The 57370-nt window shown below is 55.3% G+C and carries 55 protein-coding genes and 2 pseudogenes (1 of these 57 cut by a window edge); 23 read left to right on the top strand and 34 right to left on the bottom strand.

The window, feature by feature from the left end; translation table 11 throughout:
• On the bottom strand, positions 1-1487 hold the 5' portion of the coding sequence (urtB, locus tag ACR0LY_RS15495; protein ID WP_170350822.1) for an urea ABC transporter permease subunit UrtB. The gene continues 466 nt to the left of window position 1, outside the view; 1487 of the gene's 1953 nt are visible here — the first part of the coding sequence; it begins with the start codon at positions 1485-1487; its stop codon lies off the left edge, out of view.
• A 60-nt stretch (positions 1488-1547) separates the two neighbouring features.
• Positions 1548-2828 (bottom strand): urea ABC transporter substrate-binding protein, encoded by a 1281-nt coding sequence (urtA, locus tag ACR0LY_RS15490; protein ID WP_170350821.1) that lies wholly within the window; start codon positions 2826-2828, stop codon positions 1548-1550.
• Positions 2829-3272: 444 nt separating this feature from the next.
• Here urtA and ACR0LY_RS15485 point away from each other — a divergent pair, with 444 nt between their 5' ends.
• The 9 genes from ACR0LY_RS15485 (at position 3273) to ureG (ending at position 8687) form a co-directional block, all read left to right on the top strand.
• Positions 3273-4040, top strand: coding sequence for an urease accessory protein UreD (locus ACR0LY_RS15485; RefSeq protein ID WP_174820537.1), 768 nt, complete (start codon positions 3273-3275; stop codon positions 4038-4040).
• 1 nt (position 4041) lies between these two features.
• The gene (locus ACR0LY_RS15480; protein ID WP_170350819.1) at positions 4042-4344 is read left to right on the top strand and encodes an urease subunit gamma; all 303 of its coding nucleotides are present in this window, start codon (positions 4042-4044) and stop codon (positions 4342-4344) included.
• An 18-nt stretch (positions 4345-4362) separates the two neighbouring features.
• A complete protein-coding gene (locus ACR0LY_RS15475; protein ID WP_170350818.1) occupies positions 4363-4524 on the top strand; it encodes a hypothetical protein in 162 nt (53 codons plus the stop codon).
• Positions 4521-4853: an urease subunit beta gene (locus tag ACR0LY_RS15470; RefSeq protein ID WP_170350817.1), complete on the top strand. Its 333-nt coding sequence runs from the start codon at positions 4521-4523 to the stop codon at positions 4851-4853. The genes ACR0LY_RS15475 and ACR0LY_RS15470 overlap by 4 nt, the downstream gene beginning before the upstream one ends.
• Entirely contained in the window at positions 4828-6588 is a 1761-nt protein-coding gene (gene ureC, locus ACR0LY_RS15465) for an urease subunit alpha (protein WP_170350816.1), read from the top strand. The genes ACR0LY_RS15470 and ureC overlap by 26 nt, the downstream gene beginning before the upstream one ends.
• A gap of 130 nt (positions 6589-6718) precedes the next feature.
• Positions 6719-6940 (top strand): DUF1127 domain-containing protein, encoded by a 222-nt coding sequence (locus ACR0LY_RS15460; protein ID WP_170350815.1) that lies wholly within the window; start codon positions 6719-6721, stop codon positions 6938-6940.
• A gap of 31 nt (positions 6941-6971) precedes the next feature.
• Positions 6972-7424 carry an urease accessory protein UreE gene (locus tag ACR0LY_RS15455; RefSeq protein ID WP_170350814.1) on the top strand — a complete coding sequence of 151 codons (453 nt, stop codon included), beginning with the start codon at positions 6972-6974 and terminating at the stop codon, positions 7422-7424.
• Entirely contained in the window at positions 7408-8061 is a 654-nt protein-coding gene (locus tag ACR0LY_RS15450; RefSeq protein WP_170350813.1) for an urease accessory protein UreF, read from the top strand. Before ACR0LY_RS15455 ends, ACR0LY_RS15450 begins: the two co-directional genes overlap by 17 nt.
• The gene (gene ureG, locus ACR0LY_RS15445; protein WP_170350812.1) at positions 8058-8687 is read left to right on the top strand and encodes an urease accessory protein UreG; all 630 of its coding nucleotides are present in this window, start codon (positions 8058-8060) and stop codon (positions 8685-8687) included. Before ACR0LY_RS15450 ends, ureG begins: the two co-directional genes overlap by 4 nt.
• A gap of 158 nt (positions 8688-8845) precedes the next feature.
• On the opposite strand, the gene ACR0LY_RS15440 is transcribed toward ureG, so the two are convergent.
• The 5 genes from ACR0LY_RS15440 to ACR0LY_RS15420 all read right to left on the bottom strand — a co-directional run bounded on the left by ACR0LY_RS15440 (position 8846) and on the right by ACR0LY_RS15420 (position 13409).
• A complete protein-coding gene (locus tag ACR0LY_RS15440) occupies positions 8846-9832 on the bottom strand; it encodes a zinc-dependent alcohol dehydrogenase family protein (RefSeq protein ID WP_170350811.1) in 987 nt (328 codons plus the stop codon).
• 80 nt (positions 9833-9912) lie between these two features.
• Entirely contained in the window at positions 9913-10758 is an 846-nt protein-coding gene (locus tag ACR0LY_RS15435) for an enoyl-CoA hydratase/isomerase family protein (protein WP_170350810.1), read from the bottom strand.
• A gap of 93 nt (positions 10759-10851) precedes the next feature.
• Entirely contained in the window at positions 10852-11640 is a 789-nt protein-coding gene (locus ACR0LY_RS15430) for an SDR family NAD(P)-dependent oxidoreductase (RefSeq protein WP_170350809.1), read from the bottom strand.
• A gap of 12 nt (positions 11641-11652) precedes the next feature.
• Positions 11653-12618, bottom strand: coding sequence for a TIGR03571 family LLM class oxidoreductase (locus tag ACR0LY_RS15425; RefSeq protein ID WP_170350808.1), 966 nt, complete (start codon positions 12616-12618; stop codon positions 11653-11655).
• A gap of 14 nt (positions 12619-12632) precedes the next feature.
• Positions 12633-13409 (bottom strand): CmcJ/NvfI family oxidoreductase, encoded by a 777-nt coding sequence (locus ACR0LY_RS15420; RefSeq protein ID WP_170350807.1) that lies wholly within the window; start codon positions 13407-13409, stop codon positions 12633-12635.
• A gap of 107 nt (positions 13410-13516) precedes the next feature.
• Here ACR0LY_RS15420 and ACR0LY_RS15415 point away from each other — a divergent pair, with 107 nt between their 5' ends.
• Both ACR0LY_RS15415 and ACR0LY_RS15410 read left to right on the top strand, forming a co-directional pair.
• Entirely contained in the window at positions 13517-14428 is a 912-nt protein-coding gene (locus tag ACR0LY_RS15415; protein WP_170350806.1) for a LysR family transcriptional regulator, read from the top strand.
• A 279-nt stretch (positions 14429-14707) separates the two neighbouring features.
• On the top strand, positions 14708-18028 hold the full coding sequence (locus tag ACR0LY_RS15410) for an ATP-binding protein (protein WP_170350805.1): 3321 nt from the start codon (positions 14708-14710) through the stop codon (positions 18026-18028).
• A gap of 215 nt (positions 18029-18243) precedes the next feature.
• Here ACR0LY_RS15410 and ACR0LY_RS15405 read toward each other — a convergent pair whose 3' ends face one another.
• The 9 genes from ACR0LY_RS15405 to ACR0LY_RS15365 form a co-directional block, all read right to left on the bottom strand.
• Complete coding sequence (locus tag ACR0LY_RS15405; RefSeq protein ID WP_170350804.1) at positions 18244-20778, bottom strand: cation:proton antiporter; 2535 nt, start codon at positions 20776-20778, stop codon at positions 18244-18246.
• Between the two features lie 362 nt (positions 20779-21140).
• Positions 21141-21605: a GNAT family N-acetyltransferase gene (locus tag ACR0LY_RS15400; protein WP_170350803.1), complete on the bottom strand. Its 465-nt coding sequence runs from the start codon at positions 21603-21605 to the stop codon at positions 21141-21143.
• 129 nt (positions 21606-21734) lie between these two features.
• Entirely contained in the window at positions 21735-21977 is a 243-nt protein-coding gene (locus ACR0LY_RS15395; RefSeq protein WP_170350802.1) for a glycine zipper 2TM domain-containing protein, read from the bottom strand.
• A gap of 240 nt (positions 21978-22217) precedes the next feature.
• The gene (locus tag ACR0LY_RS15390) at positions 22218-23180 is read right to left on the bottom strand and encodes a 2-hydroxyacid dehydrogenase (RefSeq protein WP_170350801.1); all 963 of its coding nucleotides are present in this window, start codon (positions 23178-23180) and stop codon (positions 22218-22220) included.
• A 4-nt stretch (positions 23181-23184) separates the two neighbouring features.
• On the bottom strand, positions 23185-23379 hold the full coding sequence (locus tag ACR0LY_RS15385) for a hypothetical protein (protein ID WP_170350800.1): 195 nt from the start codon (positions 23377-23379) through the stop codon (positions 23185-23187).
• A gap of 12 nt (positions 23380-23391) precedes the next feature.
• On the bottom strand, positions 23392-24738 hold the full coding sequence (locus ACR0LY_RS15380) for an amidase (RefSeq protein ID WP_170350799.1): 1347 nt from the start codon (positions 24736-24738) through the stop codon (positions 23392-23394).
• Positions 24735-26099: a TRAP transporter large permease gene (locus ACR0LY_RS15375; RefSeq protein ID WP_170350798.1), complete on the bottom strand. Its 1365-nt coding sequence runs from the start codon at positions 26097-26099 to the stop codon at positions 24735-24737. Before ACR0LY_RS15375 ends, ACR0LY_RS15380 begins: the two co-directional genes overlap by 4 nt.
• Positions 26092-26700 carry a TRAP transporter small permease subunit gene (locus ACR0LY_RS15370; RefSeq protein ID WP_170350797.1) on the bottom strand — a complete coding sequence of 203 codons (609 nt, stop codon included), beginning with the start codon at positions 26698-26700 and terminating at the stop codon, positions 26092-26094. The genes ACR0LY_RS15375 and ACR0LY_RS15370 overlap by 8 nt, the downstream gene beginning before the upstream one ends.
• 81 nt (positions 26701-26781) lie before the next feature.
• Positions 26782-27876 carry a TRAP transporter substrate-binding protein gene (locus tag ACR0LY_RS15365; RefSeq protein WP_170350796.1) on the bottom strand — a complete coding sequence of 365 codons (1095 nt, stop codon included), beginning with the start codon at positions 27874-27876 and terminating at the stop codon, positions 26782-26784.
• Between the two features lie 245 nt (positions 27877-28121).
• On the opposite strand from ACR0LY_RS15365, the gene ACR0LY_RS15360 reads away from it, so the two are divergent.
• Positions 28122-28955: an IclR family transcriptional regulator gene (locus ACR0LY_RS15360; RefSeq protein ID WP_170350795.1), complete on the top strand. Its 834-nt coding sequence runs from the start codon at positions 28122-28124 to the stop codon at positions 28953-28955.
• Between the two features lie 248 nt (positions 28956-29203).
• Positions 29204-32458, top strand: coding sequence for an adenylate/guanylate cyclase domain-containing protein (locus ACR0LY_RS15355; RefSeq protein ID WP_170350794.1), 3255 nt, complete (start codon positions 29204-29206; stop codon positions 32456-32458).
• Between the two features lie 565 nt (positions 32459-33023).
• On the opposite strand, the gene ACR0LY_RS15350 is transcribed toward ACR0LY_RS15355, so the two are convergent.
• The 14 genes from ACR0LY_RS15350 to ACR0LY_RS15285 all read right to left on the bottom strand — a co-directional run bounded on the left by ACR0LY_RS15350 (position 33024) and on the right by ACR0LY_RS15285 (position 42914).
• Positions 33024-33527: a DUF2478 domain-containing protein gene (locus ACR0LY_RS15350; RefSeq protein WP_170350793.1), complete on the bottom strand. Its 504-nt coding sequence runs from the start codon at positions 33525-33527 to the stop codon at positions 33024-33026.
• Positions 33524-34738: an NnrS family protein gene (locus ACR0LY_RS15345; protein ID WP_170350792.1), complete on the bottom strand. Its 1215-nt coding sequence runs from the start codon at positions 34736-34738 to the stop codon at positions 33524-33526. The genes ACR0LY_RS15350 and ACR0LY_RS15345 overlap by 4 nt, the downstream gene beginning before the upstream one ends.
• A gap of 23 nt (positions 34739-34761) precedes the next feature.
• Positions 34762-35034 (bottom strand): hypothetical protein, encoded by a 273-nt coding sequence (locus tag ACR0LY_RS15340; RefSeq protein WP_170350791.1) that lies wholly within the window; start codon positions 35032-35034, stop codon positions 34762-34764.
• A 133-nt stretch (positions 35035-35167) separates the two neighbouring features.
• Positions 35168-35869: an RNA polymerase sigma factor gene (locus ACR0LY_RS15335; RefSeq protein WP_170350790.1), complete on the bottom strand. Its 702-nt coding sequence runs from the start codon at positions 35867-35869 to the stop codon at positions 35168-35170.
• A 2-nt stretch (positions 35870-35871) separates the two neighbouring features.
• On the bottom strand, positions 35872-36396 hold the full coding sequence (locus tag ACR0LY_RS15330) for a plastocyanin/azurin family copper-binding protein (protein ID WP_170350789.1): 525 nt from the start codon (positions 36394-36396) through the stop codon (positions 35872-35874).
• Positions 36393-36812: a hypothetical protein gene (locus tag ACR0LY_RS15325; RefSeq protein ID WP_170350788.1), complete on the bottom strand. Its 420-nt coding sequence runs from the start codon at positions 36810-36812 to the stop codon at positions 36393-36395. Before ACR0LY_RS15325 ends, ACR0LY_RS15330 begins: the two co-directional genes overlap by 4 nt.
• Positions 36813-37318: 506 nt before the next feature.
• Positions 37319-37978, bottom strand: a complete 660-nt coding sequence (locus tag ACR0LY_RS15320; protein WP_170350787.1) for a DUF2461 domain-containing protein — start codon at positions 37976-37978, stop codon at positions 37319-37321.
• 12 nt (positions 37979-37990) lie between these two features.
• Complete coding sequence (locus ACR0LY_RS15315; protein WP_217360547.1) at positions 37991-38245, bottom strand: TfoX/Sxy family protein; 255 nt, start codon at positions 38243-38245, stop codon at positions 37991-37993.
• Positions 38246-38333: 88 nt separating this feature from the next.
• A complete protein-coding gene (locus ACR0LY_RS15310; RefSeq protein WP_170350786.1) occupies positions 38334-38732 on the bottom strand; it encodes an MAPEG family protein in 399 nt (132 codons plus the stop codon).
• A 24-nt stretch (positions 38733-38756) separates the two neighbouring features.
• Positions 38757-39143: a VOC family protein gene (locus ACR0LY_RS15305; RefSeq protein ID WP_170350785.1), complete on the bottom strand. Its 387-nt coding sequence runs from the start codon at positions 39141-39143 to the stop codon at positions 38757-38759.
• 68 nt (positions 39144-39211) lie between these two features.
• On the bottom strand, positions 39212-40447 hold the full coding sequence (locus tag ACR0LY_RS15300) for an RNA polymerase sigma factor (RefSeq protein ID WP_170350784.1): 1236 nt from the start codon (positions 40445-40447) through the stop codon (positions 39212-39214).
• Between the two features lie 3 nt (positions 40448-40450).
• Entirely contained in the window at positions 40451-40822 is a 372-nt protein-coding gene (locus tag ACR0LY_RS15295; RefSeq protein WP_170350783.1) for a YciI family protein, read from the bottom strand.
• Between the two features lie 242 nt (positions 40823-41064).
• Positions 41065-41430 carry a VOC family protein gene (locus ACR0LY_RS15290; RefSeq protein ID WP_170350782.1) on the bottom strand — a complete coding sequence of 122 codons (366 nt, stop codon included), beginning with the start codon at positions 41428-41430 and terminating at the stop codon, positions 41065-41067.
• A gap of 182 nt (positions 41431-41612) precedes the next feature.
• A complete protein-coding gene (locus ACR0LY_RS15285) occupies positions 41613-42914 on the bottom strand; it encodes a sterol desaturase family protein (RefSeq protein ID WP_480641101.1) in 1302 nt (433 codons plus the stop codon).
• A gap of 7 nt (positions 42915-42921) precedes the next feature.
• On the opposite strand from ACR0LY_RS15285, the gene ACR0LY_RS15280 reads away from it, so the two are divergent.
• Complete coding sequence (locus ACR0LY_RS15280; RefSeq protein ID WP_170350780.1) at positions 42922-43998, top strand: helix-turn-helix domain-containing protein; 1077 nt, start codon at positions 42922-42924, stop codon at positions 43996-43998.
• Positions 43999-44140: 142 nt separating this feature from the next.
• On the opposite strand, the gene ACR0LY_RS15275 is transcribed toward ACR0LY_RS15280, so the two are convergent.
• Positions 44141-44476: a winged helix-turn-helix transcriptional regulator gene (locus tag ACR0LY_RS15275; RefSeq protein WP_170350779.1), complete on the bottom strand. Its 336-nt coding sequence runs from the start codon at positions 44474-44476 to the stop codon at positions 44141-44143.
• Positions 44477-44550: 74 nt separating this feature from the next.
• Here ACR0LY_RS15275 and ACR0LY_RS15270 point away from each other — a divergent pair, with 74 nt between their 5' ends.
• A complete protein-coding gene (locus tag ACR0LY_RS15270) occupies positions 44551-45639 on the top strand; it encodes an NAD(P)/FAD-dependent oxidoreductase (RefSeq protein WP_170350778.1) in 1089 nt (362 codons plus the stop codon).
• Between the two features lie 105 nt (positions 45640-45744).
• Complete coding sequence (locus tag ACR0LY_RS15265; protein WP_480641098.1) at positions 45745-46455, top strand: globin domain-containing protein; 711 nt, start codon at positions 45745-45747, stop codon at positions 46453-46455.
• Between the two features lie 617 nt (positions 46456-47072).
• Here the strand turns inward: ACR0LY_RS15265 and ACR0LY_RS15260 are convergent.
• On the bottom strand, positions 47073-48458 hold the full coding sequence (locus tag ACR0LY_RS15260) for an MFS transporter (RefSeq protein WP_170350776.1): 1386 nt from the start codon (positions 48456-48458) through the stop codon (positions 47073-47075).
• Between the two features lie 69 nt (positions 48459-48527).
• Between ACR0LY_RS15260 and ACR0LY_RS15255 the strand changes: the two genes are divergently transcribed.
• Positions 48528-48938 carry a helix-turn-helix domain-containing protein gene (locus ACR0LY_RS15255; protein WP_170350775.1) on the top strand — a complete coding sequence of 137 codons (411 nt, stop codon included), beginning with the start codon at positions 48528-48530 and terminating at the stop codon, positions 48936-48938.
• A 34-nt stretch (positions 48939-48972) separates the two neighbouring features.
• On the opposite strand, the pseudogene ACR0LY_RS15250 reads toward ACR0LY_RS15255, so the two are convergent.
• Positions 48973-49347 (bottom strand): annotated as a pseudogene (locus ACR0LY_RS15250) (DDE-type integrase/transposase/recombinase); the annotation flags it as partial.
• Positions 49348-49403: 56 nt separating this feature from the next.
• Positions 49404-50033: a response regulator transcription factor gene (locus ACR0LY_RS15245; RefSeq protein ID WP_254428658.1), complete on the bottom strand. Its 630-nt coding sequence runs from the start codon at positions 50031-50033 to the stop codon at positions 49404-49406.
• A 218-nt stretch (positions 50034-50251) separates the two neighbouring features.
• On the opposite strand from ACR0LY_RS15245, the gene ACR0LY_RS15240 reads away from it, so the two are divergent.
• From ACR0LY_RS15240 to glyA, 6 genes and pseudogenes are all read left to right on the top strand, one after another.
• On the top strand, positions 50252-51493 hold the full coding sequence (locus ACR0LY_RS15240; protein WP_170352141.1) for a pyridoxal-phosphate-dependent aminotransferase family protein: 1242 nt from the start codon (positions 50252-50254) through the stop codon (positions 51491-51493).
• A gap of 28 nt (positions 51494-51521) precedes the next feature.
• Positions 51522-52718: a malate--CoA ligase subunit beta gene (locus tag ACR0LY_RS15235; protein WP_170352142.1), complete on the top strand. Its 1197-nt coding sequence runs from the start codon at positions 51522-51524 to the stop codon at positions 52716-52718.
• The gene (gene sucD / locus ACR0LY_RS15230; protein ID WP_170352143.1) at positions 52718-53605 is read left to right on the top strand and encodes a succinate--CoA ligase subunit alpha; all 888 of its coding nucleotides are present in this window, start codon (positions 52718-52720) and stop codon (positions 53603-53605) included. The genes ACR0LY_RS15235 and sucD overlap by 1 nt, the downstream gene beginning before the upstream one ends.
• A complete protein-coding gene (locus ACR0LY_RS15225) occupies positions 53605-54576 on the top strand; it encodes a 2-hydroxyacid dehydrogenase (RefSeq protein ID WP_170352144.1) in 972 nt (323 codons plus the stop codon). Before sucD ends, ACR0LY_RS15225 begins: the two co-directional genes overlap by 1 nt.
• A complete protein-coding gene (locus ACR0LY_RS15220) occupies positions 54576-57206 on the top strand; it encodes a phosphoenolpyruvate carboxylase (RefSeq protein ID WP_170352148.1) in 2631 nt (876 codons plus the stop codon). The genes ACR0LY_RS15225 and ACR0LY_RS15220 overlap by 1 nt, the downstream gene beginning before the upstream one ends.
• A 22-nt stretch (positions 57207-57228) precedes the next feature.
• A pseudogene (gene glyA, locus ACR0LY_RS15215) lies at positions 57229-57370 on the top strand (serine hydroxymethyltransferase); the annotation flags it as partial.

Raw genomic sequence — 57370 nt, 5'->3', positions numbered from 1 at the left:
ATATAGCTGATCGAAACCACATCATTCAGCACCCACGCCCCATCCAGCCAACCCGGCGCTGTCAGTGGACGGGCCTGCGTGCCAAAAATGTTCTTGGCCAGTTGTTGCAGGGCAATTGAGATGCCGAATGTCGCAAGAAGCGTCTCGAGCGGGCGGGCATAGAGCCAGCGGATCACCAACCGCTCCATCGCGACACCCATGGCGAAGGTGACGGCAAAGGCCATCGGGATCGCTACGATAATCGACAGCGTGTGGTCGGGGATGAATTGCTGAACGACATAGCCCGTATAGGCACCCATCATGATGAATTCGCCATGGGCCATATTGATCACGCCCATCACCCCAAAAGTGATGGCCAAACCGATGGCCGCCAGAAAATAGATTGATGCCAGTGAGATCGCGTCCAGCAACAGGTCGAGTGTCTGGTTCAACCCGACCTTGAATTCAATATGATCCAAAGCCTTCTCGGCAGCGGCAGTTACCGCAGGCGAGGCCTCGCGATAGGTTTCAAAGAAGACATGTTTGCCCAGCGCGTCATCGATATCCGCCTCTGTTACCAACGCGGAAACCGCCCCCGTTTCAGCCAAGGCGGCATATGCTTGAGTGCGAGCGGGTTCGTTGTTCAATTGTGCAACCGGGACGCCACCGACGCGGCCTCGGTCGATATTCGCTGACAAAGCCGTGCGGATGTCGTCCTGAGACACACGCGGAGTCGCAAGGTTGCTGGCGACCAGCAAGTCATATGCTTCGTCCCGCGACAAGGCCTCTGATCCGGGTTCCAGAACGACAGCGATATTCTCATCCGTCGGCAGATTCGGCGCGACCATTCGTGTGGTCACCACCAAAGGGTTCAGCGCCGCGCGCACGTCGACACCCAAGTCGTTTGACATTTCCTCAACCGCAGCCACGCGAGCCGTGGTGTCTGCGTCGTACCCAATGGTCAGCAATCGTTCGAGCCGCTGTTTCTGCGCCTTCAAATCTGCATCCGTTTCATCCTCGATCGAGGCGCGCAAAGGTTCAAGCAGAGCGCCTTCGGGGTCACGTTGAATAGATTGCAGAGCGGCCAGGCGTCTTTTTCGATCCTGATCGGTCAGTTGGTACTGCACCAAAGCGGTCCCGATCATGGCGCGGACGCCGCTGTTGGGTTTCAATTGTTTCAGATCGGATTTCTCGTAGGTGCCGATTACCTCGCCTGTGTCGAAATCGGTCAGCTCGTATGACCGCCCTTCAACCCTTTTTCCCGCAAAGAACAAACCATCGGATTTGCGCATCCACATGTCCTTGGCGGCCCATGTTTCAAGCATCACCTGCGCTTGTGGTAACCCACTGGCCGTAATCGCATCAATCGCCGGTTTGATCGTCTTGCGCGAGCTTTTGGCGATGATCTCCTGATGGCTTTGCAAGATCGGCTCCAGGCCAGCCTCTTGCGCGTTGGCGGGCAGGCAGGCAAACAGAATTGCGAGGCTCGCAAGGAATAGTCGAAACATGTGGTGAAACCCGTGTGTCTTGGCGGCAAGGCGGGCGATTACACCCGCCTTGCTTGCAGATTAGTAGTTCGACAGGGTCTGAACGCACGTCTTGGTTTCGGTGTTGTACATACCGCAACCAAGATCTTTCCAATCCGATTTCAGGACCGCCGATTCCGGCAGGTAATCGGTCCAGGCGTCGCCTGGCACAACATCTGTCTCGCTAATGATGTCGAACTGGCCGTCTTCCTGAATCTCGCCAATCAGAACCGGCTTGGCGAGGTGGTGGTTCGGCAGCATGACAGCAGTACCACCGGTCAAGTTCGGGAATTCCTGCCCGTACATCGCGGCGCGCACAGCGTCGACTTCGGTTGAACCGGCTGCGGTCGCGGCGTTCACCCACATGTTAAAGCCGATGTAATGCGCCTCCATCGGATCGTTCGTCACGCGCCCGTCACCCATGGTGGATTTCCAGGTGTCAACGAATTCGGCGTTCTCATCGGTGTCGGCCGACTGAAAGTAGTTCCAAGCCGCTAGATGGCCGACAAGGTTGGCGGTATCGAGACCCGACAATTCCTCTTCCCCGACCGAGAAGGCCACAACCGGGATGTCATCCGCCGATACGCCGGACGCGGCCAGTTCCTTGTAAAAGCCGATATTTGCATCACCATTGATGGTCGAGATCACGCCAACCTTCTTGCCATCTGCGCCCAGCGCAATCACGTCAGCCACGATCTTGGACCAGTCGGAATGGCCGAAGGGCGTGTAATTGACGAAGATATCGTCATCCGCGATCCCCTTCTGCTTCAGATAGCTTTCCAAAATATTGTTCGTGGTTCTGGGATAGACATAGTCGGTGCCAAGCAACGCAAATTTCTCGACTCCCAGTTCATCCAGGAAATAGTCGGTCGCAGGGATTGCCTGTTGGTTTGGCGCGGCACCGGTGTAGAACACGTTTTTCGAGCTTTCTTCTCCCTCGTACTGAACCGGGTAAAACAAAAGACCGTTGAGTTCTTCGATCACCGGCAGAACCGACTTGCGACTGACCGATGTCCAGTTGCCAAAGATCACATCCACCTCGTGAACAGTCAGCAACTCACGCGCTTTTTCCGCGAACAAGGGCCAGTCCGATGCGGGGTCCACGACGACCGCTTCAAGCTGTTTACCCAACAGACCGCCCTTGGCGTTTTGCTGATCGATCAGCATGAGCATGGTGTCTTTCAGCGTCGTTTCCGAGATTGCCATCGTGCCCGAAAGCGAATGCAGCACTCCGACCTTGATCGTATCTTCGGCCGACAATGCAGCAGTAGCTATGGCCGCAAAGACAACCGATCCGGCGAGCGTGGATTTGAGCGGTTTCATGTAATCCTCCTGGCGGGGCCGGGAGAGAGGGCTTGCGCAAAGGCACGTTTCTCTTCTACCTGATCCCCGCAACTGTTGTTGCGTTTACGTGTGGCGGTTGTGTTCGAGGTCCAATTCGCGCAGCCGTCACACACCCCCGGGTCATCTCCGCGGTGGCACCTATACGGTTTCTGCATTGCAGCAAGATTGGCAACTTGCCTCTAACTCAATTTACGGAATCAGCCAGAAGCGCCCAATTTTTCATCCAAGACTAAGGTCACTGTCTAAAAATTAGACGCACGATGTGGAAATAAGCAGTTTCCGACACTGCAAGTTAGTGTTCTGACCCTTCAACAGAGAAACAAGAGGCACCAAACCACGCGCTAAAGGTGCCTTATTACCCAAGTTTCAGCCATATTACCCACGCACAGTGCGGTGCCGCCGCGTGCTGCTGGCACCGTCAGTTTGAGCACCAAGAAATTGGGCGACAGAACGGTTCTGGACAAGTTTCGCCAGTCGGGGTCCTTTAAGTGCCTGTTTCCCAGAACCACGACGCCTGATCTTGATGCCGTTCTATTGAACACAGCAGGTGGCGTGACCGGAGGCGACACATTCCGGTTTTCCGGCAAGGCAACGGAAGGCACGGCGCTGACATTGACAACACAAGCCTGCGAACGCGCTTACAAGGCTCAGCCCGAAGAATGCGGCCAGATCACCAACCATCTGACAGTCGAGACAGGCGCCCGGCTGAACTGGTTGCCGCAAGAAACCATTCTGTTCAATGGCTGCACTTTGGACCGACGCCTCAGGATCGACCTGTGCCCGGATGCCGAGACGCTGATGGTAGAGCCGCTGGTCTTTGGGCGCGCGGCCATGGGCGAAACATTGACCGATATCCGCCTAAACGATCGGATCGAGATACGGCGCGAAGGGGTGCCGGTGTTTCTGGATGCAATCCGGTTCTCTGGCGATTGGCACGCGCATATGTCCAAGCCGCATACCGCAAATGGCGCAGGGGCGATGGCGCTGATCGTCTTTGCTTCAAGGTCCGCCGCAGGTCAGTTGGACCCTGTTCGCGAAATGCTGCCCGAAACCGCCGGTGCAACCCTTATCCGGGACGACCTGCTGGTTATCCGTGTTCTGGCCAAAAGCAGCTTTGCCCTTCGGAGCGCGTTGATGCCGCTTTTGCGCAGACTGAACAAAGACACGTTACCCCGATGCTGGATGCTCTGACATGAACCTGACCCCTCGTGAAAAAGACAAACTGCTGGTCGCCATGGCAGCCGAGGTCGCCCGAAAACGGTTGGCCCGCGGCGTCAAGCTGAACCACCCCGAGGCTATCGCCCTGATCACCGATGCCGTGGTCGAGGGCGCGCGCGATGGTCGTTCGGTCGCCGATATGATGCAAGCCGGGGCGGAAGTGATCACCCGAGGCCAATGCATGGAAGGCGTGCCCGAGATGATCCACGAGGTACAGGTCGAAGCCACCTTCCCGGATGGCACCAAGCTTGTAACAGTCCACAACCCCATTCGCTAATTACCAAAGGAGATACAAATGAACCGCATGCTCTTTCCCGCTCTTATTCTGGCTGGTCCGGCCATGGCCCACACGGACACTCATGTTCATGCACACGGCAGCGATTACGCCGCGTTGGCAGCTGGGTTGGCCTTGATCGCCGTCATCGCCATCACCGTGATCTTGAAGCTGCCGAAATGATCCCAGGTGAGATCATACCTGCCGAAGGGTCACTGACGCTCAACGCCGGTCGCAGCAGCCGTCTTGTTGTTGTCGCCAATACTGGTGATCGGCCAGTTCAGGTCGGTAGCCACTACCACTTTGCCGAAGCAAACTCTGCCTTGGATTTTGATCGCTACGCGGCCTTGGGGATGCGGCTGGACATCCCCGCAGGCACCGCTGTGCGTTTTGAACCGGGCCAAATTCGCGAAGTTATGTTGGTGCCATTTGAGGGGCGCCGGCACATCTACGGTTTCAATATGCACATCATGGGGGCTTTGAAAGATGCCGGGCAAGATCAGTCGGGGTGATTATGCCTCTATGTTCGGCCCAACGGTCGGCGACAAAGTACGATTGGCGGATACCGATCTGATCCTAGAGGTTGAAAAAGATCTGATCGTGGAACGCGCAACAGCTGCACGGTTCAGCGAAACCGGGCACCGCGAAGATGTGTATGGAGAAGAGGTCAAGTTCGGCGGTGGCAAAGTCATTCGCGACGGGATGGGCCAATCTCAGGCCACACGCGCCGAGGGGGCCGTTGACACGGTCATCACCAACGCACTGATTGTAGATCATTCCGGAATTTACAAAGCGGATGTGGGGCTGAAGGACGGGCGTATCGCCAAGATCGGCAAAGCCGGAAACCCGGATACGCAGCCTGGCGTGGACATTATCATTGGCCCAGGAACCGAGGCAATTGCAGGCGAGGGCCGCATCCTGACGGCGGGCGGGTTCGACAGCCATATCCACTTTATCTGCCCACAACAGATCGAAGACGCATTGCATTCCGGCCTGACGACAATGCTTGGCGGTGGTACCGGCCCGGCACATGGTACTTTGGCGACCACTTGCACCCCCGGCCCTTGGCATATCGGTCGGATGTTGCAAGCTGCGGATGCCTTTCCGATGAACCTTGCCTTTGCGGGCAAGGGCAATGCCTCACTACCCTCGGCGCTGGAGGAACAGGTCAAGGCAGGGGCCTGCGCGCTGAAACTGCACGAAGATTGGGGAACGACCCCTGCCGCCATCGACTGCTGCCTGTCAGTGGCCGATGCGATGGATGTTCAGGTGATGATCCACACCGATACGCTGAACGAATCCGGATTTGTCGAGAATACCGTGGCTGCCATGAAAGGTCGCACCATCCACGCCTTCCACACCGAAGGCGCAGGTGGTGGTCACGCCCCAGATATCATCAAAATCTGCGGTGAGAACCATGTTCTGCCGTCCTCGACCAACCCGACGCGACCGTTCACCGTGAATACGGTCGAAGAGCATCTGGATATGCTGATGGTCTGCCATCATCTCGACAAATCGATCCCCGAGGACGTGGCCTTTGCCGAAAGCCGCATCCGGCGCGAGACCATTGCCGCCGAAGATATCCTGCACGACATGGGCGGGTTCAGCATCATCGCCTCCGACAGTCAGGCCATGGGCCGTGTGGGCGAGGTGCTGATCCGTACATGGCAAACGGCTGATAAGATGAAGAAACAACGGGGCCGGCTGCCCGAGGAAACCGGGGACAACGACAACCTGCGCGTCCGCCGGTACATCGCGAAATACACCATCAACCCGGCTATCGCCCATGGGCTCAGCCATCAGATCGGCAGTATCGAAGAAGGCAAACGCGCTGACCTGGTGCTGTGGAACCCGGCGTTTTTCGGCGTGAAACCCGAAATGGTTCTGCTGGGCGGCACGATTGCCTGTGCGCAGATGGGCGATCCCAATGCCTCAATCCCGACACCGCAGCCTGTCTATAGCCGTCCGATGTTCGGGGCCTATGGCCGCTCGGTCGAGCATTCGGCGATCACATTTGTCTCTGAGGCCGCACAGACCGACGGGATTGGTGATTCACTGGGCTTGGCGAAGCAAACTGTCGCCGTGCACAACACGCGGAATATCGGCAAACGCGATCTGTTGCTGAACAATGCAACACCCCAGATCGATGTCGACCCGGAAACCTACGAGGTCCGCGCGGATGGTGAATTGCTAACCTGTCAGCCAGCCGAAGTTCTACCGATGGCACAGCGATACTTCATGTTCTGATTAAAAACTTCGCTGCATTGCAGCAAGCGCATCCCGGGCATGACCAATTGCCCACTACTAAGCGAGTGCAATATGACAGATACTATCACGCAAGGGAGGACCAACGTCTCGCAAGCATACGAGGGTCCCAATGGCACACACAGAAAATCAACCGCATTCCGGTTTTTCCGTATTCGGTCTGTTCTCGACGATTGGTTCGTCGATCTATTCGGCTCTTGCTCGATTGGCCGAAGCACGATCGCGCACCGATCAAATCCAGTTCCTGCAATCGCTGAGCGACGAAGAACTGCGCAAACGCGGCCTGTCCCGCGACCGTATCGTACAACACGTTTTCGCGGGTTCTATCTGGTAACAGCTGCCCGTTCCACAGAGGGGGCGTTGGCATGACCATCCTCCTTTGTACAGCACGGCAATATTCTGATCATTTACACGGCGAGCCTGCGGACGCCCTGTCACTGACCTATGATGACCGTTTTTTGCGCCGCAAGGTTCTGACCTGCGAAAGTGGCGAACAGATTCTTGTCGATCTGGCGCAAACGACGTCGTTGAACCACGGCGGCGCTTTGGTTCTGGATGATGGCCGCGAAGTAGAAATACAAGCTGCACCCGAAGCGTTGCTGGAAATAACCGCCCCGGATCTGACGCGCGTCGCTTGGCATATCGGCAACCGCCACACGCCTTGTCAGATCGAAAAGGATCATCTGCTGATCCAAGTCGATCACGTCATCCAAGACATGCTTTTGAAAATCGGGGCTTCGGTGCGGGAAGTGCATGAACCGTTCACCCCCGAAGGCGGGGCCTATGGCCATGGCAGGACTCATGGCCACGCCCACTGACGCCGACATCCTGACGCTGACGCAATGGTTGTCGCCCGCTTACCCTGTAGGGGGCTTTGCCTATTCTCACGGGCTAGAGACCGCAATTGACGAAGGGACCGTCACCGATTCACGATGCACCCAAGCCTGGATTTCAGATGTGCTGGAACATGGTTCTGGTTGGAACGACGCTCTGTTCGTTGTTTCGGCATACAACGCGCCGGATAAAGATGAACTTATCGGCATCGACGTTACTGCACGGGCCTTTTGCGCGTCCTCCGAAAGAAAAATGGAAACCGAGTTCCTAGGACAGGCATTCGGGACGGTGACTGGAAATGTCTGGGATTTAGACCTTCGAAAGTACTCCTATCCCGTCTCACTAGGCCAGGCCGCGCGTTTGCAAGGCCTTCCCCTTTTACTGACGACAAAGATGTTTCTGCAAGCCTTTGCAAGCAACCTAGCCTCTTGCGCAACACGCCTTGTGCCGTTGGGCCAGACCGCGTCTCAGAAAGTGATCCGAGAATTGACACCGCTATGCGCCCGTATTGCCGAAACGGCGCAAAAGGCCAGCCTGGATGATTTGAACTCGACCGCGTTCCTGACAGACATCGCGTCGATGAAACACGAAACACAGTATTCAAGGATGTTCCGAACATGAGCAGTATGAACGGCCCCCTGCGCGTTGGCATCGGTGGTCCGGTGGGCGCCGGAAAGACCACTTTGACCGCAGCGTTATCCGAAGCCCTGCGCGATGTCTGCTCAGTGGGCGTTATCACCAATGACATTTACACGCAGGAGGATGCCGAAGCGCTGATGCGCATGCAGATCCTGCCGCAAGACAGGATCATTGGCGTGGAAACCGGTGGGTGCCCACACACAGCGATCCGCGAAGACGCCTCGATTAATTTGGCTGCGGTCGCCGAAATGCAAGACCGCCATCCCGATCTTGATGTGGTTCTGATCGAAAGCGGCGGGGACAATTTATCGGCTACGTTCAGTCCGGAACTCGCAGACCTAACAATTTATGTGATTGACGTCGCCGCCGGAGAGGAAATTCCACGCAAAGGCGGGCCGGCGATTACGAAATCGGACATTCTGGTCATCAACAAAACCGACTTGGCGCCGCATGTTGGTGCTTCGTTAGAAGTTATGGAACGTGATGCGCAAAGAATGCGCAAAGGACGGCCGTTTTTGTTCTCGTCCCTTCGTCGCAGAAAAGGGGTCGACGCAATTGTGGACCTCCTTGTGAAAGGCGGAGGTCTAAGGATTTCGCAAGCGCGTTAGATCGCCAGCAAAGATGGTAAGTTGTCGGCACACAAAGCCGATGTTGGACATCGATTGAAGGGGTCAAAAGGACAATCGTGTTTTTCACGCTTGTCCGGAAGCTACCTAAGATTGGTGCGCACGATCATCCTGTGCGCACCAAACTCAACAGGTGCGGATTACAACTCTACAACCACTTTCCCGACCGCAGCTCCGCTCGTCAGGTGCGCATAGGCTGCGCCGACATCGGCCCACCCAAACTTGTGTTCGTCAACAATAGGTTTGAGCCCCCCTGCATCCGCCAGATTCGCTAATGTCTTGAGGATGTCACCATGGGTTTGCCGCCCGACATCATGCATCATCGGGATCAGCATGAAGACGACGTGCAGGGACAGACCTTTGAAATGCGCGGGCGTCAAATCAATCTCGACCATCGCAACGGTTGAGGCGACATGGCCGTTGAGCTTGGCCGCTGCGAACGAGTTTGTCATGTTCGGCCCACCAACGCTGTCGAACACCACATCAAAGCCCACGCCATCAGTGTGCGCAGCCACGTAGTCTTCAACCTTTTGCGTTGTGAAATCCAAAGGACGCGCACTCAACCCCTCAATCAGAGCCATCTGATCCGCGCCGCGACCTGTTGCGGACACGGTTGCACCAAGGTGACGGGCAATTTGCACTGCGACATGGCCAACGCCTCCGGCGCCGCCCTGTACCAGCACGGTCTGCCCATCGCCTACACCAGCACGGGTCAACCCTTCGTAGGCGGTGATACCGACGAGGGGCAGCGCTGCGGCTTCCCGCATACTCAGCGATTTGGGTTTGTGTGCAATCAGGCGGGCGTCTGCGTTCATGTACTCGGCCAGAGTGCCAGGAATGTCCATCAGACCACCGGCGCAGCCGTACACCTCATCACCTAGGGCGAAGTTTGTCACTCCGTCGCCCAATGCAACGACTGTGCCTGCAAAATCCATGCCAAGCACGGCAGGCAGCGCGGGGGACAGGGGCAGTTCTGCCCCCATGCTTCGGATCATCGTGTCGACTGTGTTGACGCTGGTGGCCGCCACCTGGACCACCACATGTCCGGGTGCCGCAACCGGGTCTGGCATTTCTGCGGGCTCAAACTGTGCGTCGGGTCCATAGGTATTCAGAACCATTGCTTTCATTGGGAAATTCCCTTTCTAGCACCACGCTGGGGCGCGCATCGAGATATCGGGCGCCTGGACGTAATTATTTTGATGGGGGTTCAGTTGATATCTTGCACCTGCATAACCAGGTCGCCCCACTTACGCTGATTTTCGATGTCGTGTTCCAAACCTTGTTCATCCGCGATGGCAAACCGTTTGACAGCCGGGGTTTTGCTGGTGGCCTGATAAAGCCAATAGGCTTCGGCCTTCAGTGCCTCATGAATGGGTTTGTCGATGGATTCATAGACCATCTGCTTGCAGGCGTTGATCGACTCTGCCGGAAACTGCGCGATCCGTTCGGCCAGCGCGGTCACATATGGGCCAATCTCATCCGGCTCCAAAGCCTTGTTGATCGTGCCCAGACGCTCTGCATCATCCGCGTCATAATCCTGCGCGCTCAGGATGATCTCAAGCGCTTTGCCAAGGCCGGTTTGGCGTGCCATCCGCGACGCGCCACCGCCGCAGGGCAGGATGCCCATACCGACCTCCATCTGCATGAACTTGTACTTTCCCCGCGCGGCAAAACGCATGTCGAGCGCCAGTGCCAATTCGTGCCCGCCACCGCGTGCGAACCCTTCCAGCTTGGCAATAGTGGCCTGCGGCACCTTGCTGATCCGTTCGCAAACCGATTGCAGGTCCAACAGCTGTGCATCCTCGCGGGATACCGCTTCGGTCGACATGTCTTTGAGAAGATCGGTGTCGTAGTGGCAAACCCAGATTTCTGGGTTGGCGGATTGGAAGATCACTACTTTGGTGTCGCGGTCGCGCTCTAGCCGCATGGCCAGGCTGTTGAGGTCGGCCAACATTTCCTGGCCTTGCACGTTCACGGAACCGAAATTGAATGTCACCGTGGCGATACCTTTTTCAACGGCAACCTCAAAAGTTTGGAAGTTTTCGTATTTCATCAGGCAGTCCTTTCTTGGGCCTCGACGCGGCGCGCGTGAGGGGTGATAGGAGGTAAAGGTGGATGTGTGTTTGGGGCGGCCGCGCCGCCCGGATCAGCCTGTCTGGCTAATCAAGCCCTTGATTGTGTTCATGACGTCGGCCGCGTGATCTTTGTCGAGCGCTGCGGCATGTGGATCAGCGAAGGCCCCACTGTCATTGTCAAAATAGGCACCTGACGCGTCAGCAAACCGCCCGCCCAGGGCCGCATCCATCAGTATATCAGCGCCAATGCTCATATCGTTCCCAGAAACGCCAAAGCCCTCTTTCACCATCTTCGAGGCCAAAAGCGATCCGGGATTCACTGCCACCATCACCGGCCCATCGGGTTGTAATTTGGCCCATTCCCTGCTCCAGATCGTGATAGCCAGCTTGCTTTGGGCATAGGCCTCCATATCTGTCAGCGGCACATTGCCCTGCATGGCCTTGACGTTTACCGGGGCCTGCGCCGCCGATGACAAGTTCACAACGCGCCCGTCGGAGGGAATGATCGGCAACAACAATTCGGTCAGCAGATAGGGTGCAAGCGTGTTCACGACAAAGCGGATGTCCTGTCCATTCTCAAGCACCGTTTGCGGGGCTTTCAACACACCCGCGTTATTGATCAACACATCCAGTTGGTCATGTTTGGCACGTATGGTTTCGGCCAGTTTTCGAACCGCGGACAGATCGCTTAGATCAGCGGTATAGGTTTCGACATTGCCACCGACTTCGGCGGCGGCGCTCTCCAATTTGGGTGCGCTGCGCCCGTGCAAAAGCACTTGGTGCCCGTCAGCGGCCAGTTTCTTTGCTGTCAGCAAGCCAATGCCGTCAGTTGAACCGGTGATAAGAACAGTCTTGGTCATCAGTTTTATCCTTTAGGAAAAGCCTCGCAGCACAACGTCCGCCAGACGTTCAAGTGTTGTGTCGATGGGTACTTGATTGAACCTGAGGTTCAGCGCGACGTGATTCACGCCAAGGGTTTCAATCTCGCGCAGATAGTTGCACAGGAAATCAGTTCCGGACTGAAACCCAAGGTGGATCGGGCGCGGAGGTGCAGCGGGATCGGCAACGACATCGACATAAAGCGATTGCATAACCGGCTTGTCCGGTTGCCCTGCCGCCTTCGTGCGTGTTCGGTATTCCGCGATGACCCGCCCTTGGGCTGCGGCGTTGCGTGGATAGGTCATCCAACCGTCCCCGTTCTGTGCCACCCAATCGGAGGTTTGCTGGCTGCCACCAGTGATAAGCAACGGCAAACGCGTGCCATGCGGCTTTGGCAACAGATCAATGTCGCCAGACAGTGTACCCTGCCCGCTTTCATGCGTGGGATAGCCTAATCCGACCGCGCGGATGTACTCAACACTATCGCGGAAACGTGTCCCCCGATCGTCAAAGCCCTTGCTCATCGCCGGGTACTCCTCGGGCCGGTCACCAGAAGCAACACCCAAGAGCAACCGACCACCCGATAGCACGTCCGCGGTCGCCGCCGCCTTGGCTACATGGGCTGGGTGACGCAGTGGCAGGATCACACTCGACGTTCCTAGCGCAATCCGGTCTGTCACCGTTATCAGCGCACCCAAATAAACAAATGGATCGAAAACCTGTCCGGCATCACCAAAACTTGGAACATTGAATGGCACGTCGCGCAGCCAAAGTGCTGCAAATCCAAGGTCCTCTGCCCTCCGCGCGGCCTCTAAGTGGCCCTGCATCGTCGGCTTTGCGCCGACCGCATAGGATTCAAGCGGCAACACAAGGCCGACACTCAGCCGGCCCGGACGAAACACCCGGTTGTAAGCCACATTGATCTGGGCAAACTCGGTGGGCTGGATTCTATTCAACATATCTGGCCTCCCAATTAGTACCGCACCAAAGTGCGGCTCTCGATGCTCTTGCGAATGGTGGTGACGTTTGGATCCTCGATCATATCAAGCGCGCTATGTGCCACCGACGGTAGCCCTTGACTGTCGTAGATGTTGAAAAACGCAACCTCGTCCGGCGTCATCTTGGAAAGATAGACCCATTCATGGTCAGGGTTTCCCACCAACCCCATGATTTGCCCTTTGCGGTCGGGATAGATCAGGTCCAGCAGAATCCAGTCAGACGGGTCAACTGAAGACGGGCGAACAAAGCCAAGCGGGGCGGAATTGATCGGATGTTCCACAGGACGCCACACATTGACAAAGGCAAAGTGACCTTGCGCCCATTCAGCTGCGGTCTCGGCCCCCAGCAGATCGACAAGGCGCTGCTCAGCCCCGTCCTTGCTGTAGTCACTGTGGACGTTGCGCGCGGGCTTGCGCGTGGCACCGGGATCGTCGACCCGAACGGTGTGATCAAAAATCACAACCTCTTGCGCACTCAGCCTGTCCAGAAGCATCCCGGTCAGTTCCGCATCATATGTCTGTTTCCAGGAGTCCCCGGTAAAATCCCGGACCTGCGATTTCAGCAATGTGAATTCTGCGGCATCAGATGCAAATGTGACTGACGTTGCCTTCGTGCGGGTATCCGCCAGCGCAACAGTCGTTGGAGCCAGTTCTGGGGAAATCAGGTTGCCCGCAACCCCACCTGAATCAAGTTCAAAAGCTTGCCGATAGGGCTTGTGAACATGGTAGTTGACTGTGGCTGTCCGTGTCATCTGCGCCTCCTGCCTAGGCCCTTTTGCGTCTACGAAAGGGATTTAATGTCGATCAAATTGCAGATAAACCGCCAATATCAGGATTTATAATTCGGATTTTGGATATAATGAGCCTTGATACAGATGCGCTCCGACTGTTTGTAAGGGCGGCAGAAATGCTCAACATCAGTGCTGCGGGGCGCACGTTGGGCATGGCCCCAGCTGTCTCCAGCGCAAAGCTTGCCAAGTTGGAACAGAGCCTGCGCTCTGAACTATTGCACCGAACGACCCGCAAAGTGTCGCTGTCTGTCGAAGGGGCCGATTTCCTGCCTTTCGCCCGCGAGATCATCGCGCAGGAAGATGCCGCGCTTGCAGCCCTGGGCAAGCAGACGACAACGATCCGGGGCACATTGCGCTTTGCTGCGCCAAGCAGCTTTGCCCAACTCTACATCGCGCCGATCCTACCGACGTTTCTTCAACAGCACCCTGACCTCACATTGGACTTGCGCCTTTCTGATGTTCAGTTCGACCTGATCGAAGGCAGCTTTGACCTTGCACTTAGGAACGCGCCGCTTGTGGACACCAGCTTGAAAGGCCGCAAATTGGCCGATGACCGGCGCATCCTGTGCGCCGCGCCGCACTATCTTGAAACGCACGGAACCCCCAATACGCCCGCCGAACTGGCAAACCACCATCTGATCGCCTTCCAAAACCGTCAACCGCGCCCGCTGACAGGCCCGGCAGGCGAACGTGCTGTATTCGACCCCGCATCTGCCAAAGGTCAATTGATTATCGACGACGGCCAAAGCCAGGTCTGCGCCACGCTGGCAGGGGCCGGTATTTCCTTGAACGCTTTATGGAGTGTGCATGAGCAACTGAAGTCAGGCCGGCTGACACAGGTTTTGCCGAACTTTGAAGCCGCAGAGGACAATGTCTTGTGGTTGATCTATCCCAAGTCCAACGTGCTATCCCCCAAAGTGCGGGTGTTCATGGACTTTCTGATCGCAGAGATTGGCGCAGCCCCACCATGGGAAACATGAACCGGAAAAGATCTGTCGCTGTCGTGTGGGCACAGATCGGGTTCTATGGCATCAAGCGATGTTGATTTTGCCAAGGCCGCCAATCTAAGTCGATCGTTGCCGTACACGGCTTAACGTCCAATACGCCAATGAAATCCTTGACCTACTTTGAATCAGAGTTCTTCATTGAGTAGAACATGATCAGAAAACACCGTTTGCACGACGGGTCAAACCAACAAGGGGAAGCATGCTGGTAGGGCGCAGGCGATAGTTCTGCTGAAACGGCAAGCAAAAATGTAGATGTCCGATATAGCGTCTTGGCTAATAAAACATGGCTTGTCCAAGTATGCTGCTGCCTTTGCAGAACACGAAATCGAACATGGTGATCTTTCTGAGCTAACAGACGATGACCTTGTGACAATCGGCCTCCCCCTCGGACCAAGGCGGCGTTTCATGAAGGCTGTTCGCTTCGATGCAGAGCCAGGCCTAGACCCACACAACACCGGTACTGGCCCCGAGATCATCGCGGAACGGCGACAGCTTACCGTCATGTTCATCGATTTGGTCGGATCAACGGAAATTTCACAACGCGTCGATCCGGAAGATCTGGCCGATGTTCTTCGACTTTTCAAAGAAACATGTGCTGCGTCGGTTGCTGCGTTTGATGGCCATATTGCCAGCTATTACGGCGATGGGATTATGGTCTTTTTTGGATTTCCCCACGCGCATGAAGATGATCCAGAGCGGGCAATTCGGGCGGGCCTGCGCATTATGAATGAAATGCCGAAAATTCGCACCCACGCGAAACTTAACGTCCGTATCGGGGTTGCGACCGGATTAGTTGTCGTCGGTGATCTGCGTGGCGAAAACATGTTTGAGGACGGGACGGCGATGGGTGAGACGCCGAACCTGGCCGCGCGCCTTCAGGCAATGGCGGATCCAGGTACGATGATCGTCGCCCCCAGCACGCATCAGTTGGCCGGTGATACCTTCGAATACGTTCTGCGAGGCGCGTTCAAGCTCAAGGGTTTTGCTAAAGAGGTCGAAGCTTGGCAGGTGACGGGTGAGCGGCAAACCGTCAGCCGTTTTTTGGCAATAGATGATGTGTTGCTTAAGCCGTTGGTGGGTCGCTCCGCAGAATTAGAGACCCTCAATGACAAATGGACGCTTGCCAGCGGTGGTCAGGGACAGGTTGTGTTGGTGTCGGGCGAGCCTGGAATTGGCAAGTCGCGGCTGGTGGAAGAATTCAGGCAAAATTCTTCGGATCTGCCGGGCATCCAGATGCGATATCAGTGTTCTCCCTACCATTTTGCGACTGCGTTCTATCCTGTCATTCGACAACTTGAGAATGTCGCCAAGCTCCGTTCCGAAGACTCGAACGAGGCAAAGCTTGAAAAAGTCCGCGCTGTTCTGGACGATCATTCCAACGATGCATTGAAGCTGGCCGCGTCCCTTCTGTCCATCCCATTCGAGGATCAATTGGGCCCCCTGAACCTGACGCCTCAGCAGCTCATGGATCAGTCATTAGACCTGCTGCTAGGCAATCTCACGTCTGAAGCAAGGGAGCGGCCGGTTCTATTCTTGTTTGAAGATGCGCATTGGATTGATCCAACGACCAAGCTGCTTTTGGACCGAATAGTGGACCGAATTCGCGACCTTCCGGTTCTGGTCGTCATGACATTCAGGCCCGAGTACGACCCGGGCTGGACGCTGCAATCGAACCTCACGAAAGTTGTTTTGAAGCAGTTGGATTTTCAAGAGGTGAAGAGCATTGTGGACGAAGTCGCCAAAGGTGAGGTGATCTCGGACGAGATGTACGACGCGGTCGCGGCGAGATCTGACGGAGTGCCGCTATACATAGAGGAAGTGACCAAAGATCTCCTTGAATCTGGTATTCTAACCAAAGGCCGAGACACTTACACGATGGGTGGGGCCTCTCCGGCCAACTCGGTGCCCAGCACGTTACATGATGCACTTATGGCGCGCCTTGATCGTTTGAGTTCTGCCAAGGAGGTGGCCCAGATAGGGGCCGTAATCGGGCCGCAATTCAGCTATCCTTTGATCTCTAAAGTGGCCGGTATTGGCGATGAAGCGCTGCGTGCGAATCTGGAACTATTGCTAGAGGCAGGCATCGTTACCGTTTCTCGCTCTGAAGATTTTGAAACCTTCAGCTACTGTCATGCCCTCATTCGTGACACTGCCTACAACAGCCTATTAAAGCGGGAACGTCGCGTTCTGCACTCTCGCGTAGCGCAACAACTTGATGACACTTCGACGCACACGGGTGATGCCAGCCCAGAAGTGCTGGCCCATCATTACACTATGGCTGGCATGCGTAAGGAGGCCGTCAATTACCGGTATCTTGCCGGTCAGCGTGCTGTCCAACGATCCGCGAATACAGAGGCGAACACGCAGCTTTCCCTGGCGATCGAACAGTTGAGTGAACAGGAACAAAGCACTGAGCGAGACCGCAAAGAAATTGAGATTCAGGTTCTGAAAGCAGGCGTTCTACGATCAACCGCGGGGATTGCAGCGGATGAGACCGGCTCGGTCTACGCAAGGATCCGCGACCTGTGCGAACGCGTTGAAGAAACCGATCATCTGTTCCCGGTTCTGAACGGTTTGTATTCCTTTCATTTGGTGCGCGCCGAGTATGATTTGGCCAAAAACGTTGCCACGCAATTGCTGGAATTGGCGACTACAACACGCGAGACGCAGCACCAAATGGTGGCACATCGCGCCATGGGCGCCGTGTTGTTTCATATCGGGGAATTGGGTTCAGCATACGAGCATTTGAACAAGGCGTTAGAACTCTACAGCCGGAAACGTGATGGCCACCTTGCGTACATTTACGGGTCGGACCATGCGGCCATCACTTCGTGCTTTTTAAGTTTGGCCATATGGATGCGCGGGGATCCAGACAACGCTCTTGAAGTTCAGACGCAAGCGGTGGCGGGCGCAGAAGAACTTGAGCATGCCCACAGCATTGCGCAGTCGCTGACCTATCTGTGCATGCTTTACCTCCTGAGACGTGAACCTGATAACGTACTCGGGGCTGTTGAAAAGCTTGAGGCGCTTTCAGTCAAACACTCATTCACGTTCATGTCCTTGACTGCGACCCTCTGGCGAAGCTGGGTGAATGCGTATCTTTCGCCAAACCAGGAAACGATCCTTGCGTTACTAAAAGCTTCAGAAGCTTGGTGGGCAAGCGGGGCGGGAAACTATAAGCCATTCTTTCTTACTCTGATTGCAGAACTCACACTCAAAACCGGTGATCGGGAAGGTGCCTTGAGCTTTTTGGCCCAGGCACGTGAATACCAAACTCAAACCAATGAGGGATGGGCCCAATCTGAGACGGATCGGGTCTATGCGCTTGCGCAGTGCGAGAATGAAGTGGCCGAACAAGAGTTTCGTGAGGCTTTGAAATCTGCGGGGCGGCAGAAGGCAGGAATGCTCGAGCTTCGCGTCTCTGTAGATTACATCAAGCAATGCAATCGTTTTGAACAAGCGCAAAGTGCCGCCTTTGATCTAAGTGCCGTATTAAAGAGGATCACAGGAGGTGAGCATACGACCGATGTGAGTGATGCATTGACGCTAATTGCTGAAAAATCTGTCAGTTGAATCTCAGATATCCGCATGAAACGGCCGAATCTGAAGCTTTTTTGTTTTCGTTAGGTATTTGTGCAGATTTTTTAACGGCAGTCGCGCAGTTTGTGTCCGTGCAGCCTTTTTTTACGCACGCGGCGAATAGCTAGTTTTACCGTCCGCAACCCAGCAAAAAATAACTTGCTACAAGCGGCTAGAATGGGTCGCAATCTCTTTTCATTGATGGACTATCAGGAATTGTGCTCTTGTTCAGAAGATCCTACGGGCTCATCCAGATCCAACACTGCGGGGTCGATCATGCGTTTGTTTGCGCTCATCTTGACAGAATTCCGCATTGCCTCACTGCGCCGGAGCAATCGCCGGAAACGCGTTTCGTCGAGCATGAGCAGTGTCGAGGGGGCCAATGCCCGCACGTTTACGCGACGGGGCCTTTTCAACAGCATGGCCAATTGCCCAAACATTTCACCACGACCTAACCGCGTAGTATGTCTGCCGAGTTCCACTTCGACTGCCCCAGAAGCGATAAAGAATACACTCCCCGCGAATTCGTCTTTGGATATGATCGTGTCACCCGCGTTGGCATATCGGGTTCGCAATGCTCTGCTGAGTTTCCTCAGTGACGCTTTGTCGAGATCAGAAAATAGTGGAAACTGCCGGACCAGATCCCGTCCTTTAAGTGCAATGTCCAGTACCGGACGCCCTTCAGACAAAGCACGTCGCGCCGCCACTTCCTGCATCAACACCGAATAGAGCTCTTCACCCACAAGGCCGTCCTCGCGCATGACCGCGTATTCACGCTCTTCCAACCGCAGCGCCGTTCGCCGGATGAACCGCCGCTCCAGCTTTTCGGCGTAGCCTGGATATTGGAGCCGCAGTCCGTCAAGCGCTGCCTCAACCGCCTCGGATCGACGCGCCAACAGGTCGTCAAGCAATTCCGCAACCCGGCGGCCGTGGATTCGACGTATGCGCCCACGGACGAACCCATCAAGGTCCCGCAGGATCAGGCGCTGCATGAGCAGTCTTTCAAACCGATCCGTTGTAATACGCGTGAGTGGAAACGAGATTCGAAGCCGGTTGTGCAAAAAAACGGCGATCCGGAAAGACCTGCCGTAAACGACGGACCGGTTTGACGCGCGCTGATAGCCGAGCCGCCCTCCGGTCCGTGCGCCTTCAATGAGGCGATCCGCGTCGGACAGAATCTTCTCACTCAGCACAGATGACATGGTGCGCTCTCGCATCCGGGCCAACACGGAATCCCGCTCTGCCCCAGCCAGCGCAATAAGGCCAAGTGTGATCCGATCACGATCAAGGATCTGCGCGCTGTCTTCAGCAGCGTTTACGGCCTCGTCGAGGCGTTCACTGAACTGTTTGGCTTCGTTTCTGACGATATCGTGGGTCAAGTCGTAGTTTTCTGCAATGCGGGACACGTCCTCGCGCACCGATTGCAAGGCGACGGCGACCACTTGGCGTGACAGTGCCGTATCAAGCGGAGAGAGCCTATCGAGCCCCAGTTTTGTGATCACTGCGCGCAAGGTTGTTCCCTGCACAATCAGTGTAAACAGCGTAAAGCCAGTGGCCAGGATGCCGACCAGTCGCTTGGTCTCAAGCGGGATATGCGTGCTTTCGGTGACTGCCAGCGCCAGCGCCAGTGTCACGGCACCCCGCAATCCACCCCACAGCATCGCGGTGCGATAGGGGCGTTCAACAGCTGGCGACAGACCGATTGTCGTGAGCAATGGCAACAAGCCGAACAGAACCGCCGCCCGTGCAAATGCTGCAGCAAGAACCACCACGGCCAACAGGCCGAAGTCAGACGGCTGCACCCCTTCCAACAGTCTCGGAATCAGCAATGCCGCAAGAATAAAGATCAGCGCGCCCGCCCAATGTGCCAGCAGGTCCCATACTTCTTGAAGATTCGTCCAACCGGCCGGTGACAATCGACCGGGACCCGTGAGGTTAAGCGTAAGACCTGCGGCCACCACGGCGATAACACCAGAAGCCCCAATGCTTTGTTCCGCAACGATATACGCGAGATAAGGCAGTGCAACGGAAATAGAAATTTGTGCCATATCCCAGCGGTCGACGAACGCCATCACCCAAACAGCCATGCGCGCCATGAGCCAACCGGTGAAAGCACCTCCTGCGATTAGCAGCGGAAATTGCCCCACAGCTTCACTTAGCAATGGGTCGGGCCTTCCGAGCATGACAAAGCTCATGAATAGTCCGAAAAGAGCAATGGCAGCGGCATCGTTAAGGAGGCTTTCGCCTTCAATAATTCGCGACAGCCTGCGCGGCGCGGAGATTGATCGAAAAATGCTGACAACCGCCGAAGGGTCAGTTGTCGACACAATTGCGCCGATCAACAGACAGGCGGCCAGTGGCAGCGTACTTACCCAACTCAGCGCATAGCCAATGGAAAGTGTCGCCACGATCACCGCGACAACCGCCATCATCAGGATGGGCATCCAATCGTCCAGCATCCTGCGCAGGTTCATGCCAAGCGTCGCCTGAAAGAGCAATGTTGGCAGGAAAACATAGAGGAAGACGTTAGACCGGATCGGCAGGTCAATAATCGCTTGCGCGCCCGGGTTCAGCGCATCCGTCAGGTCGGTGTTAAGAAAAAATGCCGCGCCAAGCCCAATCACTATCCCAAGAACAGCGAGGATAACGCTGTAGGGCAAGCGCAATCGCGCGGCCAGTGGTTCCGCCACCCCGATTACAACAAAAAGAGAAGTGATGATGGTCGTAATGACGACGATATCCATCCATACGTATTACCTGAGAACTCGACCTAATGGAATCCACCCTTCAAGCGTTTCGACCACATCGGATCAAAGTGTTAAAATACACTCGCCAGGCTGTGCAGTTGCAGCCGATGCCAGCAGTGACTGGGCAAACTACGGCACCAGACCCACGATTTGACGGATTGAATAAGCCAACCGATTAGGCCGCCCCCAGGCGTTAGGTTCCGATGACTTTAATGGGCGCCAAACAACTTTAAGATCACTGGCCACATTCGGAGCAGTGCTATCCATCAAGCTGTGACCATGAAGAAGTTGCACGGCGCGTAAGCTGCTAGCTTTCTTGTGGTACCCTCTGCCATATCAGCGGCAGAGGGCCTATTGCGTCACAGGGCCTTTCGGAAGATAATCTTGTCATCGCCCTCCGCCCAGAAATCGCGGATGCGCGCTTCTTCCTCATAGCCATTCTGAGCATAGAACTTGCGCGCGAGTGCAAAGTTGTCAGTGCCAGATGTGTCTACGATTAAGATACGTTGCCCTTTGTCTTTCAAATACTGTTCCGCGGCCTTGACCAAGGCCGCGCCCAGACGTTTGCCTTGCAAGTCTGGGCGCACCGCGAGCGCGAGCATATTCCAGGTTCCGTCAGCAAGGTCTTCCGGAACGATGTAGCACAAGCCGACGGCTTCGTCGTCTGAGTGGCACGTAAGCCAGAGAGCTTCTGTTTCCCCTGACAATGTAGGTGCCAGCATATCCGGAAGCATCTCGCTTGGGAAAAGTCCTGTATTGTCCAGCACGGCTTTGAGATCCGGAATGTCATCAGAAGACGTTGGCTTGATTATTGGATTTGTCATTTTCTAGTTTACCTTAAGGCACGATGCGGGCAGCAATCCGGAGCGACTTTTTTTCGACACTCCGACGCAGTGTTTCAGCGCACGATAAGGCAAAGGTAAGACCAGCACCCCACTTTCTGTGCCTTTTCGTCAGTTACAAGCCGACTGGCCTGCATACATTCCAAGTCCGGCACCAGCCGCCGTTGCAAGGGTCTGGCCTGTGCCCGAACCAACCTGATTGCCTAAGACGCCACCCAAGGCTGCACCCCCCAAAATCCCAGCGGCACATCGGGCGTCGTTTTGTGCTTGAGCCTGAGTTGGTGTTGTCGGGGCTCCACATGCTGCCAAGAGCAACGTGCCACCAAGCAGGCATACTACTGCTGTCTTCTTCATGTCGGTTTCCTTACGTTCACGCGTATGTCTTAGATGCTTGTTTCTGGACATGTAGGGTCTGCTCAACCCCTCTCCAACCCGTGGCTGATCCAGGCGCGAAAACCCGCCTAGTGGCGCGGTGTTTCGCCAATTGAGAAATATCGCCGCGCAATACCGGGGTGAACCGCAGCTTAACCCACCATTGGCTCGCCCATCACACCCAGGCCGAGAAAAGCAATTTTTGCCATTACCGTTTCTTATCTACAAAAGGTCGCGCGGTGTTTTTCCGGCAAAGAAAGCGTCTAAATTGTCCAAAGCGCGAAAGCCCATGGCGTCCCGGGTTTTAGTCGTGGCGCTACCTATATGCGGCAACATGAAGATGTTTTCGTGCGCTGCGAACTTTGGATTTCCGCCCGGTTCTGTCTTAAAGCAATCAAGCCCTGCGGCAGCCAGCTTTCCACTTTCAATGGCTTGCAGCAGCGCGTCTTCATCAACAAGAGCGCCACGAGCTGAGTTGACGAGTATTGCATCGTCAGGCAGCGCAGCCAACCGTTCGGCATTCATAAGGTCCAGAGTTTCGGGCGTCGCAGGACAGTGAAGCGATAAAAAGTCGGCCACTGGCAAAAGAGTATCGACGCTTTCGTGATAAATTGCCCCCTGTTCCTTATCCGGTGACAGGCGGGTGCGGTTGAAATAGTGAACTTCCATATCAAACCCGCGTGCTTTTGTTGCAAATGCCCGACCCACGCGCCCCATCCCGACGATGCCCAAGCGCGCACCCGTGAGTTGCTTGCCGACCATGAAAGATGGGCTCCAACTGTCCCAAGTACCTGTACGCATAAGGCGATCGCCTCGGACAGCGTGTCGCGCCGCACCAAGCATGAGCAACATTGCAAGTTCCGCCGTAGCGTCAGAAAGGACATCTGGTGTATTTGTCACCACGATCCCCCTTGCTGCCAAGGCCGGCAAGTCGCAATGGTCCACACCAACAGAATGGTTCGCGACAATTTTTAAACGCGGGTCAAGCTTTGACACGACCTCTGCTGAGAAGTGTTCCGAATGGCAGGGCATTATTGCGTCTACCTTGGAACTCATCTCAATGATCTCTTCTGACGTGCCCGGAGTATCGGCTTCGTTCAGGATCACGTCATAATCCTTTCGCGCACGGGCAATGGTTGCGTCGGACACGCGGCGCGGCAGCCATAGGACTGGTCTGTCACTCATGCGTTCAGTCCTTTTTGACGGCGTCTTCCCAGAAATTATAAAGCGCCAAGGCAATCACAAAGACCGCAATACACAGGAAAGGCAAACCTCCCCAAAACCCGGCAAAACCAGTTGAAATGCTGTGTGCAAGGCCAAGAACAAAAACCATCATCAGACCGGTGCCGATAATGCCCATAAGAATGTTTGTAAGTCGCGACATCGTTTAATTTCCTTACTGTTCTTGTTCGGCGAGGGTGCGTTGTACCCATGATGCAGTGCGCAGAAGCCGGTCATCTTCCTCGACTGCGCCAATCAATTGCACGCCGATTGGCAGGTCATTCTGTCCAACCAGCAAAGGCAAGGTGAGGCACGGTAACCCCGCCAGCGTCCAAGTCAGGCAAAAGACTGAATCGCCAGTATGCCCTGCTGTCAGTGGCACGGCCTCTCCTGTAGCAGCAGGGGCAAGGATTGCATCGAATTCGGTGAAGTATTCTGCGAAAAAGCTTTGAGCAGAGATCATGACAGCCAAGGCATCTTCATACTGCGCCAAGCTTATTTCTGTTCCTCGGGTTATTGCAGACTGCATCTCAAGGCTGAGTTCCGGCCAATGAGCTTCGGAAATCTCAACCATGTTCTCGCGAATTTCGTAATCGTAGATCGTTTTGTGAACATTAATGAGGTCAGCTAATTGACGGGATGCCGAAAATCGCTCGACCCGACCGCCCAAGCCTTCGATAACGGCATTAAGGCCTTCGACGGTATCCACATCCAAACGATCATTGAAGGGAAAATCCAGCCAGGCGATGTTCGGTTCGACAGGCACCTCTGCCCGCACGCCTTTCAGCATGTTAGCCCGCGGTCTGGCAAAGCTGGCGGGATCGGCTTGGTCATAGCTAGACAGGACGTCTGTCAACAAAGCTATGTCTTCCAGAGAATTTGCAAATCCGCCGACATGATCCAGCGACACAGATGTGCGAAAGACACCGCTACGCGAGATTGTTCCGCGGGAGGGTTTGAAACCGTATACGCCACAATACGAGGCGGGGCGGATCACCGAACCACCGGTCTGGGTTCCAATCGCCAATGGAACGTGCCTGGCCGTAACTGCAGCGGCAGATCCGCTGGAGGACCCGCCCGGAGTTCGGCTGTGATCCAAAGGGTTGGTGGTGTCGGCCGGATTCATGAAGGCAAATTCAGTGGTCTTGGTCTTGCCCATGATCACCGCTCCGGCTTCACGAAGATGCTCAACCAGCCGAGCGTCCGTCTCAGGTTGGCGGCCTGAAAAAATTGCCGATCCGCGTTGCGTGGGCATGTCTTTTGTATCGACAATGTCTTTCAGTCCGACGGGTACACCATGTAGCGCCCCTATCGCCCGCCCTGCCTTGCGAATACGATCCAGCTCACGCGCCTGATCGAGTGCCACGCCGGCGTCCAGGTATGCCCATGCGCGAACCTTGTCATCCGTTTCCTCAATTCGCGCCAAGCAGGCCTCAACCAATGCTTCGGATGAAATGCGTCCGGTTCGGATAGCTTCGGCGGATTGAACCGCCGAGAACAGTGACAGATCATGTTTGGTCATGGCACCCAAACCCCAAACAGATAATCAGGAAGCCACAGGGCGATCCCCGGGAACTGATACATCAGCACCATGCACAGGATCACGATAGCCAGATAGGGCATCAGACCTTTGAAGATCTCCATCAACTGGATCTGGTTCTTCAGAACCCCTTTCAGATAATAGGCTGACATGGCCATGGGAGGCGTCAGGAATGAGGTCTGTAAATTCAGTGCCACCAGCATCGCGAAGAAATACGGATTGACCCCAAACGTATCCAGCATCGGCAGAAAGATCGGCACAAAGATGATCAAGATCTCGGACCATTCAAGCGGCCATCCGAGCAGGAAGATAATCAACTGAGCAAGGACCAAGAACTGCCAGGGTTGAAGGTTCATACCGACGACCCAATGCTCGATCACATCGTGTCCACCAAGATAGGAAAAGATCGAAGCGAAGGTCCAAGAGCCGACAAACAACCAGCACACCATGGCCGTTGCCTTAGCTGTGAGAAAGACACTCTGTTTGACTTTGTCCCAAGTGAGCGATCGATACAGCATCGCCAGAACCAAACCGCCCAATGCGCCCATTGCCGCCGCTTCAGCCGGGGTCGCCAGACCACCAAGAATGGAGCCAAGCACTAGCATGATCAAAACGGTCAAAGGCACAAACGAAACCAGCAAATCCATATAAATCTGCCGTTTCGGAGGAATGTCTTCCTCTTGTGGTTTTGGTGCCAGCGACGGGTTTATCCAGACGCGCACCATTACATAGACGATGTATAACCCCGCCAACAAAAGACCCGGGAAAACAGCCGCAGCATACAAGCGCAATGGTGATAGCTCTGCAATGGCGGCATAGACGATCAGCATAATCGACGGTGGGATCAGAATTCCCAAAGTTCCACCCGCACAGATAACGCCAGAGGCGAAGCTGCGCTGATACCCGGCATTCGCCATCGCAGGATATGCAAGCAGACCCATCAGAGTAACAACTGCACCAACAATCCCAGACGCGGTCGAAAAAACTGCGCAGGTCAGCAGCGCCGCAATGGCCAACGAGCCTGGCAGATTTCGCGCCGCCATGTAGAGCGAGAAAAACAGGCGATCGACAATGTTCGCCCTCTCGACCACGTATCCCATAAATAGGAATAATGGGATGGCAACTAGCGTATCATTCTCCATCACCGAATAGGTGTTTTGGTTCAGAAGGTAGAAGATGTTGTTGTTGAAGATGTCCGCAATGGTCTCGGGCGCGGACTGGTAGTAGGCGTAGTACCCAAAACCGACACCCATGGCGAGCAACGTGAACGCAATGGGAAAACCCAGCAGCACCAAAACAATGAAGAGGCTGAGCATCAGGATGGCGACTTGTGGATCAGTCATCGCTACGACCTCCTTCTTGAGTGCCAGTTGTTCGAATTTTGTCGATGGTATTTTCCATCAACATGTCTTCGGTTTCGCGCACGTCATCGAGCCGCTCGAGCCAGACGCCATTTCGCATCGCCAGCCAGCACCGGGCCATTTCGGCAAGGCCTTGAAGCATAAGAAGGAAACCAGCGACCGGGATCAGGGTTTTGAAAAAGTAAATCTGGATGCGCGCAGGGCTGTTCCAGCTGACCTCTTCATAGCGCCAACTGTCTTTCGCGATCTCCCACCCGTACCAGAACAAAGCGAACATGCCGGGAAAGAAGAACAGAATGTATAGAACAAAATCGACCCGAGCCTGCCAGCGGACAGAGAACAGCCGGTACAGAACATCGCCGCGGACGTGCGCGTCTTGCGCCAGCGCATAGGCCCCTGCCATCAGAAACAACGCGCCATACATCTGGACCATCATGTCGAACGCCCAGACGGTTGGCTTGTTCAGCACATACCGGACGAACACTTCGTAAGACACGGAAAGTGTCAGAATTAGGATGCACCATCCAAAGGCTTTGCCGACCCATTGGCTTAGCCCTTCAATGGCGTGGATTGTCTTGATCAAGGTCAGTTCCTCGCCTGTTCTGCCCGGAGTTCAGGAAGCCGCGCCACAACGCGACCTCCTCATTTCAAAGGTATTCAGGCCTCAACCGAAGTAGTGCTTGTATGCAAGCTTGTAGTCCGGTTGGTTCAGGTTGAGATAATTCATCACGGTCTTCGCATAGGCCTTCTGGCTTTCAATTACCTTTGCGAAGAACGGATCCTCGTTGGCAATCCGTTCAACGACCACATCCCAAGCATTCAGCTGTGCCTGCATCACACTGTCGGGGGTGCGATATACGTTAACGCCCTGCTCCTCTGCCAGTGTGACCAGATCCTCGGAATAGCGCTTGGTGTTGTTCCAGTAGAAGTTGGAGTTTTCGGCTTCTGACGCATACTTCAAAATGGCTTGAAGCTCAGGCGCAAGGGCGTTGTATTTGTCCTTGTTGAACGTGACCTCGAAGAATTCCTGACTCTGGTGGAACGACGCAAGGTGATAATGCTTGGACACATCCTGCATCCCAAAGTCACGGTCCGACGTTGGATTGTTGAATTCCGCCGCGTCGATCAGACCTGACTTCATTGCTGGCTGAATTTCACCTCCCGGCAGCTGTACGACCGACATTCCCATCTCAAGCAAAACATCTGCCGCAAGACCAACGGTGCGGTACTTCAGACCATTCATTTGATCTGCGCTTGTGATTTCTTCTTTGAACCAGCCAAGCGGCTGAGCCGGCATGGGTGAGTTGAAGAATGATACGACATTGAGGCCCAGAATGCCCATCAATTCGTCGAATAGTTCCTGACCACCACCATAGTTCACCCAACCCAGAACTTCCTGGCTGGACCAGCCAAAGCAGGGGCCAGTTCCAAAGAGCGACGCTGTCTTCGACTTAGAGTACCAATAGGCCGGCACGTAGTGCGCAGCATCCAGAACGCCGCGGTGAACAGCATCCTGCATCTGGCTTGTTTTTACGACGGAATTCACGGGCAACAGTTCGATCGTGAGTTTCCCGCCGGACATTTCGTTCACGCGGTTAACGTAAGACTGCGCGTTTTCCAGAAAAATACCGCCTCCCCAGGCGGCCTGCATCTTAAGGTTGGTTCCTTCCTGAGCATGGACAGCTGGAGCTGCAAGCGCACCGGCGCCCACAACAGCAGAGCCACGCAGAAAATTTCTGCGGTTCAAAGATTTTGTCATGTTTCCTCCCTTAACTGGGCCTTGACCGATTTTGCCTCGGCATTGGCACCAATCCGCTCTCCAGCGGATAGGAGTAACGATAAGACAGATTCCAAATATTTCAAAATATTTTGGAATACTCTTGAAATTTGGACAACAAATCTATTCAACCTATTGATTATTTTATATTTTTATTTTTCATTTTTTTACCCCGCTGAACGAGCTAGAATCTTTCAGCAAGAAACTGAGCATTGGTTGCCCTGAGTATGAATGAACAAAAAAACCCGCTTCGCCGAGGACGCCCGCGCCTAAAAGCGAATGAGGAGAAAGCCGAAACATCGCCCGTTGTTGCGCTGGATCGCGGCATTCGCGTGCTGATCGCTCTCTCAGATACGCGCTGCGCGACACTTGCGGAACTGGCCAGAGTCACGGCAATCCCAGTTGCGACGGTACACAGGCTTTTGACCACGTTGCAGCAGCGAGGCATGGTTGTTCATTATGCCGAGCAAGGCAAATGGCGAATTGGACCGCAGGCCTACCGGATCGGCAGTACGTTTGAAGATGGATCAAATTTGCTCGAAGTCGCGCCGTCAGTGATGCGCACGCTGTCAGAAGACACCGGTGAGACAGCAAATCTGGCAATCGAAGAATGTGGGCAGCTATTGTTTCTCATTCAGGTCGAATCCGATAACCCAATAAGGGCTTCTTTCAAAAACGGAACTGCGGCGTACTTTCACACATCCGGTGTGGGAAAAGCTATGATGGCATTTATGGACGAGGCCGCGGTTGAGACCCTTTTGGCCCCACAAACACTAGTCCGCCAGACGCCCAATTCCATTACAGACCTGCAAGAGCTGAAGTCAGTACTCCGCAAGTCCAGACAGCGTGGATGGGCCTTGGACGATGAAGAACGGTTTTTGGGTATGCGTTGTATTGCTGCGCCTATCTTCGACTCGCTGGGCAAAGTTGTTGCGGGCGTTTCGGTTTCCGGTCCAGTTACAAGATTTCCCGAAAACAAGCTTGAAGATCTGGCAGCATCGGTTGTCCAAGCTGCCAAAACCATTTCAGAAAGGCTCCAAAATTCCCCAATTGGAAGCTGATTGCATAAACGCCGCAGGTTATTGAAACTTGTTGCGATTTTTGAATTTTCGGTGAAAAGCCGCAGCACTGGATGGTTTTTTTAGGGGCAGTGCCGCAAAAAATGCTGTGGAATGCGCTAATTCTCGGCTTGGGACAACGATTGACAATCTGACCCTCATCCAATGGCTCTGGCCATCACACTGTCAATACGAAAGATAAATTCTCTGTGATGTGATACAATAAGCCCGAAAAACCTGAGGGGGGCAACGTGGATCAACGATTGCGTGCCTGGCTGAGTCGCCTGGGATTGGAGAGCTATGCTTCGTTGTTGGAAGAAAACGACGTCGACATTGAGACTCTGCGCCATCTGAATGACGAGGACTTGAAAGACCTTGGCTTCAGCCTTGGGCACCGTCGTCGCCTGCTTGCGGCCATTTCGCCAGCGGCACAAGCCGTAAAGAAAGACACGATTGAAAACGCAGCACCCGAGCGGCGGCTGCTTACTGTTTTGTTCGTTGATATTGTGGATTCCGTTGTCCTCTCAAGACAGCTGGACCCCGAAGAGATGCGGAATCTGGTCACAAAGTACCAGTCGGCAGTTGTATCAGCTGTCCTTCGGTATCAAGGCTATGTCGCCAAGTTTCTCGGAGATGGCGTTTTGGCCTATTTCGGGTGGCCCGAAGCCCATGAAGATGAAGCTGAACGAGCAGTAAAGGCAGCAAAAGATGCCTTTGCAGCAATCCAGGAAATTCACTCACAAGACGGACGGCAACTCCAAGCGCGTGCAGGTGCAGCTAGCGGAGAAGTTGTTATTGGAACAATAGTTGGCGATGTCATGAATGATGACGCCGCCGTCATCGGGGCAACACCCGGCTTGGCTGACCGGCTTCAACGCCTGGCGCGGCCATACGAAATTGTTGTTGGCCCATTAACCCGTCAACTCTTGGGCCGCCGTTTTGAAGTGGAAGACATTGGCCAACATGAATTGAAAGGGTTTGACGAGCCTGTACAAGCCTGGCGCGTCGGCACGGAAACAACTGTCGAAACACGTTTTGAAGCATCCCGGTTCCAAGGTTCAACGCCATTGGTTGGACGAGCTTCGGACCTTCACTTAATTCGTGATGCATGGCAGCAAGCAAAAGCAGGATCGGGTCAAGTGATTTCATTGACCGGAGATCCGGGCATCGGCAAATCGCGATTGGTAGAAGAAATGCGGCACGAAATCTCTGGAGACAGGCGTTTCGGCTATCGTTACCAATGCTCTCCTCATCACACCAACGATGCCTTTTTTCCACTGATCACCGGAATGCGGAGAGCTGCCGGGATTGCAGAACAGGACTCGGTAGCGGCGCAACTTGAAAAACTAGAGAACATACTGGGGCTGACGGATATCCCGTTGACCGAAAGCGTGCCTCTGATCGCGTCGCTGTTAAGGGTAGAAACTGAAGGGCGCTACGATGCCCCGGATTTCCCTCCGGTGCAATTGCGCCGCGCGATAATTCGCTGCCTGATAGATCAAGTGCTGCGTATGAGCGCGCAGCACCCGATCATCATAGTTATTGAAGACATCCATTGGGCCGATCCGTCGACGCTGGAGCTGCTGCAAAACATGATTTCTGAGGCCGCCGAATCGCCAATCATGTTATTGCTAACGTACCGACCGGAATTTCAGCCTGATTGGAACGACTGCGGCTATTGGCGTGAGATTGTCCTTAGTCGGGTCGGTCGGCGGCAATCTTTGCGGATTTTAAACTCCGTTTCTGGGGGAGACGTGAGCGAGGAAGCCGCCGCGCAAATTGTTAAACGTGCCGATGGCGTGCCGCTCTACATCGAGGAACTGACCAAGGCATTTCAAGAGGCGGGGTTGAGCAGTGGGGATGTTGTTCCCGCCACGCTTCACACATCGCTTTCAGCACGCCTGGATCGGCTTGGGTCGGCAAAAGCGATTGCTCAGATTGGGTCCGTCATTGGGCGTGAATTCGATCACAAGGACATTGTGGACTTGTCGGCAGAGGTCGACATGGACTGCCTGCAAGCGCTTGAAAAGCTTGTTGAATCTGGATTGATACTCCGCATGGGCGTTCCGCCAACGGCAAGCTACATGTTCAAGCATGCTCTCGTCCAAGATGCTGCCTACTCCACCCTATTAAAGAGCCGACGCCACGAGTTGCACTCAGCATTTGCCGATCTGCTTGAAAGAAAAAGTTCTGATAACAATGGCGAGACCGCAGGAATTGTGGCCCATCACGCCTTTCTTGGCGAGGATTGGCCGCGTGCTTTCCGAGAGTTTCGCAGAGCAGGCGAAGACGCGGTTGAACGCTCGGCGCTGCGCGAAGCAGCAGGCCAGTTTCGCAGGGCGCTCGACGCGCGCAAAAAATTTGAAGTGGATGCCGAAACTGCGACCGCAGCAATAGATACGAAATTTGCGCTGCGGAACGTTCTTTGGGCACTGGGGCAGTTCGCCGCTATTCTAGATCCACTTGACGAAGCTGAGAAGTTGTCGCTCACGTTGGAAGACGATGTGCGCCTTGGTTGGGTTTCCGTTTATCGTGGCGCAAGTTTGTGGCAAGTCGGACGCTCGGCTGACTCCAAGGCGGCCGCCGAACGCGGGCGCGATATTGCTCGGAATTCCGGTGATCGGTCGCTGGAAGTTGCGGCTGATTTTTACCTTGGCTGTACATTCGTAACCTCTGGTGAACTGCGCACAGCCGAGAAATACTTCGAACGTGTTGTTTCAAATCTGCCTGGCGATGCTGCGCTCGAAAAGTGTGGGCTGCCTTTTGCACCTGCGATTATCGCCCGGTCCTGGTTGGTCTGGTCTTACGCCGAGCGTGGCGAATTTGAACGTTCTTCACATCATGCAGAACAAGCCGTCGCGCTTGCGAATCTTCAAGACAATCCTTTCAACCGCGCGCATATCGGTTACGATATTGGCTATTATCAGATTGTACGTGGTGACATCGCGGCTGCGCGTGCGACTCTTGGCAACGCGAGTTCGATCATCGACGTTTGGGGTCTCACCTATCTATCCCCCTTCACGAACGGATTTCTTGGGTTTGCTGAAATCCTGGCAGGAGAGGTTGAGACGGGCCTGGCGAGGCTTGAACAGTCTTGTCAGTTGTATGATGACATCGGGCTTGGTTTGTTCAAGTCCCTGGTTTTTACCCAGCTGGCCTTCGGATATCTCAAAGCCGGTCGCATTGAAGACGCATCCAAACGTCTCGGTCGCGCACTCGAAATAGCGCGCAGTCGTGGTGAACGCGGTCACGAAGCATTTGGTTTGTTTGTGATGGGCGAAGTCTTAAGCAATGCAGGCGCAGGTGAGGAATACGACGCGATGAAATGCTATGAGCGTGCCTTGGAGATTTCAACTGAGCTGGAAATGCGCCCATTAGCGGCACAGTGCGAACGCGGGCTGAGCCGAATTAAATCCAGGATGGGGCATACCGATGCCCAAGATCCTATGAGCCGGGAAAACAAGTTTTTTGATGGACTTGGTCATCCCAGGGACAAACGAACCTAGGCGCATGTTGAACAACGGTGTGAAGCTGGAAGAAGCCTCTCGAGCAGAAGGTTAGGGGCTTCTTGGGACAAAGCGAAAAAACAGATGAAATTTTTTGAATGATAGGCATTTGTTTGATGCTTGTTGCGCGAGACTTACGATGTGCGACAAGACTGATCGCTAGATTTTTACGCTCACAGGACGATTGTGAACCTGCGATGAGAGCCCACTACTGCCGTTAATCATACTGCAGCCTTTCGCTCTCGCGCGCGTTCAAGCGTGATGAGTTTAGGTGCTGAGATTCCCGTATCCAGAACTTTCGCACCGGTCTGCAGCGGATAGTTTTCACGCACAAAATCCCCTGAGGACTGCTGTCGCCGGGTCCTCTTCAGCGTCTTTAAGCTAGGTGTAGAATTCGCCCATACGTGTCTGACGTCAGCAGCAATGGGACAATTCAGGGTTTTTGCATAAAGGAGGGTTTCCGGCTCATCGTAGGCTTCAAGGATCGAAGATCAGACGGGAACCATCGCTACCAATGCCGGTTAATGCAACAGCGCCAAGGGAACCGTTCAAATTGAGCTGGCTGTTAATTGCGCGTCAGGCACCAGTCAAGAAGTGATACGGCGTCATCCGGCAGCGATATGGCAAGGCCGTCAGCGAAGGCCTGAAACTGTGGGATGGATGCAGGCCCTACGCCAACCAGCACCGGAACACCGTGTTCCAAGGCCTTGCCCATCACCGAGCGGAATCCACGGCCAGCGCATTCCTCGGGGCCGAACTTATTCAGTATGAACAGATCGGCGTTCTCGAAACTGCTTTGCTCCACCTGCGCCACGGCTTCGGCAAGCGCACTGGGATCCAATCTACACGCCTCCGAGCCGACACCGAGGTTCTGCGTAATCTTGATGACCGCTCCATCTGGCAGTACTCGCACGCTCATATCGCACCCATCCTGATAAATGGGCGAATGGCTCGCCTCCTTCACGATTCCGCGCAGTTCAAACCCGTTGTTGTTCAGCTCATCGGCCAGCTCCGACAACAACCTGTCAGCTTCGCCCCGTTTCTGCGAAGAGACGTATGCAATTTTCATCCCTCTGTCCTTTCAGTGTATGCCGCACTCACTTTGGTCTGATGCCTGCGGCCGCTTAAAGCTGGGCGCCGTGGTGTTCCTCTGAGAGCAGGCATAAATCCGATCAGAAAAGCAGTCCAGCCAAGGCACCACAGCACAGCAACGCAAAGTACGAGAGGAAGACCCGGAAAAACCGGTGCCGCAATGCGAATGCAGGTTGCAATCCAGATCGCCCAAACTCCAATGGTAAACCCCCAATTGGCCCTCAAGCCACCTTCGGCGGTATGCGCCGCTGCCCGGCCTGTGATCGCCATAATCATTCCGGCCATTCCGCCGATTGTGATGGAATGCAAGGCGTCCGCCCTAGGATAGAACGACGGTGCAATCCCCGATAAACCCACGGCGATCAAACCAAAGGGTACCCAGAAAAAGGCCAGGTGCAGTGCCACAAGCAATGGGTTCCGGATGATCGCCAGCGTCCGCCATTTGAGCATTGACCAAAAAACTGCCAATGCCGCACAAATCATCGCGAAATATGCCAAGTCTGATGCGCCAATCAGTCTGGCCACAATGGCCAAACCTAACAGCACCTGCGGTACGACCAAAGACTGAGTGCTCGGGACCAAAGGCCCGACGCGGTCGTGGAGAGTAAGCCAATTGCCTGTGAAAGCCGGAATTGCGCGCAATCCGATGTTGATCATCAGCAATGCGAGACCAAGCAGAAATACATCAACCATTTCCAGGCTTCTGGACGGGGACCCCATCAGCGTCGCGGTCAAAAACAAGAATTCACCGATACCAAGCCCCACTATCGCACACACAAAGCCAAGCTTTTGATAGATGCCCGCCAACAGAAGTTGAGTTCCGATTACAACCGCCAGTAGGAGAAAATACCCGGTATTGAAGACGACAAGCAGCCCGGAAGGCACGAAATCCGCCAGCGCCATAGCAACACGCGCAAGGGCCCACAACGCCAACAATGTGATCAGAACTCCACCCTGAACCGGCGGTCGGCCTGTCCAGCTTGGCAAAGCCGTCAGCAGATACCCACCAATCGCCGCGCCAACAAAGCCAAAAATCAGCTCGTGAACGTGCCAGACAATTGCAGGCTCAAACGCTGGACCAAAACCATCAGTCCATGCGCTTAGGGGCCAGAGGGCAATCGTGAACAACGCGCAAAGAAATGCCGCGGGAAACAGGACACGGTATGGGACGATCTTGCGCGAAGTCATAGTGTTGTGCTGGTCAGCCCTGATCACTCCGCGCCACGCACGCCAATCAGGAACCCGTCGCTGAGCTGGAAATCAGGAGCGCCGGGCAGAAAGTCATCCGCCAAGGCTCCTCGCCCAACATTTCGGTCGAGACGCTGGCGACACAGTTCACGTTTTTGCGCAATAAAGGTCAAAGAACGCGACAGGGGCGTAAGCAGGGCAACCCGCAGCGCGCCCGTCACGCGGTAGAGCATAGCAGAATAGGGTTTTGAGGGTTCGACAAACAGACCTCCTGCTGTTTTAGCAAGTTTTACCACACGGGTTTTCCTAAGCTTCCTTTGGCGCGAAGGAATTGATCGTTGTCAATCTGCCGCCGCATTTGCGTTGTTGCCGGGGAAAAAATCCTGAGCGCGGTTTGCAGGATGGTCGATCTGAGCCGAAAGAAATGCGTCATAGAACGCCGACTTCTTGCAATCTCGCTACTACAAGATTGGTCATGTTGGCGCATCGTTTGCCTCCAAACGGGAAAATTGCTTCGAAGCCGCCCCGGACCCGGTTTTCAATTGTAGTTTGCAACCTGCGGCGGGCGCGAAAGAGGCGTGTTTTTACTGTTATCGGGTTGACCTGAAGCTCGGTGGCGATGGCATGAATACTCATTTCCTCTGCTTCGCGCAGCAGAAACGGCAGTCGCAGATGGGGTGGCAGATCGGAAACGGCAGATTCAAGCAAATCTCTCAATTGCGCGCGCCCAAGCGTTGCGTCGGGGAGTTCAGAATTTTGTCCGGGGAACATAATCACACTCGGTGCTCTGGTTTCGTCGACGGTGTTGTACTCTTCAGCAGTATGCTCTCGTCTGCGCTGCATACGCGACGTGTTGATCACGATCCGGGTGATCCAGGTGGAAAAGCTGGCATGCTCACGAAAACCCTGCAGTTTGCTGAACGCCGACAGATAAGCCTCCTGCAGCGCTTCTTCTGCCTCGGCGTCGCTGTCAACGATACCTCTGGCAACGCGAAACAGGCGGGGGTTCAAGCGACGGATAAGTTCCCGGACCGCCAGCTCGCTTCCGTCACGCGCGGCATTTACAAGCTCAGCTTCCGATTTGGCCGCATCGCTGGTTGCTTGTTGAGTGAGGTTTGTTTGGACCTTCATGATCAGTCCTCCCTGCGAACGGTAACTTCCGAAAGGATCCTCTCTACCAAAGGCAAAGCTGTCAGAATATCTTCCGAAACATCGCTCTTGTCGTGTGAACTTCCCTCCCAGCCGGCATCGCTCGGGGTTCCAACTACTATGCGACCAACCATCGCCGCCATTTCGTGTGGTAGGCAATAGTAGTCATATACACCTGGCGTAATCAGGGTGACTTCAAAATACTCATCCGGAAGCAAAAAGTCACTGTCCCACGGGTCGGCCGCAGCGGGAATGCGTCGCCTTCGATCATAGCTCGCCGGATGGTAGGCGGTTGCTGTATGACTGTTGCCGGGATCACGATTGGTGAACCGGACGGTGGTGCCTGAAGACACAGCAAGTCCAACAGGATCATACCAGATACGTTCGCCGCGCGGGCTGCCGCGCATCTCAACCGTGGCGATCGGTTGCGCAAGCGCGATCCGCGAACTGGCGACGGAAGCAAGGGCCAGCCCCCCAAGCCATAGAGCATGACGGCGCGTACAGATCATTCGGCCAGACGCTCTTTTGCGTTTTCGTCGTGAAACAGCACGACATGCGCGTGCGGCTTGTCCACGCCGGGATGCCCGGCATTGAAATAGATATCTGTCGAGCTGACGGTGTGTGAACCGATGTTCAATCCGTCAAATGATGCACCGTTTTGCAGATCGTCGAGTGGTGTCATGTAGACTGTGGCTGACAATCGACCGTCGCGATCATATGCGAGGAACGGACCTGCGGGCAGAGTGGTTGGGTCGACGAAGAGCGTTCCCAGACCAGGGATGAACTCGGGCAATGGCAATACGTCGCTCACTTTCACATAAGGATCACCGGCTGGGGCATTGGCGAGAGCTTGTTCATCGTGAGCCTTAGCAGTTGGGGCGGCAGCGACAATTAATCCAAAAGCAACTACGGTTTTTCTGAACATGGTTTGGTCCTTTCCAAGGGTTTCACCGGGTTCGCTTTAGTGCGTTCCTGGTTCCTTAGATGCAGGAAACACGGAAAGGTTCCCGAAATTCGACGAAATCGCGCAAGCTGATCGTGAATGCGCTGCAGGGTGGCATTGTCAGCTATGTATGAATTCAACTACTTCCGGAATTTGCACTCTCAGCGTATGTCTCCTTCGACGGAGCGCGCCGCAGCATCCTGAAGGTAGGGTGGATGTTAGGATTGGACCGCTGTGGACTTAGTGCTGAGGTGCCCGGTTGGCGGCACCGGGTGGAATATGCCTTTCGCGCGCTGCAAAAGATCAAATCCGCCCTCGCATTAATATCAGGCTCGAGGAATTGGGAGAGGTTGAAGTCAAAAACAGCGCTCGCCCGCTGCGATGTTTTGCAATGCCGTTCGACAATCTGATCGGCGATCCGGAACAGGACTACTTCGACGCAGTGCAACTCGTCTAAGCTGCCGCTCGCTGCGAGCGCAAATTCTTGGCTACATGTCCCTGGAAAGCAATTGAAACACCGGCATGAGTTTCCCGAATAGCGCAGACGTTCGTTCTATGAGGTTCGGTTCGATAACAAACGCAGGAGCCCCGGCGTCCATCCAAACGGCAAAGCCCTTGCGGCGCAATGCCTCTGCGTGGGGATGATCTTTGTCAAAGCCAGTCGGAACGCGTTTCAATTCTGGGTCCTCGATCCGGAAACCATCCTGTCGCATATCTTCAGTGAGCTGGATCAACTCTGCCCCTTTTGGACCAGCCATTGCCGTGCGGAACGCGTCCAGTGCATTTTTGTCATACTGAAATACCCCGCAGCCAAGGGACAGTTTTTCGGGCGATAGCCCAAAGAACCACATCGGTGGTTGAACCGCGTTGCCCTGCGGAATGAACGCAATATGCAGGTGTGCGTTGTAGGGCGTCTTGTCCTTGGAGAACCGGACATCACGGTAGATGCGAAAGATCTTACTGCGGTGGCCCTGCCCAGTCAGGTCTTGCAATGCGCCAGCCATGCCGTCGGCAAAATGCTTGCTGGGGTCCTTCAACTGGGTTTCGTAGGTTGTCTTGTGCGCTGCGAACCAATCCTTCGTGTTGTTGGCCTCAAGACCCTCAAGAAAACCAAGTGCCTCAGACGAGAAACTCTCAAATGTAGCCATCACATCCTCCATTCAGTCTTTCGCCGGGAGGGCTGCGGCGTGTTCGAGGCAAAGTTCTACCCAGCGTCGCAATGCTGGGTCATCGCAGTCGCCCTCTTCAACATATACAAAGCCCCCCAGTTTACGGGTTCCATGGATCACTTCCTTAGCCATTGGATCCTTCAGCGCCATGCTCTCGTTCGCCTTACCCACCCGGAACATGAACCGACCGACCCCATCTTTGTGACGGCGCGCGCCGCAGAGCATGTTGCCGTTTAAAAGAAACACTGGCCGCCCATCATCCGCTTTTCGGAGATGCCCGCATGCGCGGCCAAAGCATCGCGCACACGAGTGTTAAGGTTTTCATCTACCGGCATCAGGCGGCTGTGCCGAGTTGCCAGAGGATGGCGAAAGCCAGCACCATCATAGTCAAGGTCGTCAGGGCCGCCCCAATTGCGCGTCCTTTGCTTTCTGCTGATGCGCGCAAACCGAAGTAGTGGATGAGGCGGGCTAGCAGCAGAACCCCACCACAGACAGCTATGAGCCAGGGTGCCGTTCCCGCAATCTCGGCACCCGCGAGGGCAAGCAGGGCAAGCGGGACATATTCGATGAAGTTCCCGTGTGCCCGCATCAGGCGTAGCAGTCCCTCATCCTCACCATGGAGCAAAAGTATCCCAGTCCTGGCACGACGCACGCCAACGGCGATTGCCATGGGAATGCTCATCAAGACAAACACCGCTGTCACGATCAGCGCAATTTGGGGCAGTTGTTCCATCTGATCCCTCCTTTCGAGCGACGCTTAGGACGCCATGCTTTCATAGGTAATCAGCGCGAACCGCGCGCCCTGCGGGTCGGTTAGCGTCGCCATGCGCCCGACCCCCGGCATATCCATCGCAGGCTGAATGACCGCGGCACCCTTGGCTTGCGCCTTTGCAACACTCGCATCCACGTCGTCCACGGTAAAAAAGATCGTCCAGCTTCCATTGTCCTCAGGCATCGGTGAAAAGCCACCAATGGGCGTCTCGCCCACCACTGCGGCCGAATAACTCGACCCGTCCTGCATCGGCATGTCGTTTATCGCCCAGCCCAACACATCCTGATAAAAGGCTTTGGCTTTGCCCTGATCCGGTCCGGAATGCCCGATCCATCCGGAATTGCCGACAGTTGTCATCTCTAGAATACTCATGGGTGTCTCCCTTGGTTGTGCCCGCCACATACGGGTCTGATCCATGGACGCGCGAGGTGCCGGCTTTCCTACACGCCGCGCAGTTCTTTTTGGCTGATCGCGATTTTATCTGCGATCACAACGCGTTCAGGGCCCGTTGGAGCGAGTGTCATCACGGTCTCAAAGGCGGCGATGGCGGCTTTGTGGTCGCCAGTTTCCTGCAACAGGCCGCCCCGCATCGCGTGATACCAGCGATAGGTGATCAGATCCTCTGCCACTACCTCCATCGCCTTCAACGCATATTGCGGGCCGTGCAACTTGGCCTGTGCAGCGATCTGGTTGAGTTTAACCACAGGGGTCGGCTGCAGCGCATGAAGGGCGGCGTAGTGGCTCTCTATCAAGGCCCAGTCGGCGTCTTCAGATGAGGCCGCGCGGGCGTGGGCCGCAGCGATTGCGGCCTGGATGATATAGACCCCGCGATGACCAATACGTTGGGCTTTTTGCAAAAGGCCCGTTGCCTCGGCGATGTCCGAACGGTCCCAAAGGTCGCGATCTTGATCGTCCAACGCGACAAGCTTTCCATCCGCATCGATACGTGCCCGCCGACGGGCGTGCTGGAGCAACAGCAACGCCAACAAGGCAGACTGCTCACCCATGGCCGGGAACAACGCCACAAGCAGGCGGGCGAGGCGGATGGCCTCTTCACACAATGTAAGCTTCATCTGTTTGGGACCGGCCGAAGTCGACCACCCTTCGCTGAACATCAGGTAGACCATCAGGGAAACTTCACCCAGCCGCGCTCCCCTCTCTGCCGGGCTGGGCGTTTCAAAAGCGACCGAGTTGCTCGCAATCTTCTTTTTGGCACGGGTGATCCGCTGTTCCATTGTCTTTGGTTTAACCAGGAATCCGCTGGCAATCTCGTCGACGCTCAACCCCGCGACCACGCGTAGAGCGATGGCAATCTGATCCCGTTGATCCAATTCCGGATGGCAACATACGAACAACAGTCGCAAGACATCGTCGCGCATCTCATCAGGGTCAGGTGTTTCGGTGGGCGCTGGTTGAAACTCCTCTGTGTGGCGCGACAGAATTGCCGCGCGGCGTTGGGATTTGCGGATATGGTCAAGACCCGCATTGCGGGCGGTCGTCAGTAGCCACGCCAACGGATCACGGGGCGCGCCATCCTTGGGCCAAACCGTCAGCGCCTTAAGGCACGCATCGGCAAAGGCTTCTTCGGCCGTATCGATATCGCGAAACACCCGCGTCAGGGCCGCAATGGCACGTGGGCGTTGTAGGGCGAATGTGGCCTCCAGCCAGTCCGACATGAGCTACTCCGATGAAATGACACCCCCGGCCCAGGCCACAGGCCGTACTTCGAGCCGCGCAACGGGTGAGGAAATCATCTTTGCGTATTCCAAAGCCTCATCAAGATCTTTGAAATCGGCAGCGTAAAACCCAAGGAAGTTCTCCTTCGTCTCGGCAAACGGACCGTCGGTAATCAGCGGCGCGGTGCCCTCGCTGGCGGCCGGTTCGACCATCACTGCAGAGGTCGGCGGCATCAGCTTTATCGAAACAAACTCCCCCCGCTTATTTAACGCTGTTTGCAGTGCACCATGGCCCGACATTACCTCATCCTGACGGTCTCTCGGCAGAGCCTCAAACACGCCCGCCTCTCCATAGATCGTGATTGCATAGATCATAATTACCTCCGTCCTTTTGATACATGCTGCAAGGACGCGCGAGCACATGCAAATCCGACGGCCAACCAATTTGGATGTTTGACTCGATACCGTGGTTCTGCAATTGCAACACGCATTGCGCCCGGAGGACCGATATCTTCCCGTCGATCATCTGAAGAAATCCAGTCATTGTGCAGCACAGAAACTCGCGGCGCTTTATTACGCCGACAGGATCGGGATAATTAAACCAGTGGGCCCAGAAATTAAGCAGGTTCCCAAAGCTCAATCGGATTGCCTTCAGGGTCATTGAGCCACGCAAACTTGCCATTCGGATAAGGAGAATCTGGATCGCGACGCACTTCGACACCTTTGGATTCCAACTGCGCAATCATTTTTTCAATGTCGCGAACACGAAAATTCAACATGAATGCCTTTTCCTGATTTCCGAAATACTCGGTCACCTTCTCGAACGGGGCAAAGACAGTTTCGCCCGCTTCCTGTGTCCAACAGGGCGTTTCATAATCATTGGGGACAAGATCAATTCCCAGATGATCGCGGTACCAATCTGCCAACGCGGGAGGATCCTCAGATCTGAAGAAAAACCCGCCAAGTCCCAGCACTTTTTCCATCTTAAAAACAAGACCTGCTGTTAACCAAAATACGTTACTTCAATTTACGTCATTTGATAAGCTCAGCCCACAGGAGACATCCATGGAACACACTGGCCCTCCAGCGCAACTTTGACAAAGCCGCCTATCGCATTACGGTCCCGACGCCGATTTGGTAACGTGTTCACACGCAATGCGTGGAGTTAACCTCCGTGTTCAGAAAGTACGGATCGAAGGTAGTTTGTAGAGTGCCATGTCTGGCTTGCACAGATGATGCCGGCGCAGCCCTTGAGGATAAGCCGATGTTGGCTCGCTTGTCTGATTGTGCCTCGATATGTCCGCCCGGATTCTGGGTCCCGCAGCATTCCCTCCCAGGCAGTACCGTTGAACACAAGATCCGTCAGGATCAAATCGCCTCTCTTCGCATGGGGTGTCTGCCCCTCCCAACTCCAGAGCAACCGACCGCATCTGGTGGCACCATCCGCGCCACAATCCTCGAATTCAACTATGATACCAAGACCAGGCGACGCGTAGCGACCACTGAGCTCGAAGGCATCGCCGCGACTGGCTGCCAGACCCCCAACAATCGCTACAAACAGAAGTGCTGCTTTCAGACCAACAGGCCGGATGCGCGGCGCAACGCGGGCAAACTCGGTGAGGTACTTGGGATGTTCCGTCTTCATCAGCCGATCCCACCAAGAAAAATACAGGCCGAGGTTGTAACCGGCATAAGCGTGATGCAGATCGTGATGGGTGACGCTTGTTAGCCAGCCGAAGACAGGGCGGCCTTTCTGATCGGCTGGAAAGATCTCGATCCCGCAGTGACCCACTGCATTGCGCAGCATCATATGGGTTACAAAAACGAACAACGCCAATGGATGCGCCGGGAGGAGAATCAATACCAAAGGCAGGTAAACCGCGTTTACCACAGCCTCACCGACATCGAAGCTATAGGAGGTGAAGGGCGTAGGTTGGTGTGATTTATGGTGCAACCGGTGGAACCGCCGAAACAGCGGCGGGTAGTGCAGCGCGCGGTGTGTCCAATAAAACCACGCATCGTGGAGGACGATCAGCGCCACGATGCTGAACGCGAAATAGGCCCAGCCAAATGTCGCGACCTGTTGGTATATCGTGATGACCCCTGCCCTGGCGCCCAGCACGATTGATGTACCAGCAGCAGTAAAGATCAGAACGGTCCGCAGGCTTACCAGGATCTCGCGACGGATCTGGCCCTTGGGTGGATCCGACAGGCGGACTTTTTGCGCGGCAAGCCGACGTGCCAGAAGGACATTGATCAACAGATACGTACCGCCTGCGCCCAAAACATAGCGCAAGAAGTCTCCGCCAAAGACATTTGCATAGACGGAAAGCAGTGTAGTGAGATGTGTCATTGGCTTCTCCAAGTGCGAAAGGACATGCAAAACGACCTGACGCAGGCGGGTATCGGATTCCCTCTGATTTCGAAAAACGATGGGCAACTTGAGTTTTCGGCGAGTATTTTTCATTTTCGACATGGTCCAGCCATTGACCGGCAAGCCAATTCGCACTTCGCTTATGCGCGTGATGTCAGATTTAGCGGCCTTCGATATTTTCCTGCGTGGTAGCGCCGTTGGCGTTCTCTTTCTCTGTGCTGTGATCTTTTTGGCAAACGGACCCCGAACCCGGAAAAGTCTGGCCGTCGTGCTGCTGTGCCTGAGCCTAGGCCCTTATGTGATCGTGTCCTCTCCGGGTATCGATCTGAGCGAGGGGCCAATCCGGTTTGTACTTGTGATGATCGCGGGCGTGATCCCGGTTCTGATCTATTGGGCCGCGATTGAGCTGTTTCAGGATGACGTCGTCATTCGACCCTGGCAGATCACAGTTGCGGTTCTGATCGTTGGGACAAGCTGGTTGACCCAGCTGCAATTTCCACTCGGTGTGGTTCGTGGCGCATGCGTGCTGATCTTCTTTTTGCACATGCTGAAAATTGTTGTGTCAGGCGAGGTCGAAGATTTGATTGCCGAACGCCGCCGGTTTCGCCGTTGGTTTCTGGTCTGGCTATTGACCCTTGGCATAATCATCACGGTGATTGAAATCACCCATTTGGATCAGGTGCTTCCGTATTGGGTATTCCCGCTACAGGCATCAGCAATTTGCCTGTCTGCAGCGACCTTCCTGGTTTGGTCGGTGCGTGTTGCACCCGACATTTGGATCGAACACTCTGCTGCCTCGCAGCGCGACATAAACCCGAACCCTGCGCAAGCGGCATTGATCAAGCGTATTGATACTGCGATGGCTGCAGGTCTTTGGAGAGAGGAAGGGCTGACTGTAGCACAAATGGCGGCCAAACTCGGGACGCAAGAGCATCGGCTACGGTCTGCGATCAATCAAGGAATGGGGCACCGCAATTTCACCAGCTTCGTGAACGCATTTCGCGTTCACGAGGCGCAAGCGATGCTGGAAAAGCCGGAAATGGCCGAGCGTACAGTGCTCAGCATTGCTTTTGACGTTGGCTTCTCTTCGCTTGGGCCATTCAATCGGGCCTTTCGCTCGCAAACAGGCAAGACCCCCACAGAATACCGAAACGAAGCGTTGTTACGAGAGGAATGATCGCAGCCAGCCGCCCTTTGCTGACCTTGATCAAAGTGTCCAGTGCAGCGTTTCTGTTTATTCACAAGCGAACATTGATGTGCAGCGCCTCAGACTATTCTTCTTTCTCCTGCAAATACGCAACAATTGACGTACGAAGCCCTCACTTCCTAGTGGCTAGCTTGTCCACATTTGCCGCTGCCCAATCATGCATAACTTGTAACACTGGTATCAGGCTTAGGCCCAAAGGTGTGAGGCTATACTCCACATGCGGTGGGATCGTTTTGAAATCTTTGCGCGACACAAACCCGGCGTCTTGCAACTCGCTAAGCTGGCGGGTCAGCGTCCGGTGCGTGATGCTGCCAAGATTTCGTTGCAATTGATTGAACCGCGAGGTTTCCTGCGCCAGCCAATAGATGACCAAGAGCTTCCACTTACCCGATATCGCCTCAATCAAAGGTTCAATGAGGCAATTTTCATCCGGTTCAACAGGCGCCATGACAGTATCCCAAATGACCGTACTTGTCGTTGTGATCTTGTGTTTCTAATTACGGCTCAGACGGACGGAAAGCAATGAGGAACAGAATGGACAAGCAGAAAGTCGTGATAGTTGGCGGTGGGTACGTCGGCTTTGAAGTTGCAAAAGAGTTGGATGAATACGCTGATGTCACTCTGATCGAGCAGCGAGAGGCTTTCATGCAGCCGCCAGCGGCCATTCGTGCGCTACTAGAGCCCGATCTGCTGGATCAGATCATTTTGCCTTACGACCGCTTGCTGAAGAATGGACGGGTCATCCGCGGCCGTGCCGCTACTGTGACTCAATCCGAGGTAACGCTGGAAGACGGCTCTGCTTACCCTGCGGATTACATCGTCCTGGCAACTGGTTCGTCTTATGCAGCCCCTTTCAAACCGGCGGGCGAAAGTATGGATGACTTTCGCAAGGCCAGTGCCGATGTCAGCGCTCGGCTGGCGTCTGCGAAATCGGTCGTCATCGTTGGGGCCGGCCCCGTCGGTACCGAGTTGGCCGGAGAGATTGCAGCGGCACAGCCCAGTAAGGGCATCACTTTGGTTTCGTCTGACAACAGCTTGTTTCCAACGTATCCCGTCAAGCTGGGGGCAGAGCTCAAACGCAAGCTGGAACGCGCCGGCGTGAACGTCGTGGTAGGTCAAAGGGCAGAGAATCTGCGGCACGCGGACAAACCTTATGCCGGATCAGTAAAACTGTCAGATAGCCGCGTTATCGAAGCTGATCTGGTCTTCCCCGTGATCGGGTCCAAACCAAATACGGCATTGGCGCAAACGCTGCCCGCGGTGACCGTGGCGCCCTCTGGCCGGATTAAGACGGATAGCTGGTTGCGCCCGTCCGAGTACCCAAATGTCTTCATCGCCGGGGACATAGCCGACGTCGGTGACAGTATGACGATTGTTGCGATCTCTCGTCAGAACCCTTGGCTGATCAAGACCCTGAAACAGGTCCTCAGCGGGCAACCCGTAGAGAAACAAAAGCCCTACGCGCCTTGGAAAATGGCACCGATCCTCGTTCCGCTAGGCCCCAAAATCGGAAACAGTTGGCTCTTTGCGACTGTCGGTGACTGGGTCACACGGAAGATGAAAGGAAAAGAACTCTTTATCCAGAAGTACCGCAAGGCATTTGGGCGGTGACGGTCTGCCCTGCCCCAGCCATCATTTTTCTGGCATCAAGACGCTCTAGGAATTCGCCCAATGCTCCGTGTTGACCTTCCCAAATTTCCGACCCGCCATGGTTACATGAGCGAGAGAATCCAGCAGGCCTATATTAAATCGGCAATCGATAAGGGGCTGCTACCGCCGGAAGCACTCCGGATGGCAGAGGTTGTCTCGCTGACGGCCCCCGGTGACCTGAGCAAGCCCATTCAGTTTTGGCAACTCTATTCCGTCCTCGGGCAAGAGCCCATCGTCGGCATCGTGCATAGGTTCTATGAACGTGTCTTTGCCGATGAGCCTTGGTTCACGTCCGTGTTTGAACGGGTCGGTGGGCTGAACCACCATGTCACAACTCAGGCGTCAATGTGGATCGATGTCATGGGCGGCGGCCCGTACTATCACGGCGCAGAGTTCCGGCTGAGTTTCCATCACACCCACAACGCGATGGCCCTGATGAACGACAAAGGGGCCAAGCGTTGGGTCACCCTGATGCGAGAAACGCTTGATGCATCCTCGGATTTGATGGCGGATGATCCCCGTGTCCGAACCAGCCTAAACACCTTCCTAACTTACTTCATGACCAAATACGCGGATGAGTTCGCGTTTGAGGATCGACACGTTTTTGGTGACACAAACGGCCTGCTCAAGCGCCGGATCAATTTCATGAAAATGACAACCGAAGCGATCGAAGCCTTGAGCGAGGAAGAACTTAGCGAAGCACTGATGGAGCGCGGTGTTGATGTTTCGCAATATCCAAACAAGCAAGCATTGGTAGGAAAGGCACTGATGATGTAACCCATCCGGCTCATAGCGGACTTAGGCAAGGCCGTTATGAGCCGTGGTGAGGCTTCACCAGACCGGCCATTTGCGGCGACCGAAAACTGAGGCGGGTACGAACTCACCTGCTGCGCAAACACACGAGCCGTCATTGCCGGGCTGTACGGAATAGCCAGTCTCTTGATTATGGCGTGAACATGACTGCCGGTCCCCAACAGTGTTTATAAGTCGGAACAGGAAAGAAATGCCGGCACGCAATCCAAGCATGATCAGTAAAGGGTGCCTCACAACGGGATTCCAGAAGATTCCATGGCTTCAAGCCACCGGTCCAAAGCATCCAGACGGGACATGCCTTGCCCATCAATAACTCAACTTGCCGCAACTTTGATACAATCTCTTCCGGCTTCGGTCGCTTGTTCGCCATGTGGCTCCTTCATTTTCTTAACCATAACGTCGGACCACTTCAGAGGGGGAGGATCAGCAACCCTGCCCGTCCACTTTGCATTGCCGTAGTGACTTCAAAGGCCGTTTCGATCCGAAAACAAGAATTCTGGCTGCTCCACAATCGCCCCGCAATACGCGGATTACCTTTCTCGGCAACGTCACTCGGCGGGGGTCGGCGCATTGCGGGCGCGCTAGGCTCGGCTGCTAATTGCCAGCCCCAGGGCAATCAGGGCCAAACATGCAGTGGCCGTGAAAGTCATCGAAAAAGCATAGGCAACATCTGCGGCCGGAGCATTAGTGGCATCTCCCTTCCCGACTATGTTGACGAATAGCGTGGGTATTGCAGAGGCACCCGTCATCAGACCCAGGTTCCGCGAGAGCCCGAGAAGGCCAGAGAGCCGGCCACGTTGTTCTTTGGCGGCGTGTATCAGAACCGCTGTGTTGTTAGCGGCAAGAAAAAGTTGGAAGCCGGGCGTCAACATGATGAGTGCGGCCAAATAGCCGCCGACACCGAAGTATCCCGGCAGGTACGCCAGACACAGCAGACCAACCGTAGTCTGCACAAGGCCGATGGTCATCGCGCGATCCGAACCAAACCTGTCCGTCACCCATCCGGCCGGAACCCCGAAGAGCGCAGCGACCAGCGGCCCAACTGCCATAACCAAACCGATGATCGCTTCGTTCAATTCCAGAGAAAATGCCAGAAAGAACGGACCAACGACCAAAGTGGACATCATGATTGCGCTGACCAGAAGGTTCGAAAAAAGCCCGATACTTGTCCTCTGGTCGCGGAGCAATTTCATCGGCACCAGCGGTGAAGCTACACGGGTTTCGACAAGCCCAAAAAAGACGATTGCGATCAGAGCAGCAGAAAACAATGCAACCGGTGGCACGGGGATACGTGAGGCTCCGCCACTGGTTGCCAGAGCGTAGGCTGCCAGTGCAATAACCAACACTATGGTTCCCGGAAAATCCAATTCTCGGCAGGATACTGTCGGACGTTCAGAATCGCGCGTGATTGCGGTGACAGACAGTATAAGCGTGACACCAGCAAAGCCGGCAAGAAACCAGAATGCCATGCGCCAGTTGCCCATCGCCAACAACACACCGCCCAGTGAGGGGCCCAGGGCAGTCCCCGCAGCAGAAGTCGTGCCAAGCAATCCCATTGCCGTACCCAACCGCTCAGTCGGGACAAAATCACGTGCGATAGACATTGGAAGCGCGATCAGGATCGCTCCGCCAAGCCCCTGCAACGCGCGCCCAGTAATCAGCAAGCCCAGGCTCGGGGCCATAGCGCACAGAACCGACGCTGCAATAAAGACGATGAGACCAGCAATCAGCAAGCGACCGTGGCCGAATAGATCGCCAAGCCGCCCGGCGGATACGATCGTGATGGTCACGGATGTCAGGTAAGCCAGTACGACCCACTGCACCTCTGAAACTGTCGCAGCGAAGCTACGCGTCAGCGTCGGAAGCATTACCGCGGCAATACTGATACCCAATGAGGCGGTCAATGTCGCTGCAGCGAGAGTGATCAGGATGGGAATGGAAGATTGCGCCTGCACTGTATCAGTCATCGTAAACTCTCTTGTCTCATGTGCCAGTGAGGAGCTATCCTGCCATTTCAAGTCGACTTGAGGTCAACTATGAAACTTCTTGATATTGGCGTCCTGTCCAAAAGGAGCGGCGTCCCCCCCTCAACACTGCGCTATTATGAGGAGATCGGGCTGATCCAGTCCGCCGCTAGGAATGGGCTTCGACGGCAATTCGAGATACGCGTCGCGACGCAGCTTGCTTTGATCTCTTTAGGAAAAATGGCGGGATTCTCACTTGCTGAGATCAAGGACATGTTCGCCAATGATGGCACTCCGCAATTGCCACGCCCTGAATTGCACCTGCGCGCAGATACTCTTGATGAACAAATCCGTGGTCTCACCCGGCTACGCGATGCGTTGCGTCACGTGGCGGATTGTCCGGCAGAGACCCATATGGATTGCCCAAAGTTCAGGCGCCTCATGGAGTTTGCATCGCGTTCCGTCGCCACTCAAAAGCGATGAAAGCGTCTGCGTAGCCTGACAGCAGGCAGGTCTTTTAATGCAATTCGACGAATTGAAAATACGGGCTCGGAGTAATCATGTGCACAATTTCGATCTCGTCCAAGCTTGCCTCGGCTGATGCGAAGGCCTTAACTCCAAGCATCGGTCTTGTTCGCCTCTTAATGAACAGGTGGTCCTGTTCGACGATATTGTTCAGGTACTTCCGCCTGACCATCTCTATTGGTATCGGGCAACCAAAACCCTTGAGCATTCTGTTGATTGCTTTGATACCCGCAGTGTTTGTGCTGCTTTTGCCGATGACAATCTTTCGTGGGAGGCCGTTGACCTCCAGCATCTTGGCGAAGAACTTTGTGGCGACCTGTTTGCTGCGACGTTCTGAAAGCTTGAATTCGAGCGTTTTGGCCTGCTTGGGCTTCCACATATTGCGTGATAGCTAGTAAATGCTCGGCCATAGGTGCAAATCTGTTAATCTGAGGCAGCGCCAGAAGAATAGTAGAATGCAATCGCTTGCGCCCTGTTTTTAACCGAGAGCTTTTCATAGATGTTGCTCAGGTGAAATTTGACTGTATTTGTCGAGATTTGCAGGTCCTTCGAAAGTTCACGATTGGATAGGCCCTTGGCCAACGCTTCAAGGATGACGCGCTCTTTACGAGACAGGCTGTGAATTGGATCCTGCTGCATTTTCCGAACATCGATGAACGGAAAAACCATTTTGCCTCGGGCAACATCCGAACAAGTTTCCAGCAAAACATCGACCTCACCTGACCGGGATGCGAACCCCGCAGCTCCTGCCTGCATAGCAAGGCGCGGCACGTCTCCGGCATCGTCTCCATATACGACGAAACGGGGCGCGTTCTCCTGTTCACGCAGAACCTCGATCAATTTGGCGGCGCCCAAGACCGGCAAATTCCAGGCGATCACGCAGACCTTGACCGGAACTCTCATAACCGCGCCCAAGAAGCCTTCGGCGGTTGCTGATGTTGCCACCAGAGAGAATCGTGGATCACGCTCGAAAATCTCGGACATGGCCGACAATACCAGTGGATTGTTGTCGGCAAGCATAACGTTAATCGGTTGCTGTGAAGGCTCTGCCATTGATTTTACACCCAAAAACCCAAAAAACTACCCGTAAGTATAGGAAATAATTTGGTATACTGCGGTATTTCTGCCAAAACGGGTAGTTTTTTTCTAATCCTATTAGAAGTCCCAAAGCAGTAGTAAGTTACGTTGCGCAATGATGCAAGCAAGGCTTTTCTGATCCACAACGCGATATTTGGGCGTGATTGATCACGCCGACGATCAAGGAGGATCGAATGACTTTTCAGATTTATCCCCCGCTTGAGATCCCCGAGACACTGGCTGCTGGTCCGGGGCCGGGCAATACGGACGCCCGCGTTTTGCAGGCCTTCGCCAATGCCGGGGTTGCGGATCACATGCAGGGCGACGTTTTGCGCGGGATGGTCGAATGCAAGCACATGCTGCGCAATATCTGGGGAACCGATAACACCTATACCTTTGCTGTGGCCGGTACCGGCTGGAGCGCATTGGACACCATGTTCTCCGCCGTGATGCCCGGTGATAAAGTCGTGGCCTTTGCCAACGGCACCTTTTCCGGCATTGATGCGCTGACCCTAAGCATCAAGGCGGCCACGCCCGAGGAGCATGCCGCCAGCCCGCTTGATCCACAGGCCGCCAGCGTAACGGTCGTTGATGTTCCGCATGGACAGCCGGTCACTGGTGAACTGGTTGAAGCCGCGCTGGAACAGCACAAACCAAAATGGGCCTTTATGGCGCATTGGGAAACGGGTTCGGGTCGCGTCAATGATCTGCGTGGCTTCTCGGACGCATGCGAGCGTCATGGGGTGATGGGCCTGGTCGATGCGGTCTCATCCCTCGGCGTCGATGACTTTTCGATCGATGACTATCCGGGGATCGCCGGTTGGGCCTCCTGCCCGCAGAAGGGCCTGTGCTGCCTGCCGCTGACCTATGCACCGGTCAGCTTTACAGATGCCTTTATTGAATCCCTCAGAGCGACGGGTGCCTACAGTTATGTTCACAATCCTCTATTCGAGGCGCGTCACTGGGGTATTGTCGACGGTCAGGACGTCGAAAAGGGAACCTATCACAGAACCCATTCCGGATACGCAGTCGCCGCGTTCCATGAGTCCCTGCGTCTGACACTTCAGGAAGGTCTGGCCAGACGGACGGCCTCGTACAAAACCCATGAACGCGTGCTGCGCGATGCTGTTACGGCCATGGGATGCGAGGTGACTTCTGACATGCCCAGCCTGGTCGTGCTGAATCTGCCGCCGGAACTGGCCGGGCGAGAGATGGAGCTGGTGCAGAACTGTCGGGCAAGGGGTTTTGGGATCTGGCCGACGCTCAGCGCGCCGGTTCAGGTACGCATCGGCATCCTCAATCAGCTCAACCGCCAGGCCGTCAGCCGGATCGTCCGCCTGTTTGCCGAAGCCATGCGGGAACTGGGCGGCAATGTCGATTTCGAAGAGATCGAGGCATTGCTCGAAAGCCGTTACGGCACATCGATCGCTGCTTGAACGCACTGCATGAACGGGAGGAATGCAGATGGATATCCATGAATACCAGGCGAAAGAGGTTCTTTCGAATTTTGGCGTCGCCGTACCGTCAGGTGCCTTGGCCTATAGCCCGGAACAGGCGGCCTATCGCGCCCGCGAACTGGGCGGAGACAAGTGGATTGTCAAAGCCCAGGTCCATGCGGGTGGCCGCGGCAAAGCGGGTGGCGTCAAACTGTGTAACAGTGAAAACGAGATCCACGAGGCCTGTGACGAGATGTTCGGCCGCAAGTTGGTGACCCATCAGACCGGACCGGAAGGCAAAGGCATCTATCGTGTCTATGTCGAGTCCGCTGTGCCGATTGATCGCGAGATCTATCTTGGTTTTGTTCTGGACCGCTCCAGCCAGCGGGTCATGATCGTCGCCTCGTCTGAAGGCGGAATGGAGATCGAGGAGATCTCGGCGGAACGCCCGGACAGCATCGTGCGGTCCATCGTGGAACCCGCAGTTGGCCTCCAGGAGTTCCAGGCCCGCGAGATAGCCTTCAATCTGGGCCTTGAGGCTCGTCTGGTTCAGCAAATGGTACGGACGTTGCAGGGCTGCTATGCCGCCTTCAGCGATCTGGACGCCACGATGGTTGAAATCAATCCATTGGTTATCACTGGCGACGACCGTGTGCTGGCATTGGACGCGAAGATGAGCTTTGACGACAATGCCCTGTTCCGTCATCCGCAGATCGCTGAACTTCGGGATAAAAGCCAGGAAGATCCCCGTGAAAGCCGCGCGGCGGACCGTGGCCTGTCTTATGTCGGGCTGGACGGCAATATCGGCTGCATCGTGAACGGCGCTGGTCTGGCCATGGCCACGATGGATACGATCAAACTGGCCGGGGGCGAGCCCGCGAACTTCCTTGATATCGGTGGTGGTGCCTCACCCGAGCGCGTGGCCAAGGCCTTTCGACTGGTTCTGTCCGACAAGAACGTTCAGGCGGTTTTGGTCAATATCTTTGCTGGTATTAACCGCTGCGACTGGGTCGCCGAGGGCGTTGTGCAGGCGCTGCGTGAGTTGGATATCGACATCCCGGTCATCGTGCGACTTGCCGGTACGAATGTCGAAGAAGGCCAAAAGATTCTCGCCAAATCCGGCCTACCGATCATCCGCGCCACCACTTTGATGGAAGCCGCTGAACGGGCGGTGGGCGCATGGCAGAATGATCTGTCCCAAAACACCAAGATGAGGGCCGTGTAATGAGCATTCTTCTCGACCGCGACACCCGCGTCATCGTTCAGGGCATCACTGGACGCATGGCGCGCTTTCACACAAAGGATATGCTGGCCTACGGCACCAATGTTGTCGGCGGAGTTGTTCCCGGCAAGGGTGGTGAAACCGTTGAAGGTGTACCGGTGTTTGACACCGTGAAACAGGCCGTTGAGGCAACCGGAGCGGATGCCAGCCTTGTGTTTGTGCCCCCACCCTTCGCTGCTGATTCAATCATGGAGGCCGCAGATGCCGGTATCCGCTACTGTGTCTGCATCACGGACGGTATCCCGGCGCAGGACATGATCCGCGTAAAGCGTTACATGTACCGCTATCCCAGAGAAAAACGTATGGTTCTGACTGGACCGAACTGCGCCGGTACAATCAGCCCCGGTAAGGCTCTGCTGGGTATAATGCCAGGCCATATTTACCTGCCTGGCAATGTCGGCATCATTGGTCGCTCGGGCACACTGGGCTATGAAGCCGCTGCGCAACTGAAAGAGCGTGGGATCGGCGTCTCGACCAGCGTCGGTATCGGTGGCGATCCGATCAACGGGTCCTCGTTCAAAGATATCCTGCAACGGTTTGAAGAGGACGAGGATACCCACATCATTGCGATGATTGGCGAAATCGGCGGTCCGCAGGAAGCTGAAGCCGCGGAATACATCCGCAATCACATTACAAAACCGGTCATTGCTTATGTTGCCGGATTGACCGCCCCCAAAGGTCGAACCATGGGGCACGCCGGTGCGATCATCTCGGCTTTTGGCGAAAGCGCCAGCGAAAAGGTTGAAATCCTGTCCGCTGCTGGTGTGACCGTGGCCGAAAACCCCGCCGTGATTGGTGAGACAATCGCACGAGTGATGGAGGCTGCGTGATGGTTAAACCTTCGGTCTTAGTCACCCGTCGCTGGCCTGCCGCCGTCGAGGCGCAGCTGGCCGAAAACTACAACGCCGTGCTGAATACCGGGGACAAGCCAATGTCCCCGGCAGACATCCGGCGGGCGTTGAAAACCTATGATGCTGTCCTACCCACGGTCACCGACACGCTCAGCGCCGAGGCATTGGATGTGCCTGGCGCGCAGACTAAGATCATTGCCAATTATGGGGTCGGCTATAGCCATATCTGCGAACCTTCGGCGCGTGAGCTAGGCATGACGGTAACAAATACACCGGATGTCCTGTCCGAGTGTACGGCCGATCTGGCCATGACGTTGCTACTGATGGTTGCGCGCCGGGCAGGTGAGGGCGAACGCGAATTGCGCTCCGGCAAGTGGACCGGCTGGCGGCCGACGCATCTTGTGGGCACAAAGGTCAGCGGCAAGACGCTGGGCATCATCGGTTATGGCCGGATCGGCCAGGAAATGGCTCGCCGTGCCCATCACGGGTTCGGTATGAACGTCCTCGTCTATAACCGCAGCGAGGTGGCCGCGGACGTATTGGGCCAGTGCGACGCAACACAGGTGGACACGATCGATGATCTCTTGCCCCAGTGCGATTTTGTGTCACTGCACTGCCCCGGCGGCTCCGCGAACCGGCACCTGATCAACTCGCGCCGACTGAGCCTGATGAAGCCTGACGCATTCCTGATCAACACTGCGCGCGGCGAGGTGATTGATGAATGGGCTCTGATTCAGGCGCTGATGTTCGACATGATCGGTGGTGCGGCCTTGGACGTCTTCGACGGCGAGCCCCGCATCAGCCCGGATCTGCTGCAATGTGACAACCTCGTGATGCTGCCGCATCTGGGCAGCGCAACGCGCGAGGCCCGCGAAGCGATGGGCTTCCGCGTTCTCGATAATCTGAGTGACTTTTTCCAAGGCCGTGAACCACGTGACCGGGTGATCTGATGCAAGCGCTGGCCCAAAATATTCAGTCCCCCCTGAACCGTTCAAGCTATGCTGATGGGTTGCGCTCGGAACTGCGGGCGTTGTGGCGGAACATTTTGATGAAACGGGCGCCGCATGTAGCGACATGGGCCGGGGCCTCACCGCTGCAATCCATCCCCACCGGGCCCGAGGCGACGCCCTATTTGCAGGCCCTGTCTATCTGGTTCCAACTGTTGCGTATCATCGATGAAAACGCCGAAGTCAGAGATCGTCGACTGACCGAGACCAATAGCGGGCCCGAAGCGGTCGAAGGCGGGTTTGCCGAGGTGTTGTCTGACCTGTCCCTGGCAGACAGCCCAATGGAAAAACTGACCGCTAATCTGTGTGCCGGACCCACCCTAACCGCGCATCCAACCGAGGCCAAACGGGTCACCGTACTGGAAATCCACCGGCGGATTTATCGCAACCTTGTCAGTCTTGAAACGCAACGCTGGACTCCAACTGAGCGCGCCGAATTGCTGAAAAACCTGGAAGGTGAAATTGACCTCCTGTGGCTGACCGGTGAACTTCGCCTGACGCGGCCAAGCCTGCACGATGAGATCGAGTGGGGTTTGCAATTCTTCAGGGACGCAATCTTTGACGCTGTCCCGCAAGTCATGGATCGGTTCGATCAAGCCTGCCTGCACATGCTGGGAAAGACCTTGAGCAAAACGCCCAGTATTCGCTTTCACAGCTGGATCGGAGGCGACCGGGACGGCAATCCGAATGTCACGACAGAGATGACCGCGCTGGCCTTGCAACGTGGGCGCGAAACGGTTCTGGACCTCTACGGTCAAGCCCTTAAACAAGCCGCAAGCAAGCTGAGTATCAGTGCGCTCATATTGCCGCTGCCCGAACCACACAGGACACGTGTACAAGAAATTGTCGACCGGGCTCCGGACACTGGCCGCAATCAGAACGAACCGTTCCGGAAGGCTCTGGATGCCTTACGCCTTCGGCTGATAAAAGACGGCTATAACCACATTTCGCAATTCGTGAACGATCTAAACGCGCTTGATGCCGCTTTATGCGCGGTCAAAGCCGAAAATCTGGCGCGAAGACATATCCGCCCACTGCGCCGGGCCGCAGCGGTTTTTGGGTTCCGTACCGCAACGCTGGACATACGCCAGAATTCCACCGTCACAACCGATGTTCTGGCCGAAATTTGGTCACAATCCGGGCAGGCATTGGAATATGGTACGCCCGAATGGTCTGCCCGTTTGCGGGCCGAATTGGCCGATCAGAACTTGCCCTATCAAAATCGGGAAGCGCTGAGTGATCAGGCCCAAGAGCTCCTTGCCCTCCTGACACTTGTCTACAGCGTTCGATCGGGACCAGACCCCAAGGCTATCGGACCATTCATCCTGTCAATGACCCGTTCCGCCGACGACATTCTCGGTGTCTATCTTCTGGCCCGGTACGCAGGATTCGGGTCCGAAACTCTGGATTTATCAGTGGTCCCACTGTTCGAGACGATTGCCGACCTGCGCAATGCCCCAGCGATATTGCTGGACGTTCTTGATGTTCCGCTTTCCCGCCGCAGCCTTAAAACCGAAGGTAACGTGATCGAGGTGATGCTGGGTTACTCAGATAGTGGCAAGGATGGCGGCTATTTCTGTTCAACCTGGGAATTGGAGCGCGCGCAACGAAGGATCGTCACAGCACTGGCCTCGCAAGGTTTCAAGGCTACATTTTTTCATGGGCGCGGCGGCTCCGTCAGCCGGGGCGGAGCACCTACCGGGCGCGCCATCGCCGCACAACCCAGCGGAACCATTGCCGGACGCTTGCGTGTTACGGAACAGGGTGAGGTTGTTTCGACCAAGTATGCTAACCGCGGCACAGCTGCAGCGCATCTGGAATTACTGCTCTCAAGCACGCTTCGACATACGGCTAACCCCAGCGAAACCCCGCCCCGGCCCGAATTTGACGATGCGCTGGATGCCCTATCGGAACTGTCGCAAACAGCCTATGTATCGCTTCTGCAGATGCCGGGTTTTCTGGACTACTTCCAGCAGGCCAGCCCCGTCGAGGAACTTGCTCGCCTAAAAATCGGCTCCCGCCCGACCCGTCGGTTCGGCGCAGCTAGTCTCGATGATCTGCGGGCTATTCCATGGGTTTTTGCGTGGTCGCAGAACCGCCACCTGATTACCGGTTGGTACGGGTTTGGTGCAGCCATGGCCAGCTTTCGCAAATTCCGAGGTTCGCGCGGTGACGAAGTTTTGCAAGAAATGTTTCAGAAATCTCGCCTGTTCCGCCTCGCTGTCGATGAGATGGAGAAATCGCTCTATCAGGCTGATATGGGCATCGCCACGCAATACGGCGAACTGGTGCGCGATAAGTATATCCGCCAAAGCATCTCTCAGGCGATCAAAACAGAATTCGATAACGCTTGCAGCGCTGTGCAGTTTCTGACTGGCGGTCAGACAATAGGTCACCGTTTTCCCCGGCTGTGCGAACGATTTGATCGCAAACGGGCGGAGCTGGCTCGCATTCACGCATTGCAAGTCGAACTGCTGCAACAAGCCCGAAACAAATCGCAAGCAGGATCAGTCCCTGTGCCGCTACTGCAATCCATGAACGCTATTTCCGCTGGCCTTGGCTGGACCGGCTAACCAATTTCAGGAGATATGCCCCGTGAATGTCCCGCATCGTCTAGACGGTTTTTTCACCCAATCCCTATCTGATCGTGACCCTGAGCTTTTTGGTTCGATCACATCTGAGCTGGGCCGCCAGCGCGACGAGATCGAGCTGATCGCGTCCGAGAACATCGTCTCTG

The organism is Ruegeria sp. BC5 (assembly GCF_056539205.1).
Note: the sequence above shows the minus strand (reverse complement) of the source record. Positions and strands in the feature narration are given on the sequence as shown.

Bases quoted from the DNA above. Each gene is read 5' to 3' on its own strand.
- ACR0LY_RS15395 (WP_170350802.1), bottom strand. From the start codon at position 21,977: ATGAAGAAGACAGCAGTAGTATGCCTGCTTGGTGGCACGTTGCTCTTG.
- ACR0LY_RS15235 (WP_170352142.1), top strand. From the start codon at position 51,522: ATGGATATCCATGAATACCAGGCGAAAGAGGTTCTTTCGAATTTTGGC.
- ACR0LY_RS15335 (WP_170350790.1), bottom strand. From the start codon at position 35,869: ATGAAGGTCCAAACAAACCTCACTCAACAAGCAACCAGCGATGCGGCC.
- ACR0LY_RS15405 (WP_170350804.1), bottom strand. From the start codon at position 20,778: ATGGATATCGTCGTCATTACGACCATCATCACTTCTCTTTTTGTTGTA.
- ACR0LY_RS15475 (WP_170350818.1), top strand. From the start codon at position 4,363: ATGAACCGCATGCTCTTTCCCGCTCTTATTCTGGCTGGTCCGGCCATG.
- ACR0LY_RS15455 (WP_170350814.1), top strand. From the start codon at position 6,972: ATGACCATCCTCCTTTGTACAGCACGGCAATATTCTGATCATTTACAC.
- sucD (WP_170352143.1), top strand. From the start codon at position 52,718: ATGAGCATTCTTCTCGACCGCGACACCCGCGTCATCGTTCAGGGCATC.
- ureC (WP_170350816.1), top strand. From the start codon at position 4,828: ATGCCGGGCAAGATCAGTCGGGGTGATTATGCCTCTATGTTCGGCCCA.
- ACR0LY_RS15280 (WP_170350780.1), top strand. From the start codon at position 42,922: ATGGTCCAGCCATTGACCGGCAAGCCAATTCGCACTTCGCTTATGCGC.
- ACR0LY_RS15325 (WP_170350788.1), bottom strand. From the start codon at position 36,812: ATGTTCAGAAAAACCGTAGTTGCTTTTGGATTAATTGTCGCTGCCGCC.
- ACR0LY_RS15330 (WP_170350789.1), bottom strand. From the start codon at position 36,396: ATGATCTGTACGCGCCGTCATGCTCTATGGCTTGGGGGGCTGGCCCTT.
- ACR0LY_RS15225 (WP_170352144.1), top strand. From the start codon at position 53,605: ATGGTTAAACCTTCGGTCTTAGTCACCCGTCGCTGGCCTGCCGCCGTC.
- ACR0LY_RS15260 (WP_170350776.1), bottom strand. From the start codon at position 48,458: ATGACTGATACAGTGCAGGCGCAATCTTCCATTCCCATCCTGATCACT.
- ACR0LY_RS15300 (WP_170350784.1), bottom strand. From the start codon at position 40,447: ATGTCGGACTGGCTGGAGGCCACATTCGCCCTACAACGCCCACGTGCC.
- ACR0LY_RS15480 (WP_170350819.1), top strand. From the start codon at position 4,042: ATGAACCTGACCCCTCGTGAAAAAGACAAACTGCTGGTCGCCATGGCA.
- ACR0LY_RS15265 (WP_480641098.1), top strand. From the start codon at position 45,745: ATGAGCGAGAGAATCCAGCAGGCCTATATTAAATCGGCAATCGATAAG.
- ACR0LY_RS15415 (WP_170350806.1), top strand. From the start codon at position 13,517: ATGAGCCTTGATACAGATGCGCTCCGACTGTTTGTAAGGGCGGCAGAA.
- ACR0LY_RS15390 (WP_170350801.1), bottom strand. From the start codon at position 23,180: ATGAGTGACAGACCAGTCCTATGGCTGCCGCGCCGCGTGTCCGACGCA.
- ACR0LY_RS15430 (WP_170350809.1), bottom strand. From the start codon at position 11,640: ATGACCAAGACTGTTCTTATCACCGGTTCAACTGACGGCATTGGCTTG.
- ACR0LY_RS15345 (WP_170350792.1), bottom strand. From the start codon at position 34,738: ATGACTTCGCGCAAGATCGTCCCATACCGTGTCCTGTTTCCCGCGGCA.
- ACR0LY_RS15285 (WP_480641101.1), bottom strand. From the start codon at position 42,914: ATGAAAAATACTCGCCGAAAACTCAAGTTGCCCATCGTTTTTCGAAAT.
- ACR0LY_RS15400 (WP_170350803.1), bottom strand. From the start codon at position 21,605: ATGACAAATCCAATAATCAAGCCAACGTCTTCTGATGACATTCCGGAT.
- ACR0LY_RS15470 (WP_170350817.1), top strand. From the start codon at position 4,521: ATGATCCCAGGTGAGATCATACCTGCCGAAGGGTCACTGACGCTCAAC.
- ACR0LY_RS15305 (WP_170350785.1), bottom strand. From the start codon at position 39,143: ATGAGTATTCTAGAGATGACAACTGTCGGCAATTCCGGATGGATCGGG.
- ACR0LY_RS15240 (WP_170352141.1), top strand. From the start codon at position 50,252: ATGACTTTTCAGATTTATCCCCCGCTTGAGATCCCCGAGACACTGGCT.
- ACR0LY_RS15365 (WP_170350796.1), bottom strand. From the start codon at position 27,876: ATGACAAAATCTTTGAACCGCAGAAATTTTCTGCGTGGCTCTGCTGTT.
- ACR0LY_RS15375 (WP_170350798.1), bottom strand. From the start codon at position 26,099: ATGACTGATCCACAAGTCGCCATCCTGATGCTCAGCCTCTTCATTGTT.
- ACR0LY_RS15410 (WP_170350805.1), top strand. From the start codon at position 14,708: ATGTCCGATATAGCGTCTTGGCTAATAAAACATGGCTTGTCCAAGTAT.
- ACR0LY_RS15380 (WP_170350799.1), bottom strand. From the start codon at position 24,738: ATGACCAAACATGATCTGTCACTGTTCTCGGCGGTTCAATCCGCCGAA.
- ureG (WP_170350812.1), top strand. From the start codon at position 8,058: ATGAGCAGTATGAACGGCCCCCTGCGCGTTGGCATCGGTGGTCCGGTG.
- urtA (WP_170350821.1), bottom strand. From the start codon at position 2,828: ATGAAACCGCTCAAATCCACGCTCGCCGGATCGGTTGTCTTTGCGGCC.
- ACR0LY_RS15295 (WP_170350783.1), bottom strand. From the start codon at position 40,822: ATGATCTATGCAATCACGATCTATGGAGAGGCGGGCGTGTTTGAGGCT.
- ACR0LY_RS15450 (WP_170350813.1), top strand. From the start codon at position 7,408: ATGGCCACGCCCACTGACGCCGACATCCTGACGCTGACGCAATGGTTG.
- ACR0LY_RS15440 (WP_170350811.1), bottom strand. From the start codon at position 9,832: ATGAAAGCAATGGTTCTGAATACCTATGGACCCGACGCACAGTTTGAG.
- ACR0LY_RS15425 (WP_170350808.1), bottom strand. From the start codon at position 12,618: ATGTTGAATAGAATCCAGCCCACCGAGTTTGCCCAGATCAATGTGGCT.
- ACR0LY_RS15310 (WP_170350786.1), bottom strand. From the start codon at position 38,732: ATGGAACAACTGCCCCAAATTGCGCTGATCGTGACAGCGGTGTTTGTC.
- ACR0LY_RS15275 (WP_170350779.1), bottom strand. From the start codon at position 44,476: ATGGCGCCTGTTGAACCGGATGAAAATTGCCTCATTGAACCTTTGATT.
- ACR0LY_RS15220 (WP_170352148.1), top strand. From the start codon at position 54,576: ATGCAAGCGCTGGCCCAAAATATTCAGTCCCCCCTGAACCGTTCAAGC.
- ACR0LY_RS15435 (WP_170350810.1), bottom strand. From the start codon at position 10,758: ATGAAATACGAAAACTTCCAAACTTTTGAGGTTGCCGTTGAAAAAGGT.
- ACR0LY_RS15255 (WP_170350775.1), top strand. From the start codon at position 48,528: ATGAAACTTCTTGATATTGGCGTCCTGTCCAAAAGGAGCGGCGTCCCC.
- ACR0LY_RS15360 (WP_170350795.1), top strand. From the start codon at position 28,122: ATGAATGAACAAAAAAACCCGCTTCGCCGAGGACGCCCGCGCCTAAAA.
- ACR0LY_RS15270 (WP_170350778.1), top strand. From the start codon at position 44,551: ATGAGGAACAGAATGGACAAGCAGAAAGTCGTGATAGTTGGCGGTGGG.
- ACR0LY_RS15385 (WP_170350800.1), bottom strand. From the start codon at position 23,379: ATGTCGCGACTTACAAACATTCTTATGGGCATTATCGGCACCGGTCTG.
- ACR0LY_RS15290 (WP_170350782.1), bottom strand. From the start codon at position 41,430: ATGGAAAAAGTGCTGGGACTTGGCGGGTTTTTCTTCAGATCTGAGGAT.
- ACR0LY_RS15420 (WP_170350807.1), bottom strand. From the start codon at position 13,409: ATGACACGGACAGCCACAGTCAACTACCATGTTCACAAGCCCTATCGG.
- ACR0LY_RS15320 (WP_170350787.1), bottom strand. From the start codon at position 37,978: ATGGCTACATTTGAGAGTTTCTCGTCTGAGGCACTTGGTTTTCTTGAG.
- ACR0LY_RS15245 (WP_254428658.1), bottom strand. From the start codon at position 50,033: ATGGCAGAGCCTTCACAGCAACCGATTAACGTTATGCTTGCCGACAAC.
- ACR0LY_RS15350 (WP_170350793.1), bottom strand. From the start codon at position 33,527: ATGAAAATTGCATACGTCTCTTCGCAGAAACGGGGCGAAGCTGACAGG.
- ACR0LY_RS15460 (WP_170350815.1), top strand. From the start codon at position 6,719: ATGGCACACACAGAAAATCAACCGCATTCCGGTTTTTCCGTATTCGGT.